At 70.4% G+C, this 57,671-nt stretch carries 48 protein-coding genes (1 of these 48 running past the window's edge); 12 read left to right on the forward strand and 36 right to left on the reverse strand.

The features are described from left to right. Nucleotides 1-550 precede the first annotated feature (550 nt). The gene (locus ACFVU9_RS11185) at nt 551-3,193 is read left to right on the forward strand and encodes a Helicase associated domain protein (RefSeq protein WP_387592152.1); all 2,643 of its coding nucleotides are present in this window, start codon (nt 551-553) and stop codon (nt 3,191-3,193) included. 642 nt (nt 3,194-3,835) lie between these two features. On the opposite strand, the gene ACFVU9_RS11190 is transcribed toward ACFVU9_RS11185, so the two are convergent. The 4 genes from ACFVU9_RS11190 to ACFVU9_RS11205 all read right to left on the reverse strand — a co-directional run bounded on the left by ACFVU9_RS11190 (nt 3,836) and on the right by ACFVU9_RS11205 (nt 8,979). Next, on the reverse strand, nt 3,836-5,755 hold the full coding sequence (locus ACFVU9_RS11190; protein WP_387592155.1) for a caspase family protein: 1,920 nt from the start codon (nt 5,753-5,755) through the stop codon (nt 3,836-3,838). After that, nucleotides 5,733-6,098, reverse strand: coding sequence for a hypothetical protein (locus ACFVU9_RS11195; RefSeq protein WP_387592158.1), 366 nt, complete (start codon nt 6,096-6,098; stop codon nt 5,733-5,735). Before ACFVU9_RS11195 ends, ACFVU9_RS11190 begins: the two co-directional genes overlap by 23 nt. A 474-nt stretch (nt 6,099-6,572) precedes the next feature. Then, on the reverse strand, nt 6,573-7,079 hold the full coding sequence (locus ACFVU9_RS11200; RefSeq protein ID WP_387592161.1) for a hypothetical protein: 507 nt from the start codon (nt 7,077-7,079) through the stop codon (nt 6,573-6,575). 433 nt (nt 7,080-7,512) lie between these two features. Next, a complete protein-coding gene (locus ACFVU9_RS11205) occupies nt 7,513-8,979 on the reverse strand; it encodes a serine/threonine-protein kinase (protein ID WP_387592164.1) in 1,467 nt (488 codons plus the stop codon). A gap of 480 nt (nt 8,980-9,459) precedes the next feature. On the opposite strand from ACFVU9_RS11205, the gene ACFVU9_RS11210 reads away from it, so the two are divergent. Next, nucleotides 9,460-9,597: a hypothetical protein gene (locus ACFVU9_RS11210; protein ID WP_387592167.1), complete on the forward strand. Its 138-nt coding sequence runs from the start codon at nt 9,460-9,462 to the stop codon at nt 9,595-9,597. A gap of 166 nt (nt 9,598-9,763) precedes the next feature. Here the strand turns inward: ACFVU9_RS11210 and ACFVU9_RS11215 are convergent, their stop codons facing one another. Next, nucleotides 9,764-10,861, reverse strand: coding sequence for a Ku protein (locus tag ACFVU9_RS11215; protein WP_387592170.1), 1,098 nt, complete (start codon nt 10,859-10,861; stop codon nt 9,764-9,766). 43 nt (nt 10,862-10,904) lie between these two features. Between ACFVU9_RS11215 and ACFVU9_RS11220 the strand changes: the two genes are divergently transcribed. Beyond that, nucleotides 10,905-12,569 carry a protein kinase gene (locus tag ACFVU9_RS11220; protein WP_387592173.1) on the forward strand — a complete coding sequence of 555 codons (1,665 nt, stop codon included), beginning with the start codon at nt 10,905-10,907 and terminating at the stop codon, nt 12,567-12,569. A 213-nt stretch (nt 12,570-12,782) separates the two neighbouring features. Beyond that, nucleotides 12,783-13,481, forward strand: coding sequence for a Ku protein (locus tag ACFVU9_RS11225; protein WP_387592422.1), 699 nt, complete (start codon nt 12,783-12,785; stop codon nt 13,479-13,481). Nucleotides 13,482-13,731: 250 nt separating this feature from the next. On the opposite strand, the gene ACFVU9_RS11230 is transcribed toward ACFVU9_RS11225, so the two are convergent. The 10 genes from ACFVU9_RS11230 to ACFVU9_RS11275 form a co-directional block, all read right to left on the reverse strand. Beyond that, nucleotides 13,732-14,283, reverse strand: coding sequence for a YceI family protein (locus tag ACFVU9_RS11230; protein WP_387592175.1), 552 nt, complete (start codon nt 14,281-14,283; stop codon nt 13,732-13,734). Nucleotides 14,284-14,809: 526 nt separating this feature from the next. Then, the gene (locus tag ACFVU9_RS11235) at nt 14,810-15,358 is read right to left on the reverse strand and encodes a hypothetical protein (protein WP_387592178.1); all 549 of its coding nucleotides are present in this window, start codon (nt 15,356-15,358) and stop codon (nt 14,810-14,812) included. A gap of 320 nt (nt 15,359-15,678) precedes the next feature. Continuing rightward, nucleotides 15,679-15,948, reverse strand: a complete 270-nt coding sequence (locus ACFVU9_RS11240; RefSeq protein WP_387592181.1) for a hypothetical protein — start codon at nt 15,946-15,948, stop codon at nt 15,679-15,681. A 114-nt stretch (nt 15,949-16,062) separates the two neighbouring features. After that, nucleotides 16,063-16,287: a hypothetical protein gene (locus ACFVU9_RS11245; protein ID WP_387592184.1), complete on the reverse strand. Its 225-nt coding sequence runs from the start codon at nt 16,285-16,287 to the stop codon at nt 16,063-16,065. Nucleotides 16,288-16,607: 320 nt separating this feature from the next. Next, nucleotides 16,608-17,027, reverse strand: coding sequence for a hypothetical protein (locus tag ACFVU9_RS11250; RefSeq protein WP_387592187.1), 420 nt, complete (start codon nt 17,025-17,027; stop codon nt 16,608-16,610). 179 nt (nt 17,028-17,206) lie between these two features. Beyond that, nucleotides 17,207-18,103, reverse strand: a complete 897-nt coding sequence (locus ACFVU9_RS11255) for an alpha/beta fold hydrolase (protein WP_387592189.1) — start codon at nt 18,101-18,103, stop codon at nt 17,207-17,209. Between the two features lie 298 nt (nt 18,104-18,401). Then, entirely contained in the window at nt 18,402-18,695 is a 294-nt protein-coding gene (locus ACFVU9_RS11260) for a hypothetical protein (RefSeq protein ID WP_387592192.1), read from the reverse strand. A gap of 149 nt (nt 18,696-18,844) precedes the next feature. Beyond that, entirely contained in the window at nt 18,845-19,078 is a 234-nt protein-coding gene (locus tag ACFVU9_RS11265; protein WP_387592194.1) for a hypothetical protein, read from the reverse strand. Nucleotides 19,079-19,429: 351 nt separating this feature from the next. Continuing rightward, nucleotides 19,430-19,927 (reverse strand): hypothetical protein, encoded by a 498-nt coding sequence (locus ACFVU9_RS11270; RefSeq protein ID WP_387592197.1) that lies wholly within the window; start codon nt 19,925-19,927, stop codon nt 19,430-19,432. Nucleotides 19,928-20,428: 501 nt separating this feature from the next. Next, entirely contained in the window at nt 20,429-20,869 is a 441-nt protein-coding gene (locus tag ACFVU9_RS11275) for a hypothetical protein (RefSeq protein WP_387592200.1), read from the reverse strand. A gap of 262 nt (nt 20,870-21,131) precedes the next feature. On the opposite strand from ACFVU9_RS11275, the gene ACFVU9_RS11280 reads away from it, so the two are divergent. Further along, on the forward strand, nt 21,132-22,049 hold the full coding sequence (locus ACFVU9_RS11280; RefSeq protein WP_387592203.1) for a hypothetical protein: 918 nt from the start codon (nt 21,132-21,134) through the stop codon (nt 22,047-22,049). A 372-nt stretch (nt 22,050-22,421) separates the two neighbouring features. Next, nucleotides 22,422-22,571 carry a hypothetical protein gene (locus ACFVU9_RS11285; RefSeq protein WP_387592206.1) on the forward strand — a complete coding sequence of 50 codons (150 nt, stop codon included), beginning with the start codon at nt 22,422-22,424 and terminating at the stop codon, nt 22,569-22,571. A gap of 103 nt (nt 22,572-22,674) precedes the next feature. Here the strand turns inward: ACFVU9_RS11285 and lexA are convergent, their stop codons facing one another. From lexA to ACFVU9_RS11310, 5 genes are all read right to left on the reverse strand, one after another. Next, the gene (lexA, locus tag ACFVU9_RS11290) at nt 22,675-23,358 is read right to left on the reverse strand and encodes a transcriptional repressor LexA (RefSeq protein WP_387592209.1); all 684 of its coding nucleotides are present in this window, start codon (nt 23,356-23,358) and stop codon (nt 22,675-22,677) included. Nucleotides 23,359-23,437: 79 nt separating this feature from the next. Beyond that, entirely contained in the window at nt 23,438-25,030 is a 1,593-nt protein-coding gene (locus tag ACFVU9_RS11295) for a hypothetical protein (RefSeq protein WP_387592212.1), read from the reverse strand. A gap of 82 nt (nt 25,031-25,112) precedes the next feature. Continuing rightward, nucleotides 25,113-25,883: a hypothetical protein gene (locus ACFVU9_RS11300; RefSeq protein ID WP_387592213.1), complete on the reverse strand. Its 771-nt coding sequence runs from the start codon at nt 25,881-25,883 to the stop codon at nt 25,113-25,115. Then, a complete protein-coding gene (locus tag ACFVU9_RS11305; RefSeq protein ID WP_387592216.1) occupies nt 25,883-26,212 on the reverse strand; it encodes a PadR family transcriptional regulator in 330 nt (109 codons plus the stop codon). Before ACFVU9_RS11305 ends, ACFVU9_RS11300 begins: the two co-directional genes overlap by 1 nt. 246 nt (nt 26,213-26,458) lie before the next feature. Beyond that, entirely contained in the window at nt 26,459-27,985 is a 1,527-nt protein-coding gene (locus ACFVU9_RS11310; protein ID WP_387592219.1) for a hypothetical protein, read from the reverse strand. Nucleotides 27,986-28,125: 140 nt separating this feature from the next. On the opposite strand from ACFVU9_RS11310, the gene ACFVU9_RS11315 reads away from it, so the two are divergent. Further along, nucleotides 28,126-28,560, forward strand: coding sequence for a hypothetical protein (locus ACFVU9_RS11315; RefSeq protein ID WP_387592221.1), 435 nt, complete (start codon nt 28,126-28,128; stop codon nt 28,558-28,560). A gap of 293 nt (nt 28,561-28,853) precedes the next feature. Continuing rightward, the gene (locus tag ACFVU9_RS11320) at nt 28,854-29,549 is read left to right on the forward strand and encodes a helicase associated domain-containing protein (protein ID WP_387592224.1); all 696 of its coding nucleotides are present in this window, start codon (nt 28,854-28,856) and stop codon (nt 29,547-29,549) included. 213 nt (nt 29,550-29,762) lie between these two features. Here ACFVU9_RS11320 and ACFVU9_RS11325 read toward each other — a convergent pair whose 3' ends face one another. The 9 genes from ACFVU9_RS11325 to ACFVU9_RS11365 all read right to left on the reverse strand — a co-directional run bounded on the left by ACFVU9_RS11325 (nt 29,763) and on the right by ACFVU9_RS11365 (nt 38,743). Continuing rightward, nucleotides 29,763-30,941 carry an insulinase family protein gene (locus ACFVU9_RS11325; protein ID WP_387592227.1) on the reverse strand — a complete coding sequence of 393 codons (1,179 nt, stop codon included), beginning with the start codon at nt 30,939-30,941 and terminating at the stop codon, nt 29,763-29,765. Further along, complete coding sequence (locus ACFVU9_RS11330; protein WP_387592229.1) at nt 30,935-32,014, reverse strand: insulinase family protein; 1,080 nt, start codon at nt 32,012-32,014, stop codon at nt 30,935-30,937. Before ACFVU9_RS11330 ends, ACFVU9_RS11325 begins: the two co-directional genes overlap by 7 nt. After that, the gene (locus ACFVU9_RS11335; protein ID WP_387592231.1) at nt 32,011-33,234 is read right to left on the reverse strand and encodes an MFS transporter; all 1,224 of its coding nucleotides are present in this window, start codon (nt 33,232-33,234) and stop codon (nt 32,011-32,013) included. The genes ACFVU9_RS11330 and ACFVU9_RS11335 overlap by 4 nt, the downstream gene beginning before the upstream one ends. Further along, nucleotides 33,231-33,962, reverse strand: a complete 732-nt coding sequence (locus ACFVU9_RS11340; RefSeq protein ID WP_387592234.1) for a hypothetical protein — start codon at nt 33,960-33,962, stop codon at nt 33,231-33,233. The genes ACFVU9_RS11335 and ACFVU9_RS11340 overlap by 4 nt, the downstream gene beginning before the upstream one ends. Before the next feature lie 33 nt (nt 33,963-33,995). Next, nucleotides 33,996-34,742 carry a hypothetical protein gene (locus ACFVU9_RS11345; RefSeq protein WP_387592237.1) on the reverse strand — a complete coding sequence of 249 codons (747 nt, stop codon included), beginning with the start codon at nt 34,740-34,742 and terminating at the stop codon, nt 33,996-33,998. Between the two features lie 351 nt (nt 34,743-35,093). Further along, a complete protein-coding gene (locus tag ACFVU9_RS11350) occupies nt 35,094-36,101 on the reverse strand; it encodes a helix-turn-helix domain-containing protein (protein WP_387592240.1) in 1,008 nt (335 codons plus the stop codon). 566 nt (nt 36,102-36,667) lie between these two features. Further along, entirely contained in the window at nt 36,668-37,141 is a 474-nt protein-coding gene (locus tag ACFVU9_RS11355) for a DUF3995 domain-containing protein (protein ID WP_387592243.1), read from the reverse strand. A 406-nt stretch (nt 37,142-37,547) separates the two neighbouring features. After that, nucleotides 37,548-37,892, reverse strand: a complete 345-nt coding sequence (locus ACFVU9_RS11360) for a hypothetical protein (protein WP_387592246.1) — start codon at nt 37,890-37,892, stop codon at nt 37,548-37,550. A 392-nt stretch (nt 37,893-38,284) separates the two neighbouring features. Next, nucleotides 38,285-38,743 carry an RICIN domain-containing protein gene (locus ACFVU9_RS11365; protein ID WP_387592249.1) on the reverse strand — a complete coding sequence of 153 codons (459 nt, stop codon included), beginning with the start codon at nt 38,741-38,743 and terminating at the stop codon, nt 38,285-38,287. Nucleotides 38,744-38,897: 154 nt separating this feature from the next. Here ACFVU9_RS11365 and ACFVU9_RS11370 point away from each other — a divergent pair, with 154 nt between their 5' ends. Beyond that, nucleotides 38,898-42,677, forward strand: a complete 3,780-nt coding sequence (locus ACFVU9_RS11370) for a hypothetical protein (RefSeq protein ID WP_387592252.1) — start codon at nt 38,898-38,900, stop codon at nt 42,675-42,677. Here ACFVU9_RS11370 and ACFVU9_RS11375 read toward each other — a convergent pair. The 3 genes from ACFVU9_RS11375 to tap (ACFVU9_RS11385) form a co-directional block, all read right to left on the reverse strand. After that, entirely contained in the window at nt 42,652-42,897 is a 246-nt protein-coding gene (locus ACFVU9_RS11375; protein WP_387592254.1) for a hypothetical protein, read from the reverse strand. The genes ACFVU9_RS11370 and ACFVU9_RS11375 overlap by 26 nt on opposite strands. An 85-nt stretch (nt 42,898-42,982) precedes the next feature. Beyond that, complete coding sequence (gene tpg / locus ACFVU9_RS11380) at nt 42,983-43,564, reverse strand: telomere-protecting terminal protein Tpg (RefSeq protein ID WP_387592257.1); 582 nt, start codon at nt 43,562-43,564, stop codon at nt 42,983-42,985. 92 nt (nt 43,565-43,656) lie between these two features. Further along, a complete protein-coding gene (tap, locus tag ACFVU9_RS11385) occupies nt 43,657-46,053 on the reverse strand; it encodes a telomere-associated protein Tap (protein WP_387592260.1) in 2,397 nt (798 codons plus the stop codon). A gap of 422 nt (nt 46,054-46,475) precedes the next feature. Between tap (ACFVU9_RS11385) and ACFVU9_RS11390 the strand changes: the two genes are divergently transcribed. Then, nucleotides 46,476-47,324: a hypothetical protein gene (locus tag ACFVU9_RS11390; RefSeq protein WP_380498444.1), complete on the forward strand. Its 849-nt coding sequence runs from the start codon at nt 46,476-46,478 to the stop codon at nt 47,322-47,324. Continuing rightward, complete coding sequence (locus ACFVU9_RS11395; protein ID WP_387592262.1) at nt 47,309-47,542, forward strand: hypothetical protein; 234 nt, start codon at nt 47,309-47,311, stop codon at nt 47,540-47,542. Before ACFVU9_RS11390 ends, ACFVU9_RS11395 begins: the two co-directional genes overlap by 16 nt. Before the next feature lie 242 nt (nt 47,543-47,784). Here ACFVU9_RS11395 and ACFVU9_RS11400 read toward each other — a convergent pair whose 3' ends face one another. Next, nucleotides 47,785-50,790: an AAA family ATPase gene (locus tag ACFVU9_RS11400; protein WP_387592265.1), complete on the reverse strand. Its 3,006-nt coding sequence runs from the start codon at nt 50,788-50,790 to the stop codon at nt 47,785-47,787. Then, nucleotides 50,790-51,956, reverse strand: coding sequence for an exonuclease SbcCD subunit D (locus ACFVU9_RS11405; RefSeq protein WP_387592424.1), 1,167 nt, complete (start codon nt 51,954-51,956; stop codon nt 50,790-50,792). The genes ACFVU9_RS11400 and ACFVU9_RS11405 overlap by 1 nt, the downstream gene beginning before the upstream one ends. A 1,293-nt stretch (nt 51,957-53,249) precedes the next feature. Here ACFVU9_RS11405 and ACFVU9_RS11410 point away from each other — a divergent pair. Continuing rightward, nucleotides 53,250-54,440, forward strand: a complete 1,191-nt coding sequence (locus tag ACFVU9_RS11410) for an Ig-like domain repeat protein (protein WP_387592268.1) — start codon at nt 53,250-53,252, stop codon at nt 54,438-54,440. A 189-nt stretch (nt 54,441-54,629) separates the two neighbouring features. On the opposite strand, the gene tpg (ACFVU9_RS11415) is transcribed toward ACFVU9_RS11410, so the two are convergent. After that, nucleotides 54,630-55,178 carry a telomere-protecting terminal protein Tpg gene (gene tpg / locus ACFVU9_RS11415; protein WP_387592271.1) on the reverse strand — a complete coding sequence of 183 codons (549 nt, stop codon included), beginning with the start codon at nt 55,176-55,178 and terminating at the stop codon, nt 54,630-54,632. Nucleotides 55,179-55,267: 89 nt separating this feature from the next. Further along, nucleotides 55,268-57,671 carry the 3' portion of a telomere-associated protein Tap gene (tap, locus tag ACFVU9_RS11420; RefSeq protein ID WP_387592273.1) on the reverse strand. 146 nt of this gene lie beyond the right edge of the window, so 2,404 of the gene's 2,550 nt are visible here — the last part of the coding sequence; its start codon lies beyond the right edge, outside the window; it ends in the stop codon at nt 55,268-55,270.

Consider the following 57,671-nt stretch of genomic DNA (forward strand, 5'->3'; position numbering starts at 1 on the left):
GTATATGTCACAGCCCTTCGGGCCTCCGTTTCGCGGCCGTCCTTCGGACGGCCGGCGGACCCGCTCCGCGCGTCCGTTGCCTGACCTTCGGTCAGGCCGGCCCGGCTTCGCTCGGGCCAGTCGGTCACTCCGCTTCGCTCCACTCCCTCCAGCGGCTGAGGCTCCATTATGGCGTTGAACTGGGATTTTGGCTGGACTTACGACAGGCTGACTAGGGGAAGGGGCGGGCGCAGGGGGCGCGTGCGGGTCGGCTTCACTCCCGTCAGATTGGTCTAGTCCGCGGTCTAGACCACTGTTTCGGCCTCACGGTGGGTCGGGGTGCGCTACCCTCGGTGGGTGAGCAACGGTCTCCAGTGTATCAGTCTTCGGACGTCAGGTGATCCCGCCGGAAGTGGGGTCCTGACCCGTGCTTTTCGGGCGTTCACCGGAATTCGCGGCCGGGGACTGATATCCTGCCGGATAGTCGCTTCTGTCGCGCGCTATATCCGGTCACCTCGATTCTCGGGCCGTCCGTCGAATGTATCAGTAGGGCACTGTCAGCATTTCCCGCGTGGTCCCTGGTGTGGGTCCGGGAATGGGTGAGGGGAGACACGTCTTCGTGAATGTCGTAAAGCCTGGCTTGAAGGCCGCTCAGGCAGCCGCCGGCATCTCGCTGCGCGGGCACCAGGAGGAGGCGCTGGAGGCCATCGTGCGGGGCCTGACGCCCCGTCCGGGGCACCCGGCTCCGAACGGGCTGCGGGTGACGGTGCAGATGGCCACCGGCTCCGGCAAGAGCTACGTCGGTGCTGCGGCCGGCCAGAAGCTCGTCCCGCGCGGGACGGTGCTGGTGGTCGTGCCCACGCTGGACCTGCTGGTGCAGATGGTCGGCGCCTGGCGGGCGGCCGGGCGCTCCGGGGACATGCACGCCATCTGCTCGCTGGTCGACTCGGAGCTGCCGTTCGGGGTGATGGCGAGCACCAGTCCGCTGATGATCGGCATGTGGCTGGCGAACGCCGCGAAGCACCGCCGGCCGACCACCCTGTTCGCCACCTACACGTCCGTGGGCGCGGTCGCCGACGCCTACGAGTACTGGGCCGAGCGCCAGGGCGAGCTGCTGCCCCCGCTGGGCCTGATGGTCTGTGACGAGGCGCACCGGTCCTCCGGCAGTGTCGAGAAGACCTGGACGGTGGTGCACGACCAGGCCGCGATCCCGGCGGAGCGCCGGCTCTACATGACGGCGACTCCGCGGATCTGGGCGCCGCCCAAGCGCCCCGTGAAGGGCCGCGAGGGCGCCTTGCAGCCGCTGCCGGAGGAGCTGGCGGTGTCGATGGACGACCAGCGGATCTACGGCCCGCACGTCTACTCCCTGGGCCTGGCGGAGGCCATCGACAGGAAGTTGCTCGCCCCGTTCGAGATCGTGGTCCTGGAGCTGCGGGATCCGCTCGGCGACCGGGCCGCGGCCGAGGCACAGGGCGTGCCGTGGGGGCCCGGTGTCGGCGAGGCGGAGGACGGCAGCGAGGACGAGGTGCCGGCCGCGCGGATCGCCGCGATCCAGGCCGGGCTGCTCAAGACCGTGGTGGAGCGCGACCTCCGGCGGTGCATCACGTTCCACAGCCGCACGATCGAGGTGCGGTATTTCTCGGAGACGCTGAATCAGACGGTCGAGAAGCTGCACTTCGAGAACCTGCAGAAATACCCGCCCGAGGTCTGGGCGCAGTGGCTTTCCGGTGAGCACGATGTCGACTATCGGAAGGAGCTGATCGGTGACTTCGGAAAGGGCGAGGAGGACGACGGTCTCAGGTACCGGATTTTCAGCAACTGCAAAGTCCTGGGCGAGGGCGTCGACATGCCGAATGCAGATTCGGTGCTTCTCCAGGGCCGGGGCAGCATGGTGGATATCGTCCAGGCTATCGGCCGGGCCCTGCGCATGCAGCCGGGCGAAGGAAAGACGGCCAGCCTGATCGTGCCGGTTTTCCTCAAGCCCGGAGAGGAGCCCGGGGACATTCTGGAGTCGGATTCCTACGGTCCCCTGGTCAAGATTCTGACCGCGCTGCGCAGCCACGACGCCAAGGTGGTCGAGGCCCTCGCGGTGCCGCAGAAGTCCGGCAAGCGGACCAAGGGGCGCAGCGCCGAGGCGGCTGTTGGTCCTGGTGAGAGCATGGTTGGTGGGGGTGGCGGGTCGGGGGCGTTCACGCTGCCGGTGCGGTTCCAGACGCCGGTGGACGAGAACGTGCTCGCCCTGTTCATCGCGTCCCGGGTCCTGGTCGGCGAGACGCAGTTGTGGCGTGAGGGGATCGGGCATGCGCGGCGCTGGTTCGAGGAGACCGGCGGGCTTGACGTTCCCTATTCGGCACTTGTCGGGGAGAACGGGAATTACCCTCTCGGAAAGTGGCTGTCGGACCGGCGCGGTGAGAATGCGAATGGTGAGCTGGCGTCATACCGGGTGGAGATGCTGGACGCGCTCGGGATGATCTGGTCCGTGAGCGATGCGCGGTTCGAGGCCGGGTTGGACTGGGCGCGGGTGTGGGCAAAGGGCCACGGTGGGTCGTTGGCGGCGCCGGCACGGGCCTCGGTCGGCGGGTACGCGATCGGCACCTGGTTGTCGGAGCTGCGGGCCGCGGCGCAGGTGCCGGCGGGCGAGCAGGGGGTGCTGGCACCGGAGCGGCGGCGGGCGCTGGAGGAGATCGACCCCTTCTGGTGCCCGGCCTGGCCGGTCACCTGGCAGCGCGCCTACGCGACCGCCCGGCTGTGGTGGCTGGACACCGACGGCCTGGTCGACTGGACCCGGCTGCCTATGGACACCGTCTACGAAGGCGAGCAGCTCGGCCGCTGGGTGCAGGCGCAGCGGGCCGGCTGGCCCGGCCTGGAGGAGGACCAGCGGGACCTGCTGACGGCGATCGGCATCGAGGCCGACCAGGAGCTGATGGCTGCCAAGGCCGCGGCCGAGGCGAAGCCGAAGCTGTCCCGCACCGACCGGTTCGCCCAGGGCCTCGCCGCGCTCGCCCAGTTCGTCGAGCGCGAGCGGCACTCCCGGGTGCCCCGCCCGCACAAGGAGCCGGTGGAGGCCGTGGAGGCCGGCCCCGGTGGCGAGGAGCAGGTGGTGGTGTCGCACTTCGCGCTGGGCACCTGGCTCAACAACCAGAAGGCTCGCCGGGACAAGCTGACGCCGGGACAGCTCGCGCAGCTCGCCGAGCACGGCGTGGAGTGGGCGTAGCGGCCCGTCCCGGTCGGGTTGGTGTCGTCGCCCGGCGGTAGGCTGCCGAGGCCCTGAGAAAGCACTGGAAGGCCGTCACCTGCGGGTGGCGGCCTTCTGGCTGTGGCACATGGCTCCCGCGGTCGGGGGCCGGGCCGGTTGCCCGCTGAAAGTGTGCCACTGTGGCACGGTTTGGCGCCCCTGACCTGCGAAAACAGCCAAATGGCCGGGCGGGTGGTGGTCGGGGCTTTGACGGCCTGTTCGCGGGGCGGAATCACCATAGGGGCCGACGGGTCCAGGGTAGCCGTGCGGGGCCGCTACGGGGGCGTTCTGGCCCGTCCAGTGGGCCTGGACGGCCGGGCGCGGGCGGGGTGGTGGCGGTCGACAAGGCAGCCTCCGGTCAGAAGCGAGGCCGGGGTGCAGCAGTGGCCGGCCTCGGCACCCGGGCGGGCGTGCACGGGTGCGCCCGACGATGCACGCCACCCCCTTGACCAACGTCTGGCCCACCCCTTTGCCCGGCCCCTTGACCAGGCGGGTTGTCCCGCCCGGATTGCCCACTGAACCTCCTGAACATCACCTGACCAGGCCAGCCACCTGATCACCGCGACTTTGCAACGCCGGACCTACCTCCCCGGCCACCACTTGCGGGCCCGCGCGTCCGGCTCAGCGGGGCGTCCCGGAGACAGTGGGCAGGAGCCGTGAGGGGAGCTGCCACAGCACGCATCCGCTGTCGTGCGGGTAGCCTTCGGAAGTGATCTTCACACTCTGCTTGGAGGTGGCGCCGACAAGGGTCCCGCCGTCGGGGCTCCACGCCAGGGACTGCGTCGTGTTGCTGGTCAAGGTGGCGACGGAGCGGCCGGTGGCCAGGTCCCACACCTGTACGCCGCCCACCCCGCCGACCGCGAGCGTCCTGCCATCCCGGGTGAGCGCCACGGCGTAGGTGTCGCCTGTGCCTGCGGGGGGCAACGTCGCCGTGACACGCAGCGTGGCCGCGTCCCACAGCCGTACCCCGCCCCGGTCCCCGGTAACGAGCCGACCGTCTGGGGTGAACAGCACCGCACGCATGAAGTCACCTCTGACGGCGGGACCCCAACGCTGGCTCGCAACATCCCACAGCCGACACCCAGCGTCGTTGGTGCACGCGACCGTCCTCCCGTCCGGGCTAAAGGCCACGGCGCGTACGTCGTGTTCCGCGGAGGTCGCAAGGACGCGGCCGGTGGATATGTCCAGCAGACGGAAGCCGTCCTTCATAGCCCCAGTGCCGGCGGAGTCGTCGGTGGAGCCCGAGTACGCGCCGCCGCAAGCCAGTACTTTGCCGTCGGGACTGAATGCCACAGGCACGACGTCGTGGTCCAAGGCAGCAGGGAGAGTGGCGATGGCGACCGCGGTGGCTGCGTCCCGCACCTTGATGGAATCGCCCGAGCTGGTGGCGAAGGTCTTGCCATCGGGGCTGAACGCCAGGAACCTCGGCGGGCCCTGATCGTTGGGAAGCCTAGCGACGGTCTTGCCCGTGGCCACGTCCCTGACCTGCCCATAGTCTTCAAGGGTCACGAGCGTGCGGCCGTCCGGGCTGAACGCCACATCCTCGGTGTCAGCGCTGGTGATCCTTCGGGTGCCGAACGGATCCTCGCCACGGGACCACAGTGCGATCCCAGTCGCCGTACCCGCACCGGCGCACACAAGAGCGCCCGCAATGAACGCTCGCCGCCGAATCCCGCCGCGACGCTGCGGGGGACGGGGCCTGCGCCCGGATCCCGGCGCGGCGGCCGACTGAGCCGACCCCCTGCCCTCGAACGCTGGTTCAGCGCGGGCTGGCGCGGGTGCCGCGTTACGCGCGAAGACGACTTGCCCGGCGGTGTCCGTACCGCGCTGATTCGGAACGGGCAGGCCCCTGGCCTGCAGTCTGGCGCGCAGCACGGGGTAGATGTCGTTGAGGGTCAGTTGATCGGGCTTGCCGGGAATGCCGGAGCGAACGAGTTCGCACAGCTGCCCGGTGAACGAGGTGGGCCGGGTACCCTGCTCGTCCAGCGGCGGGACGTGCGCGGTGCGGTTGCGCGTGGTCGCAGTCAGCGCGTAGACGCCCTGGATGTCCGCGAGGTCGGCCAGTGCCTGCCCGTCGGCGGCGAGAGCTTCGATGGCTCGGCCCGCGAAGCAGCAGTCCAGGATCGTGATCCGCGCCTTCGCGGGGCTCAGTCGCAGGGCCTCGGCCAGGTGGGCCCACACCAGACCGGTGATCGTCGGACGGTCCGGTCGCGTACCGGGCATCACCAGGCACAGCTCACCGGACGGCGAGAGCATTCCGTGGCCGACGTAGTACAGGAGCAGGATGCCGGTGGCCTTCTCGGCGACGTCAGCGACCCGAATGGCGAGCTCGTCCGCCGATGAGGCATTGTCGATCACGGTGACCTGATGGTCTTCCCAGCCGCACAGCGCACCGTCACGCAGGAGATCGCCCATGGCCAGCAGGCTGGTTCGCGCGGCTGGGACCGGCGGAAACTCCGGGTGCTCGTAGTCCGGGACACCGATCAGCAGCGCGTGCGACCCGGCCGGCGGACCAACCTTAGGCATCGCGGTCTGTGCCATGGCGGTCGTCCGCTCCCAGGACCTGCTCCAGGAGCGCCGAGACGTCGCGGAGCGTGTCGATCTCCAGTGTGACCGACCGCCCTTCGGCCTCGACGGTGATCTTCGCCGACGTGCGACGGGCCTTCAGCCAGGTGACGAGCGCCGAGCTCAGTACCGAGCCCGCTCCCCCGGCACCCAAAGCCACCGTCAGCAGGTCGACGGCCGAACCCAGCTCGGTCTGGCCGATCGGCCGCCGGCTGACCCGGACCATGCCTCGCAGCTCGTCCTCGCTGACCAGCCACTCGTATAACGAGGACAGGTCCTCGGGATCCCCACCAGTAATGGCAATCCGCGCGTCCAACATGCCACCCCCCGCCAAGTCCTCCCGCTGATAGCGACCACTGTAACCACTGCTCCGGCGCTGCTGGAGCCCAACTGCCAACGAACGGCTGCGCCTTCCCCGAACTCGATCGGGTGGCTCTACGCGGTGTCGCTTCCTACGTCACGGACATGTCCGCTATGTTCCTGCACAGGTCAGCGTCATCGCGAACACCTCCTTGGCCGGAAAGCTGCAAGAGGCGGTGGACTGGGGGCAGTACGGGCACCGACAGCTGGCGCGGACATGGACGCCCTCCCGCTCCCGCCGTCCGGCTCGGGCTATGTCGTCTTGCCGCACGCGGTGCACCTGTATCTGATCGAGTCAGGATTGCGCACTGCCCCTCCGCCCCTGTTCGCCGTTCCCCTGAATCGGCAGACACCCATCGTGTTCTCGATGGGCACGCGACGGTAGGGCACCGCCCGCCCGAGGGGGTTCGGGCCTCAAGGGGCTGCCCGGCCTTCACCGCGACCGGACATCGGGTCCCTCTTCGGTGAGCCGGGCGGTCCCGCGCAGGACCAGCCCCGCGGCGCAGGCCTCGTCGAGCGCGGTCTGGAAGACGTCGGCGCGCACCGCGGGCGGAAGGTCGGCCAGGCCCGCGGCCAGGTGCCGGGCGGTACGACGCTCAGCACGACGGTGCCGCGGGCCCGGGCCGCGGCGAGCCACCTTGCGGGGACCTCGGTGGGCGACTCGGGCTCCCAGACCCTGCGCCCGCCGATCAGGAGCAGCCTGGTGAGTCGGCGGTGGTGTACGAGGAACGGCGGCGGTGGTGGGCGGGGGCTCGTTGCCGGTGGCGAGGACGAGGCCGCTGTCGAGCGCGTCGGCAGTGAACACCGCGTGGCGCTCGGGGGCGAACTCGGCGACCGCCTCGGCAAGCGACGGCTGCCCCTCCACCGGGGCCTGGCGCACGACGAGCGCCCACATCATCGGCACCGGCGTGCCCCTGCGGTCCTCGGCGTCGTCCGTCACGCGCTGTCCAACGACCGGGCCCGGGCGCGGGTCTCGGTGGTGGGTGGAGTACCCCTGTGGGGGTACTCCACCCACTGGTCTCACCTGCGGCGGGCACCAGGGCGGGCCGACGCCGACCCTTCTTCAGCGACCTGCCGGGCACCGTCCGCACGACCATGGCGGCCCCGGATTCGGCGGAGGACCCGCCGGTGGGCGGCCTGGTCGAGGCCCTGGCCCACGCCGACAAGGCCGGGGTGGCGATGTTCGCGATGCGCGGCAAGGAGTACCTCACGGCGGTGCGCTCCGAGAACGGGCTCCTCGAACTGCACACCATGCACTTCGCGGACATGGCGCAGCGATGGCGTCCGTGGCCTGTTCGGCGGGCCGCTGCGCGGGCTGCGGGGCGTCGGAGTCGGGCGCGTTCTCGGTCGGCTCTCGGTGGTAGGGCGTCTGCTCACGTGGTTCCCGGGTCGGGCGCTTGGTCAGGGTCTTCGTACAGCGCATTCGCAAACCTGTGGAGCGGCTGGATTAGCCGCTCGGGTGGAATATGGGGCTGGTGGTGAATGTCGTATACCTTGTAGCTGCCGTCGGGATGCTGCTTGATGCGATGCTTGGCCAGCCAGTTCGCTGTCGGCTGGCTGGATTCACGGAACCACACGCGGACTTCTGTCTTTTTGTCCCAATGCGGGGGCATGGAGGGCGGTCCGGTCACGGAAATCCGCTCGACGGCGGTCCACTTGATCGTGAAGGTCGCTTTCTTCCCCAAATCGTGGCGGGTCACCGAGAATCCGTCACGGTTGATGACTATCTCATCGGCAATTTCACGCATTCCATCATTCAGACCAATAAGCAGTCCGATGATACTGACCGTGACGAAAATGAGCATCCAGGCCAGGCCGCGATTGCTTCCAGCGTCACCTGTCTGGATGCCAAAAAATATGGGCCCATTGCCCACGTAGAAAAGGCTCAGGGCACCGACAGCAAGTCCGGAAAAAGCCGACCACCTAGCGTAGTGCCCCATGATCTGCCCAACGATCTCCTTCCGTTCAAGGGAGACCCTCGCCGCACCATGGGCGTGGCCGGTTTGGTCGTGCTGTTCCGGCGGCCCGGTTCTCCTGTCAGGAAGCTTGTTGATATCGGCAAGGGCCTCGGCAGCGGTCGGACGTGCGGCAGGGTCCAGTTGCAGGAGGAGCGATAGAAGGGGCGTGAGACAGCCAGCCCGCTGGGGGGACCGAGGTTGCTGGCTGAGAGCCGCCACGGGGTTTTCCCGTGGATAGGGAAGTTCTCCTTCGGCGGCCTCGTAGAGTGTCACGCCTAACGAATACAGGTCCGAGGCGCTGCTGGGCGGTGCTCCCTGCCACCGTTCCGGGGCGGTGTACCCGGGCGTTCCGATGATCAGGTTAGCCGGTGTCAGCCGGGTGTCGGCCGGACCCACGGCTATGCCGAAGTCGGTGAGCAAGACCTCTCCATGAACCGTAAGCATCACGTTGGCAGGTTTGATGTCCCTGTGGATGATGCTCACCTCGTGGGCGGCTGCGAGGGCCTGCAGCAGCGCCCTGGCCACGGCGAGCAGCTTGGACTCTGGAAGCGGGCCGGTCCTCGTGAGCTCGTCGGCGAGGGAGTGCCCGTCCGCCAGCCGCATGACGATCCAGGGCACACCGCTCACGTCGACGACGTCGTGAACCGCGACGATGTTGGGGTGATGGCGCAGCTTGGCGGCATGACGGGCCTCTCTGGCGGCGCGGGCAAGGAGTTCAGCCCTTTCCTCCGGCAATGCACCGGTGAGGCGTACCTCCTTGAGTGCCACCTGCACTCCGAGCACCCGGTCCTCAGCGGCCCAGACCTGTCCAAAGCCACCAGATCCCAGCCGACGAAGCAGCCGGTAGCGCCCGTCGATCACGTGGCCAATCTCCGCGTCCACGTACCCACCCCTTCGTCCCCAGCGTTGCTGCGCCAAACGCCGATGGCCACTCTGACTCAGTCACGGACCGCACGCCAGGCCTCAGACCTCTTTGCCCGTACGGCCGTGCGGCCATACGCGGCAGGACCCGACCGGGGCGGCCGAGGGACAACGCGCCACAAGACGGCGCGGGCGTTGCCGGTCATTGGCGGCCCGGTGGCGGGCGGCGGCCCTGGACGACGCGGCCGGCACCGCCGGGCGCACCAAACCCAGCAGCCCCCGGCAGGGCCGAAGCCCCGCCGTCCAGGACCGTCACCCAAACCGCACCACCACACCACCGGCAACCAGGGCAGAGGGACAGGCAGAGGGGGTTGTCTGATTTTCCACCGCGCCTGAACCCGGATCTGATCTGCGGAAACGCTCGGCAGTGCGCGAAGATGGCGGGGTACCTGCGGTGCTGCCTGCGGTGGTGTGCCCGGTGGTACCTGCGGTGGTGTCTACGTGGAACCCGGCGCGGCTGGTCGACGGCTGGCCCCGCAGGCCGCGGCCGGCACCGCCGGACGCGAGAAGACCAACCGCCCGCCGCAGGCGCGAACCCCGAAGCGGCGGCGGGCGCTGGGGGAGATCGACCCGTGGTGATGAGGATCCGCGAAATTGGCTCTGACCGGAGTTCCGTGAAATCCCAGGTCAGCGGCATGCATGCAGGATCGTTTCCCTGCGGGATGACCTGCGTGTGGCTCTCCGCTCGATCGAAGATGTTCTGTTCCCCGGAGTCGATGTTGAAGTGGAACGGCTGACCGCCGGCTCAGAGGCCGTGGTGGTGGAGGTGGCCGCGTGCGGTCCGCCGGCCCGGTGCCCGGGCCTCCTTGGACATCGCCGAGCGGTGCGGGATGTCCAACGCCGTCGCGCGCTTGTACAGCTCAGCCTTGGACAGCGCACCCAGGTCCTCCCGCTTCGCGCGAGTGCTCTTGTGGGCTTTCGCCTCCGAGCCGGCCGGGGCGGAGATGCTCTTCTTGGCGCCGCTCGCCTTCGGGGCCCGCCGGTGTGAGCCACCGCCGGTGCCCTTTCGCTCCGCGCCCGACGGCTCGTCCCGTGGCTGCGGCTCCTCGGCCAGCGTGCTCTGGCCGGCGGCGGCCAGGCTGCGCTCCAGCACCGCCATCAGGTCCACCACGTTCGTCGCCTCCGCCGGACCCTCGGATACCGCGATCTCCCGCCCCTCCGCCTTGGCCTGCACCAGCTCGCGAACCTGCTCGGCATAGGTGTCGTGCCACTGATCCGGATCCCAGTCCAGGGCACGCATGTCGATCAGCTGCTGGGCCGTCGACAGCTCCTTCTTCGAGACCTGGACATCAGCGCCGGGCAGGTTGTCCACCTCTCGCTTAGGGTCGCGGATCTCGTCCGCGAAGCGCATCGTCTGCGCCACAAGCAGTTCCTCTTCGGCGTGCACCGCAGTCAGGTACTCCTTGCCGCGCATCGCGAACAACGCAAGCCCCGCCTTCCCGGAGCGGGCCAACGCGCGGTGCAGCAGCCCGTACACCCGCCCGTACTCGGCACCACGCGGACCCAGGTAGTAGGTGGTGTCGAAGAAGATCGGGTCGATCTTCTCCAGCTCCACGAAGCCCTTGATCTCCAGCGTCTTCGACCGCCCCGGCGAGATCCTCTCCAGCTCCTCCGGCTCCACGATCACGTACTCGCCCTCGGCCAGCTCGAAGCCCTTCACGATGTCGCCGAACGCCACCTCCTCACCCGTGCGCTCGTTCACCCGCTTGTTGCGCACCCGGTCGGCGGTGCCGCGCTGAATCTGCCGAAACGACACGCCGTGCGACTCGGTCGCCGAATACAGCGCCACCGGCACGGTGACCAGCCCGAACGACAGCATCCCCGTCCAGATCGGCCTGGCCATCGACGACCACCTCCGCGCTCGGGCAGCCCCCTCACCTCCCACTATGCGGCGCATTCCAAGCCGACGAGGAGCGTGTGAGCCGAACAGGGCACCCTGGTGTGAAGAAGCGGGAAGCGCTGACCGGCCCAGCACCGCAGCGCGTAGGAAAGCCAAGGCCGCATGCGCCCTCGGCTGCTCTCGGTATCCCCGTTACACTCCGATTCATTGGGTGACGCCATGTCAATTGAGCACAGGGGGAACCGCATTGAACTCGGGGGCCGCACCAAAGCGCTTGATAGGGAGCCGCTACCAGCTACTTTCCCCCCTCGGCGCAGGTGGGATGGGACGGGTCTGGAAAGCCCACGACCAGCAGTTGGACGTCGATGTCGCTGTCAAGGAGATCTTCCGTCCCCCCGGCATACCCGACGACTACTGGCAGGAACTCCTCCTGCGGGCCGAGCGCGAGTCCCGCCACGGCGCCAGGCTGAGAAACCATCCCAACATCGTCGCCGTCTATGACGTCGTCGTCGAGAATGGGGTCCCCTGGACCGTGATGCGACTGGTCAACGGCACGACCCTGGAGGAGCGCCTCACCCGAGGACGCCTGCCCGTCGGGGAAGCCGCAGAGGTCGCCAGGGCCGTGCTCGCCGCACTGGGAGCGGCCCACGACGCGGGGATCATCCACCGGGATGTGAAGCCCGCCAACATCATGCTCGCCGCCGACGGCGGCATCCTGCTCACCGACTTCGGCATCGCGATCAACAACGCCGACACCAAACTCACCCAAGACGGCAGCATCATCGGATCGATGGCCTACATCGCCCCCGAACGCGCCGACGGCCAGCAAGGCAACGAGGCCAGCGACCTGTTCTCCCTCGGCGTCACCCTCTACCAGGCCACCCAAGGCGGGGGCTCCCCCTTCCAGCGCGAAACCCTCACCAGCACACTGCGCGCCGTCGCCGCATTCGAGCCCCCGCCACCCACCCACGCCGGCTACCTGACGCCCCTCATCACCGCGTTGCTGCACAAAGAAGCGAACGCCCGCCCCACCGTGGCCCAGGCACTCGCCATGACGACACCCGCCGCGCAGCCTGCTCCCCCGAATCCGCCCGCCACACCTCCGACACCCAAGACACCCAGCCGCCCCGCGCCGCAGCCCGAGCACACCAACCACTACGTCGTCCTCACCCAGATCGGCGACAACCGCAGCGCGGTCGCCACGGCCATCAGCGAGCTGTCCGGCCTACCCTCCAAGGAAGCCGGGAAGATCGCTGGCTACGACGACACCAAGGCCCGGAAACGCATCGTGCTTCGCAACGTCGACAAGGACACGGCCGTCGCCGCCCAGCGCGCCCTCGCCCACACCGGCGCCACCGCCGTAGTCACCAGTCGTAAACCGGGATTCTGGTTCCCCTACTCGGGTCTCGTGGCCGGCGGAGTCGTATTTCTCCTGCTCGGTGTCACCATGACCGCTATATCGGCACTGGTCACCCCCGGCCAGGGTGATTCGTCAACCAACGGCCTCGCGGTGGTCGTATTCACCGCCATGGTCGGAGTGAGCGGAGCGCTCGGACTCGTCCTTCTCAGCAACGCCCTCACCACCCACGCGACGAAGGAGACCCACGACGGCCACCTGCGACCGGGGTCGACCTCGGCCGTCGTCGGCCTCGGCATCGCGTGGACGATCGTTCTGGTGAACCTCATTGCGCGGCACTACACCCTGACATAGGTACAAGCGATCGCAATCACTTCGGCTCCGCGAGGACAGGCGGTGCCGCAGAACCGCGACGGCCACCCCCGAGACCGGGACCAGCCCGGACCCCGCCCAACCTTCACCCTCCCGAGCGATAGCACCACAGCTGTGGCATTCGCTAGCCTCTCGTTTACCGCTGCTGACCTGCACCGCTTCGCCCGCCACGCGTCTTAGCCCCAGAGAAAGAAGATCTACGCCCTCCTGGTCGAGGCCCTGGCCCACGCGGGCAAGGCCGGGCTGGCGATGTTCGCGATGCGCGGCAAGGAGTACCTGACGGCGGTGCGCTCCGAGAACGGGCTCCTCGAACTGCACACCATGCACTTCGCCGACGAGGTCCGCGACCCCCGCACGGAGGTCGGCGACCTGCCGGAGAAGGTGAAGCTGTCCCCGAAGGAGGTCGAGACCGCCGAGCAGCTGATCGGCATGCTCGCCGTCGACTGGGACCCCGGCCAGTGGCACGACACCTACGAGGAGCAGGTCAAGAAGCTCGTCCAGGACAAGCTCGCCGGCCGCGAGATCGCCGTCTCCACCGGACCCGCACCGCAGGCCACCAACGTCGTCGACCTCATGGACGCCCTGCGCCGCAGCCTCGAAGGCGCCCGCAAGGGCGAGAGCGCTGGCGAGACGGAGAAGAAGCCGCCCGCCCGGGCCCGCCGGTCCCCGAAGCCGGCGGCGGGCACGAAGAGCACCTCCGCCAAGGCCATCACGGGGAAGAAGACCGCGGCGAAGCGGGCGAGCGCCGCCGGCAAGCGGCAGCTGTCCCAGCTCACCAAGGCCGAGCTCTACCAGCGCGCCGCCGACCTCGACATCCCCCACCGCTCCACCATGAGCCGCGACCAGCTGCAGCAGGCCCTCGAAAGCACCGCGCGGCCGCGGGCCGCGTCCTGACCCGCGACGACCCCGTGCAGGCCCCGCCGGAGAACGGCGGGGACGCCGGGGCGATCGCTCTCGGGGCCGTTCCCACGACCGGGGCGCGGAGGTGCCGGGCCACAACACGCTTCCACAGCCGGCCGTGGCCCGGTTGCGCACTCGCCGCGCGGCCGCCCGCCGGGCCAAACGGCGGATCCAGGAGCCAGGCGTCGCAAAACAGGAACTCGACCTGCCGGCCTCACCGAGTGCGCCAACTGGCGGGAAGTCCTCAGCTCTGCTTGATCGCGGAGATGTCGAATTCCAGAACGACCTTGTCGCCGACCAGAACGCCGCCACCTTCAAGCGCCGCGTTCCAGGTGACGCCGAACTCCTTGCGGGAGATGGTCACCGAGCCTTCCAGGCCGACCCGCAGGTTTCCGTAGGGGTCGACGGCGTTGCCGGTGTACTCGAAGTCGATGGTGACCGGGCGGGTGGTGTCCTTGACGGTGAGGTCGCCGGTGACCCGGTAGTCGGTGTCGGAGGCCGCCTCGACCCTGGTCGTGCGGAAGGTGATCTCGGGGAAGTTCGGCGCGTCCAGGAAGTCGTTGGTGCGCAGGTGCTGGTCGCGCTGCTCGACACCCGTGTCGATGCTCTCGGTCTTGATCACCACCTGGCCGGCGGACTTGGCCGGGTCGGCGCCGTCCAGGTGCGCGGTGCCCTCGAACTGGTGGAAGGCGCCGCGCACTTTGGTGACCATGGCGTGGCGTGCGACGAACCCGATCCGGGTGTGGGCAGGGTCGAGGACGTAGTCCCCCGTGAGCTCGGGGATTGAGACGGTCATGGGCAGCTGCCTCCCTGGGTCAGGATCCCGACGACGGCCCGCCTGGACCGCTCCTGGCTCACGCTAAGGGGCCGGTGGCCTGTGACCCGGCCGGACGCGCATGTCCCCAGGTGATTGCCTTCCGACCGGTGGCTCCGGGCCGCCGCCGTACCGACGTCAGCCTTCCTCGCAGGCCGCAGCCGACGCCTGTTCAAAAGCCCGAGGGTCCGGCCGCTGACCGCTGCGCCCGGGCCGCGCCAGGTCGGCAAGGTGTGGGTAGTCCGGCCGGTCGGGAGCGCCAGGCCGGGAGGTCGGTGCTTCAGATCCGGCCGGGGATCCGGGTGTCGTGCATGCCCCAGGAAGAGTCGGCGGTGCCCCAGATCGTGTCGGCTGTGCTGATGCCCCACACCGAGTCCCTGCGCGCGCGTGCGGTCATGACGTCCTCCCAGCATTCGGTGATCGGGCGCACCACTGTAGGCGTGCTGACCAGGGATGTCACCGCTCTTTCCGCGCCTGGGTCCCGTCCGCCGGCGGGCCTGTGGACGGCCTACGGGCGTTTCCAGGGCTGGTCGGGGGTGGTCATCGGCATGACGGCCTGCCGGTAGGCGGTCTCGGCCGCGGCCACGGCGGCCAGGACCCGTGCTTCGAGGCCGTCGTCGCGCTCGTCCGGGTCCGCGAGCGACTCGGCCAGGGCGAGTGCGAGGTCGAGGTGGTCGAGCGTGTGCGGGTAGTGCTCGGCCAGCACGGCGTAGCGGTGGTCGTGGGCGCTGCGGAGTCGGTGCACCCAGGTCTGCGTCCCGGCTTCGTCGACTGGTTCGAGGTCGGGCAGCCAGGTGCGGTGGTGCGCCCGCATGATCAGGTCGAAGGGCCGGTGGTCGAGGACGGTGCCGCACGGGTGTGCTTCGGTGGTCGGGATCAGGCCGCCGCGGCTGTGGGCTCCGGCCAGGTAGGCGACCTTGCGCCGGTGGGCGCGGCAGCCGTACGCCTCGAAGCCGCCGTCGCGGCGCCGGATGGTCTTGAAGGCGGCGGGTTCGGTGCACGCGTTGAGGTTGCGGACGGACGGCACAGCGGCTCTCCCCAGGGGTTCGGTTCTCACGTTCCTGGACCGGAGGCTAGAGCCGCGGCCGCCAGCCGCTTCCTGCGTTCGGCAGCACTACCGGGCTCGGATCCGTGCTAGGGCGGGGCCTGCCGACCCGTCAGAGCCGGAGGGTGGGCGGAGTACCTCTCCATGGCTGTCGCGTGGGAAGAGGTGTCGTCCGTCCCGATCGGCTTGCCCGACGGGTCCGACCTTGGGAAACGGAAGTGGGCCGTGCGGGCGTGACCCTCCTTTCGGTGCGCCTCTCGGTGCCCGGGTACGGCCCCCGCCCGGGACAACCCCGGGGCCCCTGTACGGCAACCGCCCGGCCGGGCCGGCTGTCACCGGCGGCGGTGACGCCCGGTGGGCCGGTCCGGGCCTCCGAGCGGGGGCAGGCCGGCCATCGCGGGGACGTCGACCAGGGCGGCGACGTCGCTCGTGAGCGTGCCGCAGGCCGAACACGCCCCCGGCGCCGCCGACAGCCCCGGTCCGGCCAGCACCTGGAACAGCAGCAGCGTCCGCGCGCACTCCGCGCAGCCGAGCGGGCCGGCGCCCAGCTCCGGGCGCACCTCCACCCGGTCGAACCCGAACTCGTCCATAACCTGGTTCAACGACGCTCCGCTGCGCTGAACACGGCAGCGGGCCCGCATCAGGTCCGGAACGGGCCGCCCACGTGCTGCCAGGCGGTATGCGGGCGGCCTCGCGTACGTGGCGAGGGAGCGGGGTCAGGCGACTCGTTGGTCGGCGGCCACCACGAGCATGGTGACGGCGTGGTCGGCGTCCTGGGCCACCCAGGGCACGAGGTCGGCGGCGTCGACGACGGCCCGGCCGTCGATGAACGCGAGCCATCCGGTGTCGTTGGTCCGGCGTTCGATCCAGCCCAGCAGACGTCGGTCCGGTCGGCGCACCGCGAGCACGGCCGGTTCGGCGTCCCAGCTCTCGGCCAGCACCGTGCCGCCTGGGCGGTGCGCGTTCCGGTCGGCGCGCCCAGACGGCGCAGCAGCGGGTTGACGGAGGTTGGCTCGGTGGCGAGTGCCAGGCGCAGTTCTTCCACGACGACGGCGGTGGTCCGGGGTTCCGTGCCGGCCGGGTCCGCGTTCATTGTTTCGACGCGCGACGATTCCGCGGGCGTGGGTACGGCCGTCTCGGCGGTGGCGGAGCCGGCCTTCAGCCGGGCGGCCGTCATCTCGTAGCGCAGCACGTGGGCCTGGCGCAGCAGGCGCTGGGTGGCTCCGGTGACGCCGGTCTCCAGCGATCGCAGGGCCTGGTTTCAGCGGGGGTCGTCGCCTTCGCCGCGGCGGGCCTGTTCCAGTCGTTCCAGGTAGCGGGCGGCGCTGCGCTGGACGGCGGCGGCGAGGTCCATCAGCTCGCGGGCACCGCCCTGCAAGTCGTCCGGGGTTTCGACGCGCGAGGCAATGAGGGCGTCGGCGACGGCGTCCTGCTGGCTCTCGGTTCGCCGGCGCCGGTAGGCCTTGGAGGAGCAGGCCCGGCCGCAGTAGACCGGACGGCGACCCGGGCCGGAGGTGCGCAGCGGGGTGCCGCAGCCGGGGCATCGCGGTGCGTTCGGCTCCGCATCATTTCCTCGCGCGTCGAAATCCGGCCGATGATCCGGCTCCTTGTTTCCTCGCGCGTCGATTCCGGAGCTCTCGCCGGATACCTTGTTTCCTCGCGCGTCGAAATCCTCGTTCATGATCGAGAAGACTAACCGGCCGCCCTGTGACTCCGATCGATAGATTGCGAATCCGAGCTGTAGTTTGCGAGCGGTGGTACGAACCTCGGTCGAGCCACGTTGAGTAGTGGTTGGGCGGTCGTCTCACGAGGCCCCTCGCTTGCTTCGAGCGCGGCCGCGTTCGCACGCGGGCGGTGGAACTACTCGGGCAGGGCGGGAGGGCGCTGCAGCAAGGTGGTGAGGTCGGCGAAGGCTGCACGGACCGCTTGCGGGTTCTCGATCCAGGGGAAGTGACTTCCGCCGTGGATCGTGTGCTGGAGCACGTGGGACCGGTCGAAGGCTGGGTCGTCCTTCCACAGGCTCTGGTCGGCGACGTGGTCTTCGGAGCCGCTCACGATGAGCGTCGGCAGGCTGCTGCTGTCCGGTTTCCACCGGGCCTGGTAGGTCTCGTCGAAATGAGCATCTGCCCAGGCCACCGCGTCATGACAGTAGGGCAGGCCCTCCAGGAGGGCGCGGCCGGCAGCCAGGCCCGTCGTCGTGAAGTTCCACTGCGCGGCGGTGAGGGTGAGGGTGCGCAGCGTCTCGTCGTTCGAGTCTCGACCGTACGCGTCGGCTGCCTCGGCCAGGCCCGGGAGGGGGTGGGCGTCGGCCCACTGGGCGAACGTCTGGCGCCACCCGGCGTGCGGGGCGCTGCTGACCAGGGCCATCCCGGCGAGCTGCTCCTGCAGCTCTGGGACGGACAGCATGAACATCCCGCCGGTGGAGTGGCCCACCATGACCACTTCGTCCAGTTCACGGGCCGCTTCGACCAGCACGCCCGGCCACCGTCCGTACGGCTGTTCCGGCACCTGCGGCACACCGCGGTTGGAACCGTCCCCCGGCAGATCGACCAGCCAGAGCGAGCCCGGGACCTCGGCCGCACGGGCCAGCCCCGCCACGGACTCGGAGCCCAGACCGGGGCCACCGGGAACGAACAACCAATTCCACTGGCCCTCGCCCTGAGACAGCAGGCGCAGCCTGACGCCCGACCGCGTCCAACGGATCTGTTCACCCGGTTCCACGTAGTTGCGCCCTTCCTTGCTCACCACCAGATCCATGGCAACCCTATGCAACGCCGCAGGGATCACGATCCTGGTGTCCCCACTGCCTTCCCTGCGTCACTGATGGTGACCATCGCCGGCGCCACCTCGCAAAGTAGCGCTAGGAACGGCTCGCAACCTACGAGCCGGACCCCCAGATCCGCAGGCTCGTGGACTCGCAAACTATCCGTCGGGGTCACACCGCCCCACTCTGGGGCACGCAATTCCGTGCCGCGCACGAAGGTGCTCGACCCGTCCGGCACGGACGGGGCGCTGCGCAGGAGGGCGGGGAGCACCGGATCGGGACAACGGGGCCCTACCGGTCGGCCTGCCGCGGCTCGACGCCTTCCAGGAGTTCGGCGAGCCGCTCGACGACATCGGCGGCCACGCCGCCGGCCTCGACGATCGGGCCGTCGGCCGGAGTGGGGAAGGAACCGCGCAGGGAGGGAAAGGCGAGGCGGTGGCGGGCGAGGGCCTCGCGCAGACGCTCGGCCGCCACGACGGCGGTGCGGTAGGGGTCCGGGCCCACCGAGGGGCTCGACGGTTGCGGGGGTTCCGGCGCCGGGACCGCGCCGGCGGCGGCCAGCGCCGCCTCCTGCCGATCCTTCACCCGGCTCCGGTAGGCCCGGGACGAGCAGGCCCGCCCGGGACAGTAACCCGGTCTCTGTCCGGCGCCGCCGGTGCGGATCGGCGCCCCGCACGCCCCGCACCGGGCCCCACCGCCGGCCCCGGCCTCCTTCGTGTCGTTCCTCACGGTCGTCAGGCGGAGGGCCGGGCGGCGAGACCACCGGGGCCCAGGCGCCGTCGGCCTCCCTGCGGCGGGACCGGACCGGGCCCCGTGTCAGGTGTGCCCTGGGGCGGGGCCGAGAACGGGGACCGTTCCACGGGCAGCAGCCGCTCGCCAAGCGGCTGGTCGACCGCGGCGTCGGGGTGGGAGAACGGCTGGGCCTGGGCCAGCGCACGCCGCGCCGGACGGGCGGATTGATCACTCATGGCTGACAGTCTGTCACCCGACTGCGGTATACGGGTCCGGTACCGCAGGCACCATCAGAACACCTCGACCCGGCCCCATCCCTGGGAACGAACGGACGACGGCGCCCGCCGGCGATGGCCCAAGGCTGTGCGTCCCGGAGCCGGCGGACGCCACGGGCGGCCTGTCCGGGCCTCGGCGGCAGGAACATCCGCGTGCCGTCGCCGAGCCTCACTCCCCGTCGTCTTCGGTGTCCCGCCGCCCCGGACCGCGGCTCCGGGACGGCGGCCAGGACCACCGGCACCTGGCGGTCGCCAGCACCGGCAGCAGCCACCACCCGAACCCCGCCCGCGGCCCGAGACCGCCGGGGCGGATCAGTGCCGGACTCCGGCCTCCGCCCACGCGGCCGTGATCTCGCGGTAGGCGTCCACAACGGCCTCGCCTCGCTCCTCGCCCAGGACCACGGCGGTGGCCACCACCGTGACCGCCGGCAGGTCGAGCATCAGCACCGCCGCCACCTTCTCCAGGTCCGCGGCGACCCGCTCCACCGTGCGGGCCGGGGTGAAGACGTGGGTGCCCAGGACAACTTCCAGGGTCTCGCGCACCACGTCCGTGTCCGGGTCACCGGCCGCCGTGCGGCGCAGCACCAGCAGCACGTCCCACAGGGCTTCCAGCTTCCAGGCCGGCAACGTGTACACGACCGCCTGGCCCTCGCGGCCGTCCCCGGGCACCGCCCCGGCCAGGGTCTCGACGACCAGACCCGCCGTCCGGTAGGTGTCAGCGGGCAGCAGGTACCGGTTGTCGCCCCGGTACGCGTTCGCCGCCGTCACCGAGGCCAGCATCCCCAGCACCTCGTCGCCGAGGTAGGCCACATCCCGGATCCAACCCGGACGACCAGGCAGCACACAGACACGATCCGGGCCAACACCACGCACACTCTTCACCACCCCACCCTCCCAACACGCCAGGACCGGGCGCAGCGAAACAGCCTGACGGCCACCCAGCCGCCCGGCCGGGACGGTCTCCCGGGACGGCGGCGCAGCGAGGCCGCCGAAGGCGCAGCGGGACGACGACGGCGAGGGCCTGTTGCAGTTGCTCCACGTGCTCTCGCTCGCGGCCGACCACCCGCGGCTCCCTCCGATCGTGCCCGCTCCCGTGGCGTCCAGGGTGGTCGGTCCGCAGCCCCAGCCGGGCGACGCGACCGGGTGGTGCCCCCGATCGGACGGTGACGCGACACAGGGCGGCGAGGCCGGCCTCTCGTGTCGTGGCCGGGGCCGGGCACGGGGCCTGGAGTCACCAGGAGGGCCGGACGGGCCGCACCGTCCCGGTGCCCGAGGCGGGTCCGCGGGCCGCCGGGCCGGTGCGGCAGCCGTCTACCCGCAGTCGGCCAGACCGTCATGGACGTCGTCCTTGGCCCGGCTGGACTGGACGCGGGCGAGGATGTCGACGGCCTGGTTGCCGAGCTCCAGGCACTGATCGAGGTCCTTCGCCTGGAGGTGGGCGGTCCCGACGATCGCCAGGCGCATGCCGACGGAGCGGGTCAACACGCCGGTCGGCATTGCGGCGGCCTGAGCGTTCCAGGCCAAGGCGGCCTTGGGGTTCTTCAGGTCGCGGAAGACCTCGCCCGCATCCGCCGACAGCCGGGTGTGGTGATAGAAGTCGATCCAGGCGGGTTCCCCGGCGCCGTCGCGGGCCTGGTCGAGCAGGCTCTCGGAGGCGGCCAGCGCGGCCGAGGCGGCCTTGGCGTTATTGTCGCGGGCATGGGCCCTGGCCTCGATGAGCTTGGTGAAGGCCAGCACCCTGAAGTTGTACACCCGGCACCTCGGAAGAATTCAGGTTGAGCAGGGCCCGGCTGACGCCAGGCTGCCGCTTCCAGTCGCAGTTGTGAGAGGCGGCGCGCGGTGCTACACCGGAAGTGCGTAGGCGAATAGCGGGCCACTTGCGCTCGCCCCAACCATGCCCCGGCAAGGTTTCCTGTGCCAAACAAATCCGCTGCGGTGCGAAGCGACCCTTAGGGCCTGCGCACTGGGTTCCGGACGGCATCTCTCGTTCCTGGGCAGTCAGGAGGAGGCTGCAATGGGCTGGAGCATGTGGAATGACGTGGGTATCGCCGAGACGATATCCCCTCCCGCGGCTGCGCGGATCCTCGACGATCCGGTGAACGTCACCTGCTTCACGGTTCACAGCAGCGGCAATGTGTTCGCAACGCCGGTGAATCCTTACCCGTTTACGCCTGGCAACGTCCCTCCGCCACTGGTGGGGCAGGTCATTAGCGGCTACGTCGGGCCACCAAAGAACGCCGTCGTTTCACCGCGCTCCCCCGGAGCGATCCTGGATCATGACGGCAACGTCAACTTCTTCGCTATCGGCACGGATAGCTATCTGCGCCTGAATGAGAATGACGCCCACGGGTGGCAGTCGCTCGGCGGCGTGTGGACACACGGGGTGAGTGCTCTGTCGAGGGCTGGCCTGCTGGAGTGTTTCACCGTTGGAACGGACAGTAGCCTCTACCATCGGCCGGCCAAGACTAAGCCGGGTGGCGCGCCAACGTGGGACGACTGGGATCAGATCGAATCACAGCTCACCTCCGCACCCTCGGCGATATCGACTGGTCCGGGGCGGAACGACGTGTTCGCGCTGGGCCTCAACGGCATGGTGGAGCACGCCTATTGGAGAAGTGGCCACGACTGGCATTGGGAGAGCCCGAAGCTAAGCCAGGATGAATTCATTCACGGCCCTGCAGTGGCCTCATCGGCGGTTGACCAACTCGACCTGTTCACGGTCAGAACTGACAGCGGCATCGACCACAGATGGTTCGACGGCAAATCCTGGTCGTCTCCTGAGGATCTCGGCGGCCCGCCGCCCCTCGGCGTGACGATCACCAGTCCGGCGACCATCGCCTTCGATGGTCCAGAGGCGAACCAGGTCACGCTGGTCCTGTTTGCCGTTGGTACTGACAGTCACGTCTACTTCAAGACGTGGACCAACCGGTGACATTGCGCCAGGTTGCCACTTTGGGGCCTGGCGAGGACAGGTGGGGTGTCATCGTCGAACCGCGCTTGAGGGCAGCCACCTTGCGCCTCGACGGGCTCCAGGACGTACCTCGCGGCCATCGGCAAGCCCAGTTCGGGTGAAACTAAGGCGCCCTGCACCGTTCGGTGCGGGGCGTTCTTGTTGCGCGGACGGGGCGGCCGTCCATCTCGATACGCTTGGCGAGGGTGGAGACGCCGCTGGCGTGGGTGCCAGCGAGGCCGATTTGGATCACCATAGGGCTCCACCTGGCGATCTTCGAACGCGACTGGGATGCGTCTCGCGCGATCCGGTGACCCCGGGGCCTGGCCGGTGACACCGCGCCGTATCGCCCGGTTGACCGCTCGACACTTCGGGCGCCTCAGTGATGAAGCCCTCGCGCTGGTGCAGTCGCTGGCGAGGCGGGCCGAGGCCGACCCGACCGACGTGGACGGCCGGGCCATCGACGGCTACGACGACGTCCGGAGCTTCCTGCACCTGTGGTGACGACCGGGATCGCCGTTGGCGGGTCAGGCGGCGGCACAGCAGCGACGGGCAGGGACGCAACCGGAAGACCGCACTCCGGCCCGGGTACGGCGGGCGGACCCGTTCAGAGGCGGCGCAGGACCGCCGCCACCTTGCCCAGGATGGTCGCATTGTCGCCGTTGATCGGCTCGTAGGCGGGGTTGTGCGGCATCAACCAGATCCGGCCGTCCTCGCGCTTGAGCCGCTTGACGGTGGCCTCGCCGTCGATCATCGCGGCCACGATGTCGCCGTTCTCGGCGACCGGCTGACGGCGCACGCTGACCCAGTCGCCGTCGCAGATGGCCGCCTCGATCATCGAGTCGCCGCGCACTTGGAGCAGGAAGCACTCGCTGGCGCCGGTCAGGCGCAGGGGCAGGGTGAAGACGTCCTGGTAGTCCTCCTCCGCCGGGATCGGCCGGCCGGCGGCGATGCTGCCGAGCAGGGGGACCGCGACCTCGCCGTCCTCGGGTACGGCTTCAGGGAGGGTGGGGCTGTCGGTGTGTCCGGTCAGCCGGTAGGTCCGCGGGGTCTTGGGGTCGCGGGTGAGCAGTCCGCGCTTCTCCAGGACGCGGATCTGGTGCGCGACCGAGGAGGTGCTGGACAGGCCGACGGCCTGGCCGATCTCGCGCATGCTCGGCGGGTATCCCCGACGGTTCACCGTGGTGGCGACGAAGTCCAGGATGGCTCGCTGTCGGGTGGTCGGCCGGTCCGGCCCGGCGTTGGTCCCCGGCGCCCGGCCTGCCCGTCCGGGGACGGCAGTGGTGTCCATGTGTTCTGACGTCCTTTCCGTTGATCTTGACCCTAGCCGCGGGTGCTGACATCGGGACCGGACGAGCGGTCGTCGGCTGCTACCGGATCGGCGTGCTGCGCGGCGGGGCCTGGGCGACCGCGCGCGGGGTGGCGAGCGCGGCGGGGCGCAGTGTGCCGGTGCCCCAGCGGTTGTTGGCCTTGTCGAGGACGGGTTCGAGGCGGCGTTGGTCTTCGGTGGCGGGGTCGAGGGTGAGCTGGGTGTAGGCGTGGGTGGCGGGGGTGAGGTGGCCGGCGCGGACGGTCAGGGCGCGGATGCGGGCGCGTTGGAGGCCGAGGGCGGTGTGGATGGCGTAGAGGGTGTCGCGCAGGGCGGGGGTGTGGTGGGTGGGTTCGTGCAGGGTTCGGGAGCGGGTGGTGGTCGAGCGGTCGGCGTAGGTGACGGTGAGTTCGAGGTGGCGGGCGCTCTGGTCGGCGGTGCGCAGGCGTGCGCCGAGGTCGGTGGCGAGGGCGAGTAGGCCCTGGCGGGTGGTGTCGGGGTTGAGGACGTCGGTGTCGTAGCGGCGGGTGACGGCGACGGTGGCCGGGGGGCCGGCGGGGGTGACCCGGCGCGGATCGGTGCCTTGGGCGCGCTCGTGTAGGAGGCGGCCGGTGGCGGTGCGCTGGGCCTGGTCGTCGGTGATGCCGTGGACGTCGGCGAGGGCGACGCGTACCGCGAGGCGGCCGTCGTCGGTGGTCTCGGTGCGGTAGTGGGCGTCGGAACGTTGGACGTCCGGGGGCAGGATGGGGACGCCGCGGCGGCGGGCGTCGGCGAGGACGAGCCGCTTGGGGTACATGCCGGGGTCGTGCTCCAGCAGGCCGGCGTAGAACGCGGCCGGGTAGTGGGCCTTGAGCCAGGCGCTCTGCAGGGTGGGCAGGGCGAAGGCGACGCCGTGGGCGCGGGCGAAGCCGTAGGCGCCCATGTTCTCCAGCATCTTCCACACCCGGTCGACCACCTCGGGGCCGAAGCCGGCCCGGCCGGCGCGCTCGCGGTACCAGGCCTGGAGGGCCGGGAGGCGTTCGGGCTTGGCGAGGGCGCGGCGGGCCTCCTCGCCCATGGCCAGGTCGGTGCGGGTCATCGCGGAGAAGACGCCGGCGACCTGCTCGTTGAAGATGATCACGCCGTAGGTGGAGCGCAGCCAGGGCTCGAGGTCGGGGTGGGGGTAGGTGACGGGGCGTTTGCCGTGGCGGCCGAGGAGGAACGGCTTGATCATGTCGGCCTGGACCGGTCCGGGGCGGAAAAGGCTGATCTCGGCGACGAGGTCGGCGAACGTCTCGGGCTGGAGGCGGCCGAGGAGGTCGTGCTGGCCCGGGCTCTCCAGCTGGAAGACGCCCAGGCTCTCGCCTTCGCGCAGGAGCTCGAAGGCCTTCGGGTCGTCCAACCGGACCTGCTGGCGGTCGTCGAGGTCGATCCGGAGGCCGGTGGTGCGCTCGATCTCGCGCACCGCGTAGGCCATGGAGGACTGCATGCGCACGCCGAGGACGTCGAGTTTCAGGAGGCCGAGGCCGTCGATCTCGACGTCCTCCTTGTCGAACTGGGTGGCGGGGAAGCCTTCCTGGGAGGTGGGGACGACCGGGGTGCGCTGCAGCAGGGTGTCGTTGCTGAGGATGACGCCGCAGGGGTGCATGGCGGTGTTGTGAACGTGGTTGAGCATTGACCACTGACCGACGAGCTCGGGTCAGCGAGTGCCTGGGAGGGTGGGGAGGGCGGCCACAAAGTCGTATGCCGGTCCCGGGTCAGTCGGTCTCAAGGATTGACTGCAGGACACCCGATCCAGTCACCAGCCCCCAAGGGATCTTGTAGTGATTCGGATATGTGTGGACCACCGCGTGTTCCTGCGTTCCGATGATGATCGGAACAGTGAGCTGAAGGTCTGCGAGGATGCGGAGAGTGAACTCGTCTTCCTCGGCCACGATGAAGAACGTGTCGGCAGCCAGAGCGCGAACCAGGCGCTCACGGAAGGCGGGGTCTTCTAGCCGTGGGCCACGGTTCGCAGAATCGTCACTGGGCGTGACGCTCGAAGAGTGGCGGATGGCACTCCGCAGTTGGTGCAGCGCCTCACTCAGGTCAGGTCGCGCCGCCTCCGTAACGACGAAGAAGCCGCATTCGAGGATCCACTGCCTTGCCCTCATCATGCTCGCCAGGGCCTCTGCCATCTTCCAGGCGGTCCCGTTCAGGATGAGGAGGTGCGGGATGGGAGCCAGTCGGGGGCTGGGTGCCGGTGTCGCGACCGGGGAGATCGCCTCACTTCTGCGGCGGCGGCGCAACTGCAGCCGGATCTGAGGCAGATGAGCTAGGTGGCTTAGCGCGAAGAGGAGGGGGCTCAGCTTGCCTGGAATCTCTTCCAGCTCGGCCAGCCACTCCTCGGAGTAGCGCTCGATGGCCTCCGGGACCCCGAGGCGCCGGGCCGTCCAGAGGGTGATGCGTCGGGCTAACGCAGGACCCCACTCGAAGAACTCGCTCAGCAGAAGGGGCAGCACAACTGCCATGAAGATGGCGATCATCATCAGAAGCCCCCTGCAAAACCTGGCCGGACGATCCCGGAGCCCCGCATTGTCGCCGGCCTGCGGGAGGCCACCAGGCTGCGTGCGCCGGAGACGCAGTTTGGGTCCAGCTCATAGAACCGGCGCCGCGGCCCCCGGCTCTCAGCGCCGGAATCCTCCCACTTGCTGGTGACCCAGCCGCAGTCTTCGAGACGCATGAGGATGGGGACGACACTGCCGGACGGGCGGCCGATCTCTTTGGAGATCTTCAGGCCGTAGAGATCCGGCTGCCCCGTCAGGAGTACCTCGATCACGTCGAGGGTGGCGTCGGTGACGCGGAAGGGAACATTCACATCCCAACTCTAGCTAGCTAGAGATGGCGAGGTGAGGGTTTCCGCAACATGGTCCGCCAGAGGCGGACCATGGCGCTTGTCAACCCAAGGCCGCGAGCGAACTCAGGGACAACGGACCCAGGAAGACGCGGCGGCGAAGTCCTGTGACCACCGATCACTTGACCAGTCCGTCAGACGGCTTCCTGTGAAGCCACCGGGGACGACGGAGGGCCGAGTCCCTGCGGACCCAGCCCTCCGTGGCCGCTGTCAGTCCTTGTGGAGCTCAAGCCACTTCTTGGTCTTGGCCTTGATCTTGCTGTCGAGCCAGAGGTCGTCAGGTTCACCGTTGAAGCTCCGGACCTCGTCAAGGAAGGTTCGGTCCGCTCGGTCTGTCAGCTTGGGTGCGATCAGGTCGAGCAGTTCAACCCACTTCGTCCGAGGACGGTCCATCGAGAGCTTGAGACGGATCGGGCCGCTCGCGAAACTGCGAAGAGCGATCGCGGCCTGGTGGCCGTCGAAGCGACCGATGAGCTCTCGGTAGGTGGGCTCAGCGTTCCAGGCCGTTCCGTTGCCGTTGGTCAGGAAGACGCTGACCAGGCTGAGGACGTAGGGGCGGGTCAGTTGGCGGGGGATGTCTCCCTGCCGACCGACGACATCCTTGAGTCGCTGGGCCGCCGGCGGCTCTTCGTAGAAGTTGTTGTAGCCCTGGTGGGCGCGCTTGAGGTCGTCGAGTGCTTCCTGGATCTCGACCACCCGCTCCGGCTCGGGGAGGTAGGCGGCCCCGTCGACCAGTTCGAGCAGTTCTCGGGCCCGGGTGGCTCGGTCCAGGTCTGCATTGGCGGTGAACCGCGCGAGCTTGATGCCCAGCTCGTTGCGGGCGTCCTCGGTGACCTCGGGCCAGAGGTCCGGCCAGAGCAGGCGAACGTTGTCGAGGATGTCCGGCGTGGCGTCGGGGGCGGTGTAGATGCCGAAGAGGCCGGCCGCCAGGTTGTCGGCCTGGTCTTCCGGAAGCCCGTCGAAGAACGCTGCGGCCTTCTTCAGCTCTGCGTCCGGCAGTCGCTTCGCCTTGATGTTGTGGAGGAGCTGGCCGATCTGGGCGACGGCGTTCCGTGGCTCAAGCTGGAAGACCTCCTTGATGCAGGTCTCCAACCACTCGGCGAGCTTGAGGCCGGTGAGCCCGACGACGTTGGGGTGCGCGGCGCTGGCGTGGTTGCGCATGTAGTTGATGTGCACCAGCTGCTTATGCCCGAGGTCGCTGATGAGCTTGATCTTGTTCGCGGTCTCAAGGAGCTTGTAGTCGTCGATCTGGGCGAGGTCTTCGCGGGTCTTCAGGTTCTTCCGACGGGCCGGGTCGGGCTCCGCCAGCTCGAAGAAGTAGGCGACGTCGAACGCCTCGACGTGATCGCGCAGGCGGTTGATCGTCTCGTTCCAGAGATAGTTCAGCGCGGCGTCGAAGAGGCCGACCGAGCCCGCCATGATCATCTTGGCGAGGTAGGGAGCTTCCGCGCGCTCCTCGTCACTCATCTCTTCGAGGATGACGTCGGGCGTGTTCCTGAGAAAGGTCTCGCGATGCCGTGCGCTGACGATGATGTCGTCCGTCGGCAGGCCCCAGGATTCGATCACCGCGCGCATGAGATCTTCGAACGCCTCCAGGTCCGCTCGCGCGGCCTGAATCGCCGCCCGCGCGGATGCAGGCGCCGGCAGGTTCTGGGGGTCTTCCTGATGACTCAATTCACTGCCTTCGATCAAGGTCGTCGGGTGGCGCTTCAGCCGCCTGGCCTTCGTCGCGATCATGCGTCGGCGGACCGAAGGCTGATGCGAACTCGGGAGGGGATCGCCCCGCGGCCGAACGGCGCCGGGGATAACGCGACCACCAGGCAGAACCGTGGCCCGCCTGCCGGGTTGTCAACTTAGCGTTCCAGTAGGACTTTTAGGTGCACCAGTCTGCCGAGGTCTTCGCCACCGCCATCGACGGCACCGTCGCCCACCGCTACTACACCCCGGGCATGACCAACTGGAGCAACTGGGCCACCATCAACGGCGACTACCGCTTCGCCGGCGCCCCCAGCGCCATCTACAACCCGGCCACCGACGCCATCGAGCTCTTCGTCACCGGCCGCGACACCGCCCTCTACCACGCCTACTGGTTCAACAACGGCAAGCCATGGAGCGCCTGGGAGGCCCTGAGCGGAGCCACGAAGATCGCCGCCGGCCGCATCCCGGCCCCGCTGTTCAGCGCCTCCTCCAACACCGTGGACGTCTTCGACGCCGGTACCACCGGCGCCGTCAACCACACCGCCTACAAGCCCGGCATGCCCGGCTGGGCCCCCCTGGACACCCTGACCGGCACCACCCTGCCCACCAGCTGATTGACAACGCACCACCTGGGGGCGCGGGCTGCAACCACCCCCGCCCCCAGGACACACCGCACCACAAGCCACGACGTGAACCGGTGTCAGACTGATCCGTCGGCGCCGAAGCGGCGCAGCGGCGGCAGCATGATGGCTACCACCAGCAGCAGACGGTGGCAATCGCGGGTGCGGACCGCTTCACCGCCGTAGACGGGCGGGCGCTTGCCAGGACGCCTTCGGAGGCGTCTCGACCTCAAGCAGGCCGTGCAACAACCGCTGCTGGTGCCACACCCAGGCTCGACTGGGCGCGGGTGTGGGCGCAGGGCCGCGGCAGCTCTTTGGCGGCGCCGGCGCGGGCGTCGGTCGGCGGGTACGCGATCGGGACGTGGCTCTCGGAGCTGCGGGCCGCAGCCCAGGCGCCGGCGGGCGAGCAGGGGGCGCTGTCGCCGGAGCGGCGGCGGGCGCTGGAGGAGATCGACCCGTTCTGGTGCCCCACCTGGCCGGTCACCTGGCAGCGCGCCTACGCCACCGCCCGACGGTGGTGGCTGGAGTCCGACGGCCGCGTCGACTGGGCCACGCTGCCCGAGGACACCGTCTACGAGGGCGAACAGCTCGACCGCTGGGTGCGCGCGCAGCGGGCCGGCTGGGCGGGTCTGGAGGAGGACCAGCGGGGCCTGCTGACGGCAATCGGCATCGAGGCAGACTCGGAGCTGGTGGCTGCCAAGGCCGCGGCCGAGGCGAAGCCGAAGGTGTCCCGCACCGACCGGTTCGCGCTGGGCGTCGCCGCGCTCGCCCAGTTCGTCGGGCGTGAGGGACGTGGGGCGAAGGTGAAGCGCCAGCACGTCGAGGAGTTGGAGCTGGTCACGATCGGGGTCGGCGGCGAGGAGACGGTGGAGACGACCTCCGTGTCGCTTGGCACCTTCCTCAACAACACGAAAGCGAGGCGGGCCAAGCTCACGCCGGGTCAGCTCGCGCAGCTCGCCGAACACGGCGTCGAGTGGGCGTAGCGACCGGGTCGGGTGGTGTCCGGGGCGGGCGCTACGCTACGGCGACCCGTTCCCTAGGAGGAGTCAACGAGGTGGCGCGGATGGACAACGCCGCGCTGCCGGTGCCGCTCCCCTGGCCGGTACCGGACCCGCGTCCACCACTTCGTGCCCCCTGCTCAGACATGCCTGCCTCGGTGTCTTTCACGGGATCCCGATGCGGCCGATGACGCCTGGTCAGGCCGTAAGGGGTGCCGTTGTACTGTTCCAGGCCTCGGAGTGGGTCAGTGCCGAAGCGGCGATCGCAGTTGCGGCGACCTTGTCGAATTCGTGTTCCCAGCTGTTCCAGACTGGTCCGGTTCCCGTGGCCTCGGCGATGAGGGCGTTCCTGGCGTGCCAGGGCAGGGCAAGGAGGCCGCGACGCGCTTGATGGCTTCGAGCGGCGTGTTGAAGTGTCTGGGGCAGGTATGAGGCCGGGTCGGTGCGCCGCAGTGCCCCGGCTAGTTCCTCGGCTGCTTGTGCAGGCGTCTTGTGTGTGAGGTCGTGGGTGTAGGCGGAGATCAGGAGGTTGCCGTGGGGGCACCTTGCGGCGAGGGCCCCGAGCGTCGACGCTGCCTGGCTTCTGGCGAGACGGTCGGCGGGACCGCCTGGGCGGATCAGGGCATCTTCGAGATCGGATAGCCAGGCGGGCCCATCGGCTTGGTAGGGGGAAGCGCGCTGTGCCACGCCCCAGTGGGTGGGGCTGATGGCAGTGGCGAGGGCGGCATCGGGTGAGGTCGCGCGGGCAGGTCGGGGCACGGGGGCGGTGCCGACTGGGAAATGCCTGGTGGCGAGTGTGAGATCTGTGGTCGAGAGCGGTCCTGCGAGTACGAGCGCAGCTGTGTCTCGGCGGTAGTGGTCCGTCAGGTGGTGGTTGATCTGCTCGGCTGTGAGGCGGCTGATTTCCTCGGGACCTGCCTCGTGTGCTCGTCCGAATCCGGTCGCGGGAAGGATTCGGTCTGCGACGAATGCCGCGATTCTTCCTGTCGTGGTGTGGTTCATGGTGAGCTCCAGCCCGACCACGGGCTTTTCCTGATCAACCATCCCTTGGAGGTGTTGCAGGGGTGGCTGGGCTATCGCTGCGAACAGCTGAAGCGTGGCTGCGAGCTCGCCCGGCAGGACCTCGGTGGTGAAAGTCGTGCTGTGGCAGTGGGTGGTCGCGGTGACGGTAGGTACCGCTACTGATACGAACGGGGCCAGTGCCAGCGCCACGTGCTCGCTCAGATGTGTGGCCCCGGGCGCCTCGGGTGGGTCGTCGGCGAACCCCACGGGGATGGCAAGGCCGATCGCAACGTGCTTCGCGGACGGCAGGTCGACCGCGTGCACGCCTCCTTCCCTGATCTGCGTACCACCTGCGGGGTGCTTGCCGCTCACCATGTCTGCTCCACCGCTCCTAGCGTCTGGTCTGGTACGGGGCCGTGGACAGCCCACTGCGGCCGTACTCCGGCAGGGAGGTGGTCAGAGAACGCCGCGGTGGCAGGGGCGGATTCGGATGTGGCGGTGGTGCAGTCCGCTTCGAGAAGCGAGCGGTGTACGGGCCCGAGCGTTTCGCCAGCCTCGAGTAGCGCGTGTGCAAGGCTGACCTGCCGCGCCAGCGCCGTACGGGCGTCAGCGACCTGGTCGGGTGCAGGCGGTGCGGAGAGGAGTTCCCTGACTTCGTCGGCGAGGTGACGTGCGCACTCGGAAGCGTTGGCTGTCGTGGTGCTGGCCGCCGCCAGGAGCGCGACCTTCCGGCCTCGGACGACGGGGATGGCGGCGATTCCGTAGGCGAGTGCGCGTTGGATCCGGAGCCGGTGGAAGAGCCGGCCCGTCTGAGGCGCGCCGAGCAGGGTGGCGGCGACGGTGGCGAGCATCGGGGCGCCCTCGCCTGTGAGAGGTACCGCGATGGCCAGTTCCGTGCGGGTGGATGTGTCGTCGGCGCGGGTAGGTGCATCGTGATGGAGAGGCCCGGGGGCCCATTCGCCGTATCTGTGATCGGGTGAAGGAAATGCCGCGGAGAACGGCTCGTCCCGAGGCGGAGCCGACGCCCATGCACCGATCAGAGCGGTGACGTCCTGCCCGGTGAACTGGAGTTCCTCCGCGCCCCAGTATTCGCTCCAGCGGCTGGTGCCCCATGCCGCCGTCTCGATCCGGTGGAGCGAGCGCTCCACCGGATCGGACAGCATCCTCTGGGCGTTGCGGCGGTGCAGGGGCGTGAAGGCCTCGGTAATCCGGTCGGTCGCCGGGTCCGTGGAAAGCCAGCGTGCAGGCGTGTCCCGGGGATCCGGTGAGGACAGGGTTACCTGGAGGGCGCGCGATGCCAGCGTCAGCCCCAGCTCCCGCCCCTCAGAGGCAGCTCTGGTGACTGGTGTTCCGGTGACGGGTGTCGAGAGCAGGAGGGCCCCGAAGGCGGCCAGACCCGGCGGATGGTCACTGAACCCGCCGGGGACGACGAACGCCTGCCTGTTCACGTCCGGTCCGCCAGGTCACGGCCGCCCATCAGGACGACGATCAGTGTCGTGGCCAGCACGCCGCCGACCAGCAGGACCTGCCCTGGGGAGAACCAGTCTGCGAGGTAGGGAAGGGCAACGGACGACAGCGCCAGAGCGCCGTTGGTGACACTGCGCCGGAGCGCCACTACCTGGCCTATGGAGTCGGGTTCCACCAGTTGCTGCCAGCCCAGGGAAGCACCTGAGGCGACGAGGGAGTTGGCGGCGCCGGCCCACACGCCAGCGATCAGGAGAAGAGCCAGCGGGCTGATCTCCATGGCGGCGACAAATGCGGCGGCAGCCGGAATGAGTACCGCACCGGTCAGCAGGGCGCGCCGAGGTGCCCACTTCCTCGCCGGCAGGATCAGCATGGACACGAACAGCCATGCCGCCCCTACGCATGCCGGATACCATCCGGCCAGGGCCTCTCCGACGAGGCCGGCAGCATGGGTGATGACGACGGCGGTGGTGCCGCCGAAGAACAGGAAGTATGCGGCCTCCGCGGCCAGCAGCCGGCGCAGCGCCGCGGTTCCCCGGACGATGGCCAGACCGTTGCCGAGTCGGGGCCGCGGGCGGCTGGCTACAGGGGCCGCCAGCGGCTGTTGGCTGCGGATCGCGGTGACGCAGGCGCCGCCGATCACGAAGGACGCGGCGTTGGCCAGTAGAGCCGCTGACGGCCCCAGGGCGGAGAAGAGCAGCGCGCCGGCGGGCGGACCAAGGACGATGGTCGCGCCGGTCAGCCCCTCGAAGCGTGACACCGCCTTGGGCAGCGCCGTCTCTGCGGGCAGTACCGCGCGGATCAGTCCTTGCAGCGCGGGCACGGAGATCGTGTTGATCGTCTTGATCACCGCGGCGCAGGCAAGAGCGCCCACGATCGAGTGCGCCCGCACCGAGAGCGCCATCGCTACGACGACGACGGCGGAGACGGACTCGGCGAGGAGTAGGAGCCTGCGGCGGTCGTAGCGGTCTGCCATGAGCCCGGCCCACGGGGCCAGGATGATGATCGGCAGGGTTTCGACGGCGAAGGCCAGTCCGGAAACGACGGCCGATCCGGTCTCGGACAGCACCCACAGCGGCAGCGCGATGTACTGGATCATCGTGCCGGCCATGGAGCAGAACTGGCCTGTCCACAGGAGGGTGTAGTCCCTGCCCAGGCGAGTCGTGCCGCTCTGCGCGACGGGTGCTTCAGCGGGTGCGGTCATGCGCGGGAACCCTGCCATCCGGCGATTCGGGCGGCCAGTTGGGGCTTGGTGGTGTGGCTGGGCGCGCTGCCGAGCACCGTGTCGGCTGCCGATGCCAGGTGTGCGAGGGCGTTCAGGGCGCGCTGGTCGCCCGAGTTGGCCTCGATCTCGAACCACCAGGTGGGTGTGCCGGCGTCGGCCTGCGTCCCGGTGGCTGACAGGCGGCTGCTGTCCAGGGTGAGCCCGAGGGCCAGGCCTTCGCCGAGGCGCCAGAGCACCTTGCGACGACGCTGGACGACCTTCCCGAAGGGCACCAGCTCCGGAAGCGGATTTCCCAGGCGCTGGCTGGCTCGGCGCAGCGGTTCTGCCTGGCCTTCCGTCATGGCTTTTGCCAGCTCGCGTGTGTCGAGGGATTCGGCGACCTCGAGGGCGTCCCTGCGGTGCCCCGCCCAGCGGACCGTCTCCTTCAGCACCAGCCAGCCGGTTCCGGTCATGGCGCCGTAGTTGACGAGCCCGGCAAGCGACAGGTTTCGCTCGGCGAGGTCCCAGGCGGCCGTGTCGAAGTACAGCGCCGACTGCGCGAAAGTGTGGAGTTCACCGTGTTCGCCGCCGAGCGCAGGGGCTGCGGAGCGGAGAATTTCCTCGACGATGGCATCGCCGCGCTCGGGCTCCTCGGGTGCCCAACCATCCGCGAGGGCGTCGACTCGCCACTTGTACTCGTACTCCACACCGACCGCCGAAACAGGCATCCGACTCGTCACACCTTTTCCTCTGGGTAGCGATTACTGGGGAGAGTTCCCGGGAACGTCTGGAACAGTGAGGACATCACACGATTCCGCCGCAAGCCCGAGGCTTTCAGCGCACGCGCGCCGAACGCTGAGGGCCGCCTCGGGAGACGGCCTAAAGTGGCCGGATTTGAGGTTGGCCACCACTCCGGTGATTTGGTCTCCAAAGATAGGAGTTATCTCTCCCGCAGCCCTCACCCTCAGCCGCTCGGGAACAAGCATTGGGTGCGCAACAGGAACCCCGGAAACCGTCGCCCTGTTCCGGCCCAGAACAAGGTCAGACATCCGGAATTGGCGGACCCAGACCCTCATTTTGAAGTCTTCGTCGACAACGTACATGTAAGCCGTAGGCCGACTCTGCGACTCTGGCTTCCAATTCTCCAGCGCCACCACGTCGCACTGAATCAATTCGGCAGCTGCAGCGTATTTCTCGGCGAATACTTCACGGTCGAATTCAATGACGCCCGCATCCCCAGGGGGCCGTCGTACCGGAGGCGCCGGCCCGTCCGGGAACGGGCTCGCGTCGTACAGGCTCTGCAGCTTCAGGGCCGTGGAGCGGCGCTGCCGCTCCAGGACCGGGGCCGCATCGGGATGTGCTTCCAGAAGCGCGAACCGCATGGTCACCAGTTCTTCCATCAGGAAGAACGCCCGGGCCTGGGATCCCAGCCCATATTTCCGGGCATAACTGCCCTCGAGCTCGTCGAAGCGGTCCGCAAGTTGCCGCGCGTCGTGCTCTGATATCATCCGAAGCGGCTCCGTTCAATCGGAAAGCCGCAGAAGGCGGGGCGCATATCGAGCGCCCCGCCTTCTGCTTTACATCAGTTGGCGGTGAACTGCGCCTGGGTCGCCGCGAGGGCTTCACGGGTGTCCGACTCCAGGTTGAGCTCCTCGAGCTCGGCAACCAGAGCGTCGATACGCGACTCGGTCATAACACTCTCCCATTCTGTGATCGTGAATGTTTCTAGCTGCGGAAAGGCGTCCGAGGCCAGGCTCAAATATGGGCCCGATCTCTTCCGCTCTCTCACGTGACACCACGATAGTTCAGAAGCCGCGTGAATAGATTGGCGCTGCGTCGACAGTTCCTTGGTTGTGCATCTACTCGGCTGTCAGCGCGAACGCCTGGTGCCGGTGCTCGCTGGGCGAGATCCCGTACGCGGCCCGGAAGGCCCGGCTGAAGTCGTCGGCCCGGAGGATGCCCCACTGGGCGGCGACGATGTGGATCGGCACGGCGCGCAGCGCGGGATCGGCCAGGTCGTGGTGGGCCTTCTTCAGCCGCTGGCTGCGAATCCAGGCGGCGACAGTCTCGCCCTGCGACTCCTGGGTGAAGACACGGTGCAGGTAGCTGAGGGAGATGTGGTGGGCCGCGGCGACCGTGGCCGGGCTCAGGTCCGGGTCGTGGAGGTTGCGGCGGATGAACCCGCGGACGCTCTCCACCAGGGCCCGCCGCCGGGTTTCGTGCGGCAGGGCGGGGAGAGTGTCGAGTTCCCTGGCGACCCAGGCCGCCACCAGGTCGACCACCACCGTCCCGAGCCGCGCCGCCTCCGCCGGCCCCAGCGTGTGGGCCTGACGATCCAGCCCGAGCAGGAAATCCGCCAGCACCGCACCCGTGCCCTCACGAGCGCAAAGCGCACGACCGAGGAGATCGCGCACCCGGTCGGGCGACACCGGCAGCAGCGAGATCGGCAGGTCGACGCTGATCCCGGTGGCCCGGGGATCCGCTTGGCCGGGGGACCTGACACCGGAGAACCGGCCGTCGTAGGGGTGCGAGCTGTCGATGAGCCAGAGATCTCCCACGCGGTGCGTCTCCCGCTGGTCCTCAGCACACCCGAGAGCGTGGCGTCCTGCCGTCAGCAGGGTCAGGTGGTAAAGCTCCTGGTCCGAGCTTCGGATCATGCGCTCGCTGCGCCGGAACCGCGCGGACGGGAAAGATGTGGCCATCAGCGTCACCGGGCCCAGCTCGAACATCCGCAACTGCGCCGCGAAGGTCTCGACATGGGCACTGGTCGTATCGGCCACCCGCGTTCGCCCCACCAGGTCCCGCCAGCGCTCGAAACGTTCCCGCGGTGACAGACCGTCATCCTCCGTCATGCCCTCGGCCCCCACGAAGACCACTCCCTACCCTCAGGCCGTTCCCGGCCACGCCAACAGAGACCCAGGCACCTGCCGCCATCGCCATCCCTCCGATGAGCACTCCCCCGACAGGCCGGCGAGGTCTGGGCGGCATCATCGCCTTCCGCAATGTCCACGCCAAGTCAGTGCCCGAAGGAAGCCGCCGTGCGGGAGACCGGCACGCACCCGGCACACGACGCCGCCGGGCTTGCGGAAGTCCTCTGCCTCCCCAATGCCGTTCGGATAGCAGGCCTGTAGTGCCGCCAGCCGTGCCCGTACCGCCAGCTGGCCTCGTCGGCTGACCCCGCACAGGCTCACGGCCCCACCTCACGGGACATCGCGCCCCGCACAGGACTGGCCGCGTAGGACGACGGCGGGACCGGACGGCAGCGAAGGGGACTCCGAGGCGGACACGGGACGGCCGCCTCCTGGCCGAGCACCACGGCCAGGGCAGCGACCCAAGCGACCCGCACAGCGGCACAGCAGACCCGGCGCAGCAGGCCGACGCTGGCGGGCCCGACCGAGGACGCCGGCCCGGCCGACTTCCTGTGTTCTGCACTTCAGCGCTGCGCGTGGGAGGTGGAGTTCAGCAGGGCTCGGCGGCCGAGGGCGGCGAGGCCGAAGAGCAGCCCGCCGGTCATGAAGAAGGGCTCGTAGAGCAGGGTGGCGAAGCGGCCCATGGCGTCGAAGTCGGCCGTCGTCCGGGCGCCGGTGGCCAGGGCGAGCCAGTCCGGGACGGACGGCACGGAGTGCACCAGCAGGATGGCGGTGATGGCCCAGATCGCGAAGTCGAGGAGCCTGCCCGGCAGCCGTCCGGCCCACGGCCGGACGATCGCCAGAGCGAGCGCGGCGGCGACCGCGCAGCCGGGGACGGCGAGGACGTCGATCACCAGCAGCGGGGTGTTGCCGGTGACGGAGAGGCCGTCCGGCAGGCCGGTCCGGCCGCCCAGCAGCCAGTACAGGTGAACGAGAGAAAACGCGGCGGACCAGGTGGCGGCGGCGTAGGGGGCGACCCGGAGGGTGGCGGTCTTCATGCCTCCACGTTCGTCGCCCGGAGCGGTTCGACGGATCGTCCCGGCGGACCGACCCACTCCCCCAGAAAGGGGAGTTTCGACTCATCCCGAGGCCTGACCGCCGATTCCGGGGCCGCCGGGGCCGGCAGGCTCGCCGGACTGGGGCCGTCGCTCTGGTGGCAGTGAATCATGAAGACGGTGCCACCGAGACCGATCGTGCGCACCCGGCAGCACACCGACCCGCTGCGCGCACGGGCCGGTGCCGCGGTGGCGGAGGCGGGTTGGGTGGGAACAGGACGGGGGCGCTGCTTGTCGAAGGCCTGCGGTGGCAGGCCCAGGGACCTGGCACGTGAGTGGCGTCGGCTGCGGCGCGGGCCCGGTTTCGTCATGGCGCACAGCATCCCGCGCGGGACGGGAGCCAGCCGCCCTACTGGGCCTTGCTGGTGACCATGGCGTGCACCAGTAGGCCGAGCGAGACGAGGTTGCTGACGCCGATGAGGGCCACCAGGGTCAGCGACACGATCCGGGAGAAGCGGTTCTGCCGGGTCATGCGACGCGGGTTGACCGCAACCAGCGAGACCAGCAGCAAGAGCTCCGGGCCGGGCAGGACGAAGCGCGGGACGAACAGCAGCCGCCCCGGCAGGACGAGGTAGAGCAGGATCGCCGCCAGGGTGGCGAGCACGGCGGGAAGCCGGGCCTCACCGCGGCGCTCGTAGCGGGGGAAGCGTCCACGCGCCTTCGCCCGGTGGTCGGGCACCTTCCTGCCTGCCATGAAACGTCTCCCCTGTGCGGCGTGGCTGTCACCAGCGGCTTCCCCGCCGCACAGGGTCCACTCTCCACAGCCCCGGGCCGCCGCTCTCCACCGCACACGCGGTGGCCGCCGCCCCACCCACGGGGCTGAGGCCACCGTCGGACAGGCGGCGCGCCACAGTCCCAGGACTTTGAAACGCCCCTGGCGCTCGGCCTCGCACAGCTCGCCGGTACGCGCCGGGAGAGATGTGGACCGCCACTGCCACCAAGCCCGAACCTTCTCCGGCAGGACATCTGATCCCTGTCGGGATTCCCGCTGTGCGGGTGAAGTCGTGAAGGCGCGGGTTGGGCTGTGGCCGCAGTGGGCGATGTGCGGTCCGGCCCGGCACCTCGCGTGCCGGGCCGGACCAGCGCTCAGAAGTCCCAGCTCTGGCTCGGCGCGCCGTTGCAGCTCCAGCTCACCAGGAGCTGTCCGTTCTCGGGCCGGCCGTTCAGGATGTCGAGGCACTTTCCGTTCATCCGGCTACGGATCTCGCCGCCGTTCCGGTACCACCTCTGGTTGCTGCCGCCGTCGCAGTCCCACGTGCTCACCGACCCCTGGTCGCCCTGAACGAAGGCGTAGATCTCCAGGCACTTTCCGTTCATGCCCGAACGGATCTGCTCACCGTCCCAGCTCCACTGCTGGTTGGTGTTGCCGGTGCAGTCCCACGTCACGGTGGAGGCGCCGTTCTCCTGGTGGAACATGAAGATGTCGGCGCACTTCCCGTTCATGTTGGACCTGAGCAGCGGCGCGGCGGCGGACGCCGGCGAACCCGTCAAGGTACTGCCGACCGCGAGCCCGACGGCCACCAGCAGCGGCATCAGTCGTTTCACAGCTTCCACGTTGCCTCCGTACAGTCAGTGCGCGGTTGCGCTAGGTCATGTCTAGCCGCCAATGTTGTCCGGTGCCGGGACGGGAACGCCGGACATCAACTGCCGGACAATCGCCGTGAATCGCGGCTCCGGAAAGGCTCTGCAAAGGACAGCCATGCCACGCGCCGAACGCCCGCTGGACCCGGACGCCGGTCCCCTGACGCGGTTCGCGGCCGACCTGCGGAGGCTGCGCGAGGAAGCGGGACGGCCGACCTACCGGGCACTGGCGCAAAGCGCGCACTACTCGTCCACGACGCTGTCGGACGCCGCGGGCGGGCGCACCTTTCCGAGCCTGGGTGTGACGCTGGCGTACGTTGCGGCGTGTCAGGGCGACCGCCGTGCCTGGGAATCCCGATGGCACACGGTCGCCGCCGAGCTCGCCGTCGGCGCTGCCTGCGGCGAGCCCGGCGAAGCCGACCTGCGGGGCGCACCGTACGCCGGTCTGTCGGCGTTCCAGCCGGAGGACGCCGACCGCTTCTTCGGCCGCGAGCGACTGACCGGCGAGGTGCTGGCGAAGGTGCGTGAGCGCCGCTTCGTCGCGGTCTTCGGGCCGTCCGGATCGGGGAAGTCCTCGCTGCTACGGGCGGGGCTCGTCGCTCACGCGCGGGCGTGCGGGTGGCCGGTGATGCTCTTCACGCCAGGCCCCCACCCCGTGGAGGAATGCGCGATCCGGCTGGCCGCGGCGACGGGAGAGGCACCCGGCCCGCTGATGACCGAGCTGCGCGACGATCCCGCGATGCTGCACCTGCGGATCCGGCAGGCCACGATCGACCGTACGCCGGACATCGACATGCTGATCGTGGTCGACCAGTTCGAGGAGGTCTTCACGCTCTGCCGGGACCGGGACGAACGGGACGCGTTCATCACCATGCTGATCGCGGCCACCACCGCGACGACCAGCCGGACTCGGGTGGTCGTCGGCGTGCGCGCCGACTTCTACGGCCACTGCGTCCAGGACCCCCGGCTGGTGAGGGCGATGCGCGATTCGCAGATCGCGGTCGGCCCGATGAGCAGCCAAGAGCTGCGCGAGGCCATCACCCGGCCGGCCAAACTCGCCGACTGCACGGTGACCGGCCCGCTGCTGGCGGCCGTGGTCGCGGACGCGACCGGCCAGCCGGGTGCGTTGCCACTGGTCTCACACGCGATGGTCGAAACCTGGCGCCGCCGCAGCGGCAACCGCCTGACGCTGGACGGGTACCTGGCGGCCGGCGGAATCCAGCACGCGCTCGCGCAGACGGCGGAGGCCGCCTACCGGGCGCTGTCACCGGTGCAGCAGGACCTCGCCAGATCGCTGTTCCTGCGGCTGACCGCGCTGGGCGACGGCACCGAGGACACCAGGCGCCGGATCAGCAGGGACGAGCTCGACCCGGCCCCCGACATGGCCGCCGTGCTCGAATCCCTTGCCCGGCAACGGCTGGTGACGCTGGACCAGGACTGCGTCGAGATCACCCACGAGGCGATCATCCGGTGCTGGCCAAGGCTGCGCGGCTGGCTGACCGAAGACCGGGACCGACTGCTCCTGCACCGGCAGATCACTGAAGCGACCGCCGGCTGGGAGGCGCACGAGCGCGACCCGCACGCCCTGTACCGGGGTACCCGCCTTGCCGCGGCACTGGACCTGGCCGCTGCGGACGGCAGTCGGCTGACGTCCAGGGAACGGCGCTTCCTCGACGCGAGCCGGGATGCGCAGACCGGTGAGACGGCGGCGGTCAGGCGGCGGACGGTCCGCCTTCGGCAGTTGGTCACGCTTCTCACCGTGCTGGTGGTCATCGCCGCCACCGCGGGCGTGCTGGCCGTCGGCTCGCGCAGCTCGGCCATCCGGCAGCGCAACGTGGCCATTGCACGCAAGGCCGCCGCGGACGCGGCCGAGGTACGACAGCAGAACCCCTCGCTCGCCGCGCAGCTGAACCTGGCCGCGTACCGGCTGGCAGCCACTGACGACGTCCGCGATCAGCTGATGAGCACGTTCGCGGCGCCGTACACGAGCCGGCTCACCAACCACACCTCCGATGTCGTCTCGGTCTCCTTCGCCCCGCAGAGCACGGTCCTCGCCACGGCGAGCTGGGACCGCACGATCCGGCTGTGGGACGTCGGGGACGCCCACCACCCCGTCCAGCTGGCGGTCCTGGACCAGCCCTGGCGGCTGCTGTCGGTCGCGTTCGGGCAGGGTGGCCACGTCCTCGCGGCGGCGAGCGAACGATCGGTGCGGTTGTGGGACGTGACGAACCGGCGAGCGCCCGTCGAGCTGGGCACCCTGCCGGATCAGCCGGCCGCGCCGACGTGGGTGGCGTTCCGGCCCGGCGGCGACGTCATCGCCACCGGCCACACCGACGGCACGGCGCGGCTGTGGAACGTGCACGATCCCCGGCAGCCATGGCTGCTGGCCACCCTCCCCGGTCACACCGGCCAGATCACCTCGGTGGCATTCACACCGGACGGCCACACACTGGCGACCACCGGCGACACCACCGCCAGACTGTGGGACGTCACCGACCCGGCGAACCCGCGCGAACTCGACGTACTGCGCGGCCACACCGACACGGTGGCCTCGGTCGCATTCAGTCCGGACGGCCGCACCGTGGCGACCAGCAGCTGGGATCACACCGCACGTATCTGGGACATCGGCAGCAGCCCGCGGACGCAGCCGCCGGCCGTCCTGACCGGCCATCCCACGATCGTCTGGTCGGTGGCGTTCGCCCCTGACGGCCGGACACTCGTCTCGGTCGGCGGGTCCACTCTCCTGTGGGATGTCACCGATCCGGCTCACCCGATGCGCGTCAGCGCGATTCCCGGTGGGGCCTACCAGGCCGCGTTCAGCCCGGACAGTCGCACACTCGCCGACTCCGACCGGCTGCTGGACCTACGGGACCTGTCGCTCGCGACCCACGACGACGTGGTCACGTCCCTGACCTTCGCCCCTGGCGGCCACCTGCTCGCCAGCGCCGGCTGGGACGGCACCGCACGACTGTGGCAGGTCACCGACGGCCGGGCCCTGTGGCCGCTGGCCGTCCTGCGCGGCCACACCCGGTTCGTCCGGTCCGTGGCGTTCAGCCCGGACGGGCGCACCCTCGTCACCGCCAGCGAGGACACCACCGTCCGCGTCTGGGACGTGACCGATCCACGGGCACCGCGGGTCACATCGATCCTCGCCCCCGACGCCGGCGAAGTCGCAGGGGCCGGCTTCGACCCGGGCGGCCACCTGCTGGCCGTGTGGGCGCAACATGCGGCCGGACTGTGGGACCTGACCGATCCCGGCCGTCCTCGGCAGCTGAGCCGGATCGTCGAGAACGGGCCGGACGTCACGATGGCGTCGTTCCGCCCGGACGGCCGCACGCTGGTGACGAGCACTGGCGAGTCCGGCTCGCTGCGGTTCTGGGACATCAGCGATCCGCGCAGCCCCCGGGAACTGCCGTCCCCGTTGCGATCCGAGCCGCTGACCGATGGCGTGTTCAGCCCCGACAACCGGAGTCTGGCCGCCGTCCACGGGACGGACAAGACCGTCTGGCTGATCGACATCAGCGACATCGGCCGCCCGGCGAAGGTGACGCAGCTACCCGCGGCCGGCTCCTTTCTCTACGCGCTGGCCTTCTCCGCGGACGGCCGCCGGCTGGCAGCCGGCGCCGCAGACGGCAGAGTCCTGCTGTGGGACGTGAGCGGTGCGCCCGCTCCTGCCGTCCTCACCGGCCCTTCGACCCCGGTACCGGCAGTGGCGTTCGGTCCGGACGGCAACACCCTGGCCACCGGCGGCAACGACTTCACGATCCGGCTGTGGGACACCGGCCTGGAGAAGGTCGCCGCCCGTATCTGCGACAGCGCCTACCCTCGGATCACCAGAGCCGAATGGGCACGGTACTTCCCGGCGGTCGACTTCACCCCGCCCTGCCCCGCCACGTGACATCCGTCGCCGCCCAGCCCGAGTGGACCGGTCCACCGGAACCGCCATCTCCAGCCTCAACCGGGTGGTCGTCGTGCAGACCGGCGACGATCTCCCCGCTGAGCTTGCCGAGCGTGTCGTCCGAGGTGGTCCGGTAGTAGCGATCGAGGAGGTCGTCCCCGTCCAGGGACACGAGGCCGTTCCAATAGAGGTGGGCGCGGTCAGGCTGGCCGGCGCGCACCTGGGGCTGGCGAGGATCGAGCGGCTCGCGGCACTGCGTGAGGCGCTCGCCGTCCTCGCGGTGACCGTCGGGGCGCCGGGGGCTGCTACAGCTCGACGTCCATCCACGCGATGTCGTTGAGCTCCACATCGAGGCCGCGGGCGCGGTGGCCGTTGTCCTTGAAGTAGTGCTCGCGCAGGCCTTCGGCGAGGATCCGCTCCTGCTCGTCCTGGCTGGCTCCGGCGTCGCGGGCCGCGTACAGCCGCTGGGCCACCGGGCCGGGCATCTTCTGCGTGATCATCCGGGGGCGCGGGTCGTCGGTGGAGCCGCCTGCCGCGCTGAATCCGAACGTCGCCTGGATGTGCAGCATGAAGCCGCGCTGCTCGGCGTCGCGGCGCACCCGCTTCCTCACCCGCGGCTGCCAGGCCGCCCGGACCGCGCGCTCGACCTTGGCCGCGTTGGCCTTCGTCATCGGGATGTCGCCGCTCACCTCGCCGGCGGCGACGGCGGCCAACGCGTGGGCCCAACGCTGCGCGGTGCGCACCGAGACGCCGGCTGCCTGGGCGAGGCGCTTGGTGTCGTTCCTGGCGACCTTCTCCCACAGGAACTTGACCCTGGTGTTCAGGTGGACCGGGATGGGGCGGGTGCGCTCGGCACGCTCCAGGCCCTCGTCGATCTCCCGGCTCATGGGACATCAGGTCCTTCCTCGCCCCGTCGGGGCGAACTCGAGAATTGGGGAGCGGCCCGCCAGCCTGGTGTCGGGGCCGCACGGGACGGCGGCTACTCGTCGTCGGAGACGACCCCGCCGGTCTTGATGTGCCGGGCCGGATTGGCGCCGTCGGCGATCAACTTGGCGGTCTCGGCCATCGGCCGGGAACCCTCGAACTTCACCATCCCCGGCGACGCCCCCAGTCGCAGCGAGGTCGTGAGGGTGCCGTCCGGCTTGGTGAGGACGTCGAGTGCACCTGGACCGGGGGCGGCGAACACCGCGCAGTCGGAGAGGACCGCGAAGCAGCTCAGGCCGGTGTCGTGGGCCATCTTGCGGAGCTTGCGGTGGAGGTTGACGGTGGCGGTGTCGATGACCAGGGCGCGCATCAGCGGGTCCCAGGTCGGACGTTCCAGGGCGGCCCAGCGCTCGCCGTACTCGTAGCCGTGGCCGCGCGGACGCTCCCTCATTTTCCCGATCGTGCCCTTCGCGGTCTGCTTGATCGCGTGCAGCACCGCGAGCTCCGCCGGGTCGCCGGTCGTCTTGAGGCCTGCCATGGTGTCCAGGAAGGCGAACGGGTCGCGGTCGGCCAGGTCGATCGGGACGCCGAGGGCGGCCATCGTGTCCAGGTAGGCCTGGCGCAGGTGCTTGTGCCACGGGTCCAGGTACGGCCCATGCTCGTAGCGCAGCCAGCCCTCGGTGGGTCGCACCGTGGCGCCGAGTTCGATGGCGTAGGCGACCTTCACCGTCGAGTACCAGGCCGGACCCGTCGGCCGCGCCCCGTCCGCGGTGAACGGGCCGGGCAGCAGCGGGTCCATCTCGACGCCGGACAGGTCGACCAGCCACGAGCCCGGCGTCTTCGGGTCGAAGACCGGGTCCACCACGCGCACCGGCGGGCCGAGTGGCAGCGTCAACCTGCCCGCGGCCGCGAGGAACGCCATGTTGACGTCCAGGCCCACCGCGAACGGCGCCACCTGTTCCTGCTCGGTGAGCTCGCGGAACCAGTCCCACGCCTCCGTCACCAGCGCATCGCCGGGCTCCCGGCCCTGGGCGAGCGGATGCATGTCCGGGACCTCCGGCGGCGCCGGGTCGAACGCCGTCTTCGGCCGCGAGCCCTCCACCGGGCCGGACGTCCAGCCGGACTCGGTGCGCACGGCCTTCGTGGGCGGGCGCAGCGTGGTGACCAGTTCGAGGCCGGAGACGGCCGTGGAGCCACGGGGAGTCAGGACTCGGGTGGCGTAGGTGCCCAGCAGGCGCGCCAGACCGGCCGCGTCTAGGCCCTCGGGAATCTGCCAGCCACCGGACGCGAGGGCACCCCAACCGGGGATGCACAGCTGCACGCACACCCGCTTGCCGTCCTCCGGGGTGCGGTAGACCCTGGCCCAGGGGCCAAGGCCACGCTGCGTCAGCAGCCAGCCGGCCTTCTCGATCTGCTTGACGGCCTTGTGGGTCTTCGGCAACTGACCCAGACGCTGGACGAACTCCTTCTTCTCGTCACGGCCAATCGGCGGCAGGCCGAGCTCCGCCAGCGCGGCGTCGGTCAGGACGACCAGGGCGTCGCCGTCCTTGCCGTGCCGGTGCAACCTGGGCGAACCCAGCTTCACCTCCAGCGCCCACTCCACGACATCGGCCACCGTGCGGCCGGCCGGTGCGGTCGCAGCCGGCGTGCCGTCGGCCAGGTAAGCCACCAACGCCTTGCCTGACGACGCGACGTCCACCACCGCCAGCGGTCCGGCCGGAAAGCGCGCGGCCGCGGCCGCCTGCCAGTCCGACAGGCCCTCAGCCGTCGCCGCCGCCTTCTTCGCCGGAGCCTTGCGCGCCCGCGAAGACGCCGCCGGACGCGACGACGACGTGCGGCGCGACACCACCGACGGACCGGTCGCCGGGCCGGTCCCGGGCGCGGCCTGGCGGGGCGCAGCGACCGGAGCGACCGAGGCGGCCGGCTCCGGCAACGCCGCGGCGGGCGCGGCAGTGGGCGCGGCCTGGGCGGCGGCGACCGGACGGCAGAACCCGCCCAGGTGCATGGGCATCCCCTGGGCGCGGTAGACCGAGGGCTGCCCGCACTGCACGCACGGCAGCGGCGGGGCCATCAGCAGCGAGCCATCCGGGTTCTGGTCCAGCATCACCACCGCTGGCGCGGCCGGGGCGCTCGGCTCGGGCGCCGGCGCGGCTGCGAACACTTCCGGCACTGGCAGCTGCACCGCGGCCTGGGCGGCGGGGGCGGGCGCAGGGAACCGCTCCGCCAGGCCCCGCAGCAGCCGCGCGTAGTCACCACGCTGCGGCGGCCGCGGCTCGGAGCGGCCGGTCTCCCACGTCCAGACCGTCTCCTCCCGCACCCCAACCCGCTCGGCCACCCGGGCCCGGGTCAGCTTCGCCGCCCGGCGCAGCCGCTTGCGCTCCGCCGGCGGCGGCAGTTCCTCCTCGTCGACCTCCGCGAGCAACGCGTCGATCGGGTCCATCCCCTCGGACATGGCCCACCTCCCGCCACCATCATAGTGGCACTTCTAAGTTTGGATCTAATGTTTTTCTAACCCGTGCGAGTGGTTCTGGGATCCTCGGTGTGACGGAGCACCGTACTTTGCGAGTGGTGCACGGTGGTTCGCGAACCGTCCCGCCTGACCTGGTGTGCCGAAGCTCGATAGTCGTCACTTCAACGCTGCAGTTGGCACCACTGGTAGTCATCGGGCCCGCCAGGCGGCGGTAGCCGTCCTCTCGCACGGCAGAAGGCGGATTCTCACCGCTCCGCGCGCTGCGCTGGAGACCTGGTTCTCTCGCGCTCGGCGGCACCCCTTCCAGGATCCGTCCGGGCGGCATCCGTCCACCTGGAGGCGCCTGGTCGCGGGACGGGGAACGTTCTCCTCCCGACCAAGGACCAGGCCGCGAGGAGGCCGGAATGAGACGCACCCGCAGTACCGCACGGACGATCAGCACGTTCCTTGCCGCAGCCCTTCCCCTGTCCGTCCCGTGTGCGCTCACCGCCCCGCACGCGCGGGCGGACGACAAGCCGGCACCGGCGACCCGCGGTGTCGGCCAGCAGCCGGGACACCCCGCCGTCCTGTACCCGGGCCAGGAGCGGACGGTGGCCGCGTACTGCCCCCAGGGGACGAGGCCCACCGGGGGCGGGGCGTCGGTCGAGAGCGACCTGCGCAGCGCGGTCTACTTCCGGAAGTCGGTCCCGGACCCGGCGGGCAACCGCTGGGTGCTCCAGGCATACAACGCCAGCCCCGACGTGCAGACCGTCCACCCCAAGGTGATCTGCTCGACCGACCCCACCCTCACCTACGAGACCGGGAACGACGAGCGGCTCGAACCCGGGGAGAACGGGTACAGCCCATCGAACTGCGCCAACAACCGCTTCGTGGCCGGCGGCGGCTTCGAGGGCGGCGACCGGACCTTCGTCTCGGCGTCGTTCTCCAATCTCAGAGGATGGGCGGCGGAAATGATCTACACCAACTACAGCCCGGACGCGCCCGCGTCCTTCCAGCGGGCCGTCGCCGTCTGCTCCGACACACAGCCCGTCTGGAAGTTCGGCACCACCGTCGACCTGGCGCCAGGGGAGGTGGGAAACGCCACCGCGGAGTGCCCCTCCGGGCAGGTGCCGCTCGGCGGCGACGCAGACAGCGGCCTCGATGTCCTGCTGACCACCTCGGCCCCGACGGCGACAGGCTGGACGGTGTGGGCCAAGAACGGGGTCTTCGGCCCGCGCAAACTCTCCGCCGCAGTGCTGTGCACCACCCCCTGACGCCGGGCGACCTGCACACAGTCGAAACAGTCTGGACCGACACTTCCGCTCCGAACCGCTCGCGGACGTACTGGTGGACCATTCGTACCTTCGCCCCCGGCGACACCGCCCTGGGCTACATCACCTTCCAGATCCCCAGCTCGTCCAAAATCCAGAAGGTCCAGTTCGCGCTGGACAGCGGCTTTGCCCCGACCGTCGGACAGTGGGACGTCCCCTGACGTCGCCGCGCTGCCCGGGTCCAGCCAGGACATCGGACGGACCGACCGAGCGATCAAGATCCTTCGGAGAACGGTCAAGATCATCTGTCACGGGACGCCGGGGTCCGGTCACGACTCCTACGGAAGTCTTCCGCGGTCGACGGGCGCCACAATGGGTGGAGCTGCGTCGGGCGGCGGCGGTGGCCGCGGCAGGCGACGCCACGACGGGTGTCCCGTCGTGGCGTCGCCTGCCGCGCGGCGGCTCAGTGGGCCGGTGCGCTCTCCAGCGCCCTGATGGTCGAGCCGTTCTCGTGTTTGCGCACGTGCATCTGTGTGGGAATGCGCCGGCGCAGGTCCGCGACGTGGCTGACCACTCCGACGGCCCGGCTGTGGGAGCGCAGTTCGTCGAGGACTTGGAGGACTTCGTCCAGGGTGTCCTCGTCGAGGCTGCCGAAGCCCTCGTCGATGAAGAGGGTGTCGAGGCGGCTGCCGCCGGCCTCGTGGGCGACGATGTCGGCGAGACCGAGGGCCAGGGCCAGGGAGGCGAAGAACGACTCCCCTCCCGAGAGGGTCTTGGTGTCGCGCGTCTGGCCGGTCCACTGGTCCAGGATCTCCAGCCCCAGACCCGAGCGGCCCCGGCCGGAGCGGGTGTCGGTGTGGGAGAGCAGGTAGCGGCCCAACGACATCCGCTTCAGGCGGGTGTTGGCCGCTCGTGCGACGTCTTCGAGCCGGGCGGCGAGGACGTAGGCCTCCAGGTGCATGCGCAGTTGGTTGTCGGCGGAGGTTCCGGCGGCGAGTTCGGCCAGGTGCCTCGCGCACGCGTGCTCCTCGGCCAGCGGGCCCAGACGGGTGGTGTGCGCGGTGAGGCTGTCGATGTGTGAGGCCAGGGCTTCGCGGCAGGTGCGGGCTGCGGTCTCGGCGGCGGTGGCGGTGGCCAGGTGTTCGGTGACCTCGGCCAGGGCCGTGTCGGCGGCCTGGGGATCCGCGGGGTCCTGCTGTGCGGCTGCCGCGACGACCGGGTCCGCCAACGTGGCCGTCTGGGTGGCCTGCTCGGTGTGCCAGGTGGCGAGCTCGCCTGCCATGTGGTTGGTCCTGCCCCGTGGGAGCAGTGCTTTCCGTACGTCGTCGAGCGTGTCGAAGCCGGCATCGGTCGCCTGCTCCTCGGCGCCGCTGCGTGCCCGGGCGAGGTTGGCCGCCGTGGTGTCGGCGTGCCGGATGGCGGTGCGGGCTGCGGTGATCGTTGCCCGCTGTCCGGTCAGGTGGGTGATGCGGTCGGCCACGCTCGGGTGCCCGTCGAGTGCTTCTTTCAGCCGCCGGCCGAGGAGTTCGGCTTCGCCGGCGTGGGTTTCCTGGCGCCCGATGTAGTCGCCGATCCGTCTGCCGATCGCCGCGAGTTCCTTGGTGCGCTCGGCGTGCTGTTCGTCGAAGAGCCTCAGCTGCTCTTCGGCGGGTGCGATGTCGGCGGCCGCGCCGAGCAGTTCGGCATGGGTGCGCTCGGCGTCACGGTGGGTCTGCTCGAGGTCCGCGGTCGTGGCGTCGCCGGCTTGTTCCCGGGCCGCTTCGGCTTCCGTGGCGTACTTCGTGGCGTCCACTTCGGCCTTCTGCCAGGCCCTGTCGGACTTGCGGAATTCCTGGTCGGCCTGTGCGGCGTCTTCCCGGGTGGGGTGGCCCTCCCCCGCGGTGGCGGGCCTGGGGTGGGTCGGGGAGCCGCACACAGGGCAGGGTCGGTCGGCCTCCAGCTGTCCGGCGAGCTCACCGGCCATGCCTTCGAGGCGCCGATCGAGCAGCTCCCTGGACTGCCGTCCGGCCGCGAGTGCGGCTTCCTTCAGCTTCTCGGCCTTGGCACGAGCCTTGGCACTCTTGCCGGCCAGGGTGTCACGCCGGCGGGCCGCGTCAAGCTGGCGTGCGAGCTGTGGCAGCGTGGCGCCGAGCCGGATGGCTTCGACGTGGGCCTGCTGGGCCGCCTCCAGCCGGGCGGTGTGCTCGGTGCGTTCCTCGTCCGCGTGCTGCAGTCGGTCGGCGATCTCCGTCTGGTCGGCTTCGGCCTGCTCCAGTTCCGCGTCCAGGGCCGCCAGGGCGGCGGTCAGTTCGGCGGCTCGTTTCTCGTCGTGGCGCAGGGCGTCCAGCTGTCCGAGGTCGTTCGCCAGCTGGTTCTCGACGGTGGCCAGATCCGCGTCGCCGGCCTGGGTGTGGGGCTCGGGCAGGTTCTGCGTGGCCTTGTCCCGTGCTTCGGCGGCCGCGGTGTGTTCGCGGTCGGCGGCGTCGAGGGCGTTCAGCAGTGCGCGTACCGGCTCGGCGCGCAGGGCGCGCTCCAGGGTCTGCTCCAGTGCCCCGAAGTGGTCGTCCTTCGCGCGGAGTTCAGCGAGCGCCCGGGTCGCGGTGCGGTGGCGGTGCTGGCGCTCGGCGAGGGCGTGGACGGTCTCCGCGTGATTCGTCGCGGCGCCGTGCTCGTCGCGGGCCGTCGCCTGTGCGGCCAGCGCGCCGTGGTGGGCCGTGTCGGCGGCGGTGCTCAGTGAGTGAGCCCAGCCGAGCGTTTGCGCGGGGGTGAGGTCCGGGGCGTCGGGGGAAGGGGTGGGTGCGGTGATGGTGATGCCCACCGTGGCAGCGGCGTGCTGGATGCGGTCCGCGTCACGCCACACCCCCGCCTGGGCCTCGTCGCGGAGGCGGCCGGTCTCCTTGGCGTGGTCGGAGAGCCAGCGTTGGACGGCGGTGAACCGGTGGGTGCCGAAGAGCCGGCTCAGGACGGCACCCCGCTCGGTGGCGTCGGCCCGCAGGAACCTGGCGAACTCACCCTGGGGTAGCAGCACGACCTGGCAGAACTGGTCACGGCTCATCCCCAGCAGTGCGCTGATCTCGCTGTTCGTCTCCTGATGTCCGGAGACCACCGGCTTCCACGCCTCTTGCCCGAAGGCGGTGTCGGCGTGCCGTTCCATCAGGTGGGCGGTGGCCGAACGAAGCGTGACACGGCCCGGCTTCTCCTGCTGGGGCGTACGGGTGATCCGCAGCCTGCGCCCTGCCATGGTGAATTCCAGCTCGACCTGGGTCACGGTGGCAGCATCCGCGTGATGGCTGCGCAGCGACAGCGCGTGGCGCTTGCCGGGGACGTCCCCGTACAAGGCGAAGCAGACGGCGTCGAAGACGGTGGACTTGCCGGCTCCGGTGGCGCCGTGGACCAGGAAGAGGCCGCCTTGGCGCAGGGTGTCGAAGTCGACGCTCTCGCGGGTGCGGAACGGCCCGAAGGCCTGAAGGGTGAGACGGTGAAGACGCATCAGGCGGTTTCCTTCACGATTTCCTCGACTCGGGCTTCCTCGACGGCGCGCAGGAGCAGGCCTGCCTCGGCGGGGTCGGGTTCGCGGCCTCCCCTGACGTGGCTGATGAAGTCGCGGGTGATCTCGAGGTCGGTGCGGTGGCGGGTGCGGGCGGCGTAGGACGTGGTGGTGGTGTCGGTTCCGCCTTCGGGGGCGAAGTCGAGGTGGACGGCGTGGGGGAAGCGGCCGCGCAGCCGGTCCATCGCGTGGACGGGGCGTTGTGGGTCGGTCAGGGTGACGTGCAGCCATGCATCGCGCAGCGTCTCGTAGACCGGGTCCCCGAGGAGGTCGTCCAGGCGGCCGGTGAGGGTCGAGAGCGGACGGGGCACGGGACAGGGCAGGGGCTCGATGGCGGGGGTTGCGCCGGGGTGGAGGTCGACGATCCACATGGTCTTGGCATAGCGGGCCTCGTCGAAGGAGTAGGCCAGGGGGGACCCGCTGTAGCGGATGCGGTCGGTGATCTTCTGGGGGCGGTGGAGGTGGCCCAGGGCGACGTAGTCGGCGCCGTGGAAGACAGACGCGGGAACCGTCGGGATTCCGCCCGCGGTGATGTCGCGTTCGCTCTCGCGGCTTTCTGCGGCGCCGGTGACGAAGGCGTGGGCGAGGATGACGGCGCGGGTGCCCGCCGGCCGGGTGGCGAGGTCTGCGCGGACGCGGTCCATTGCGGCGCCGAGGACGGATTCGTGGGTGGGGGCGCCGGCGCCGAGCTCGTCGCGGGTCATGGCCGGTTCCAGGTAGGGCAGGCCGTAGAACGCGACGGGGCCGTGGGCGTCGTTGAGCACAGCGGGCAGGTGACAGGTGGCCGGGTCCGTGCGCAGGTGGATGCCGGCACGCTCGATCAGGCGGGAGGCCACACCCAGACGGCGGGGGGAGTCGTGGTTGCCGCTGATCATGATGACGGGAACGCCGAGGTCGGCGAGGCCGTTCAGGGCGTGGTCGTAGAGGGCGACCGCGTCCAGCCCCGGAATGGCGCGGTCGTAGACGTCGCCGGCGACGAGGACCGCGTTCACCTCGTGTTCCTGCACGGCGGCCAGCATGTGGTCGAGGAAGGCACGCTGGTGCTCGATGAGCGGCTCGCGATAGAAGGTCCGGCCCAGGTGCCAGTCCGAGGTGTGGAGCAGCCGCATGGTAGCGGGCATCGATGTGAACTCCTTTTACCTGCAAGGGTTTTACGAGGTCGGTCGCAGCGGCGGCACCGCGGCTGGCGGGCAGGGTCGTCTCCACGGCTCGGTGAGGCCTTCGGCGTGGGTCGGTACGCCTGCCTGATCGAGCGGGGGTGCCGTGCGTCCGAGCTGTCCACGGTGTCATCGCGGTATTCGCCCGTACAGGTGGTGCGAGGGGTGCCGGTGGTGAACACGGTGGCGCCCGGGGCGCGGGAGCCGGTTCATGCCCTTGTCGACACCTGACCGGGAGGACAGCTGCTGTGCGACCGGCTCAAGGGGATTTGCCCAGGTCACAGTCCCGGTAAGGCTTCTGAGAGGAAATTCCGGGGGTGTTGCCCGGACCGCCCCGCAGCCAAGGAGACCATTTGTTCGATTCCTGTGGGTCTCGGACCGCGTGAGATGTCAGTGCCGGAGTGTAGGGACGGGCGCGACCGCACAGGCTCTGGGGCGGCGCTTGGGCCGGGTAGAGAGAGCGCTGACGGCCGCGCACCTCGGGTCCCTCGAACATGGGACCGGCCCCGGCCATGTGGCAGGCCGGCATGGCCGCTGGCGAGGAAGCCCTCTCTGTATCTCCTCGACAGGCCGCGCAACTCCCCCGGTGCGTAAGTCCCGTGACGGCACCGGGTAGGAGGCGGCCAGCCGTCGACAAGCCGATCAGATGGAAGCGCCTACGAGCATTCGCGCGGCGCCCGGGCCACATTCGCCGACGGCGTATCAGGGCCTTTCAGCCCTGCTCCGTCGAGCGGCGCGTTCTCTCGCATGCGGTCAGCCGCTGTCTCAAAATCCAGCGTGTACAGGGCAACTGCCGATGGCCTGGCCGGCCCGGGAGCATCGGTCACGGCGACATGAGCCAGGGCTGCGAATGCCCCGCACGGCACCGGCCGCCTCCGCCACAGAGCTTCTGCCTTGCTCGCGGCAGCAACCAGATGTTCGTACTGGTGAATAAAGGTGGCAGCCCCCTTTGACCGATTCGGCGCCTGCCACCAACCAATCACCCTCAAGCATCCGGCCAGCTCGGGTGCTGCCGAACGCCCGGCCAGGGGCCGCCGGTGTGAACCGGCGGTGTGTCAGCTCGGCAGGCAACCGCGACCCCGCCCGTGTGATCGACAGTAACGGAAGGCGATCCCTCGCCGAGAGACCCTCTTCCCTTTTCTGGAGCTGATCGTGACATTCCCACTGTCCGAGGTCGCCGACCGGCCGAGCTCAACGCACGGGCACCATGCCGGTTCGTCCGGGCGTCGGAGCCGGGTGGCGGCCGTGGCGGCCGCCGTGTTCTGCGCCGCGGCCGTCGCCCCGCTGGCGCTGCCCGCGCCCGCCCACGCACAGGGCACCTGCACGGTGTCCGGCCCCACCACCACCTGTACGTTCGCCTCCACCGGCGCCGAGCAGACGTTCACCGTGCCCGGCGGTGTCACGCAGGTCGACGTCACGGCGATCGGCGGGGCCGGCGGCGTGGAGGACAACGGCGTCAGCGGCGGCCGGGGCGCCCAGGTGTCCGGCACCCTCACCGGGCTCTCCGGGGGGCAGACCCTCTACGTCGAAGTCGGCGGCACCGCCACCGGCGGCGCCCAGTGCGCCGGTAGCGCACAGTGCACCGGCGGCTTCAACGGCGGTGGCAGCACCCACTTCGGCGGAGGCGGCGGCGGCGCCTCCGACGTCCGCACCCAGCCCGGCACCACACCCCTCACCACCACCGACTCCCGCCTCATCGTGGCCGCGGGCGGCGGCGGAGCCGGCTGGGCCGGCCAGTGCACCGGAAGCGCGGGCGGAGACGCCGGCCAGCCGGGCACGAACGCGACCTGCAACGGAGGAAACGGCGGCGGGGCGGGCACGTCCACCCAGGGCGGGGCCGGCGGCACCGGCGGGGGCGGGTTCTTCGGCGGTGGGCCCGGCACGCTCGGTACCGGCGGCACCGGAGGCGGCCCGGGCGCCTCCCTGACCGGCGGTGCCGGCGCCGGCGGCTACTACGGCGGAGGCGGCGGAGGCAACATCAACCCCTTCATCAGTCCGAGCGGCGGCGGGGGCGGCGGCGGCGGAGGCTCGTCGCTCGTCCCCGCCGGCGGCACCGGCCCCACCACCACCAGCGCCGCCCCGAGCATCACCATCAGCTACACCACCCCGGGCAAGCCCGTGAAGACGACCCTGACCGCGATGCCCTCCCGCACCCGGGTCGGCGCTCCGGTCGTGCTCAGTGACATCGTCTGCCCGACCAGTACGAGCGCCACAACCAGGCCGACCGGCACGGTCACGTTCACCGACACCACCACCGGCACAACCCTCGGGACCGGACACCTGTTCCTCTCCCTCGGCAACTGCGCGGCGACCGGGACCGTCACCGCCTTCCGCACCACCGGCACCCACACCATCACCGCCGTCTACAGCGGCGACACCGTCTACCAGGGCAACAGCGCCAGCCCCGAGACCACCACGGTGACGGTGACGGCCTGAGAACACCGCAGAAGCGCCGGCCCCGCCATGGGGCGGGGCCACGCACCGCGGTATCGCGCCCAGGTGACAACGATCCGAACAGTCCCAGGTGCCGTCCGGGCCGGGCTTGAGTTCCGCCGACTGAGCTGCTCAACCGCCAAATGAAGCGCTCAGTCACACCTTCGGCGACATGACAGCCACCAGAGGGTTTTAGAGGCCCTCAAGGTCCATCCAGGCGACGTCGTTGAGCTCGACGTCGAGGCCGCGGGCGCGGTGTCCGTTGTCCTTGAAGTAGTGGTCGCGCAGCGCTTCGGCGAGGATCTTCTCCTGCTCCTCCTGGCTCTCCCCGGCGTCGCGGGCGGCGTAGAGGCGCTGGGCGACCGATCCGGGCATCTTGTGGGTGATGATGCGCGGCCGGGGGTCGTCGGTGGAGCGGGCCGCGGAGCTGAACCCGAATGTGCCGCTGAGGGTCAGCATGAAGCCGTTCTGCTCGGCCGCCTTGCGCACGCGCTGCTTCACCCGGGGCTGCCAGGCGGTGCGGACCTTGGCCTCGATGGCCTTCGCGGCGGCCGGCTTCGGGGTGCCCTGGCCCTTGAGCCAGCGTTGCACGGTGCGCTGGGAGACGCCGAGGTCCTGGGCGAGCTTCTTGGTGGAGCCCTTGGCGCCCTTGAGCAGGAAGCGCATGCGGGCCTGGACGGACTGCGGGATCGGGCGGGTGCGCTCGGCACGCTCCAGGCCCTCGTCGATCTCCCTGCTCACGCTGTTCCTTCCCGGCCGCCGAGGTCGGCGGTCGCTGCTGGTGGTCGTGGTGGGCGGCCCGCCGCCGGGTGGCGGCGGGCCGGGGGTGACTACTCGTCGGCGGAAACGGCTCCGCCGGTCTTGATGTGCCGGGCCGGGTTCGTGTCGTCGGCGATGAGCTCGGCGATCTCGGTCATCGGCCGGGAGCCCTCGAACTTCACGAGCCCGGGGCTGACGCCCAGGCGCAGTGCGGTGGTGAGGGTACCGTCCGGGCGGGTGAGGACGTCCAGGGCTCCGGGGCCGGGGGCGGCGAAGACGGCGCAGTCGGAGAGGACCGCGAAGCAGTGCAGGCCGGTCTGCTGGCGCATCCGGCGCAGCTTGCGGTGCAGGTTCACGGTGGCGGTGTCGATCACTTCGGCGCGCATCAGCGGGTCCCAGGTCGGGCGCTCCAGGGCGGCCCAGCGCTCGCCGGGCTTGTAGCCGTGGCCGCGGGGGCGCTCACGCATTTTGCCGATGGTGCCCTTGGCGGTCTGCTTGATCGCGGTGAGCACCGCGAGCTCGGCCGGGTCGCCGGTTTTGAGGTTGGCCATGGCGTCGAGGAAGGCGGCCGGGTCGGTGTCGGCGAGGGTGAGCGGGACGCCGAGGGCGGCCATCGTGTCCAGGTACGCCTGCCGCAGGTGCTTGTGCCACGGGTCCAGGTACGGGCCGTGCTCGTAGCGCAGGTACGCCTCGGTCGGCCGCACGGTGGCGCCGAGCTCGATCGCGTAGGCCAGCTTCACCGTGGAGTACCAGGCCGGACCGGTCGGCCGCGACCCGTCCGCGGTGAACGGGCTGGGCAGCAGCGGATCGGTCTCGACGTGGGAGAGGTCGAGCAGCCAGGAGCCCGGGATCTTCGGGTCGAAGACCGGGTGCAGCTCGTGCACCGGCGGACCCAGCGGCAGCGTCAACCTGCCCGCGGCCGCGAGGAACGCCATGTTGATGTCCAGCCCGACGCCGTACAGTGCCGTGCGCTTCTCCTCCTCGGTCAGCTCGCGGAACCAGTCCCATGCTTCCGTCACCAGCTCCTGTCCCGGGCCGCGTTCCTGGGCGAGGGGATGGATGTCCGGGACCTCCGGTGGCGCCGGGTCGAACGCCTCCTTCGGCCGGGAGCCCTCCACCGGACCGGACGTCCAGCCGGCCTCGGTGCGCACCGCGCGGGTCGGCGGGCGCAGCGCGGTGACGAGTTCGAGGCCGGAGACGGCGGTGGAGCCGCGCGGGGTCAGGACGCGGGTGGCGTAGGTGCCGAGCAGGCGGGCCAGGTCGCCGGCGGCGAGGCCGTCGGGGATCTGCCAGCCGCCGGAGGCGAGGGCGCCCCAGCCGGGGATGCACAGTTGCGCGCAGACCCGCTTGCCGTCCTCGGGGGTGCGGTAGATCCGCGCCCATGGGCCCAGGCCCCGCTGGGTGAGCAGCCACCCGGCCTTCTCCAGCTGCTTGACGGCCTTGTGGGTCTTCGCCAGCTGCCCCAGGCGCTGGACGAACTCCTTCTTCTCGTCCCGGCCCATCGCCGGGAGCCCGAGCTCGGCGAGCGCGGCGTCGGTCAGGACGACCAGAGCGTCGCCGTCCTTGCCGTGCCGGTGCAGCCTGGGCGAGCCCAGCTTCACCTCCACCGCCCACTCCACGACATCGGCGAGCGTGCGCCCGGCCGGCGCGGTCGGCGCCTGGGTACCGTCGGCGAGGTAGGCCACCAGGGACCGGCCGGACGGGGCGACGTCCACCACCGCGAGCGGGCCGGCCGGGAACCGCGCGGCGGCCGCGGCCTCCCAGTCGGACGGCCCCTCGGCCTTGGCCGCGGTCTTCGCCGGGGCCTTCCGCGCCCGCGAGGACGCCGCCGGACGCGACGCCGCCGGCGGGGCGGCCTGACGGGGCGCAGCGGGCGCGGGCACGGCGGCCTGGGAGGCCGCGGCCGGCACCGTGGGGGCCCGGTCGGCGACGACGTCGGGGGTGGCGGGCGCGGCGGCCTGGACGAGCGCGGCGAGTGCCTCGGCCGGGGCCGACCGGACGGGTGCGGTGACCGAACCGCCGACGGAGGCGGGGGCGCACCAGCCGCCGAGGTGGAGCGGGCGGCCGGCGATCCGGTGGGTCACCGGGCGGCCGCACTGCTCGCACGGCGCGGCCGGGTGGACGGCGATCTCGCCGTCCGGGCCCCGGTCGTAGTCCGCGGCGGCGGGGGCGGCCGAAATGCCGGTGGGCGTCGCCGGGTCGAGCGGCGCGGGGGCGGCCTCGGCGGCCGGGGCCGGTGCAGCGACCGAGGCCGCCGGAACGGTCGGCGCCGCGGGGGCAGGGGTCGCCGGGACGGCGGCGGGTGCCGGAACCGGGGTGGTGGCGGTGAAGGTGGCGGACACCGGCATCGCGACCGGCTGGGGGGCGGCGTGGGTGGGGGGCCAGGTGATGGCCTGGGCGGCGCGGGTGGGGCCGGCGAGCAGGTCGAGCGGGCCCATGCCCCAGTGGCGGGCCAGGGCGTCGACCTCGTCCAGC

Origin of the sequence: Kitasatospora sp. NPDC057936 (assembly GCF_042887525.1) — a bacterium.
In the GTDB taxonomy this organism is placed as follows: domain Bacteria; phylum Actinomycetota; class Actinomycetes; order Streptomycetales; family Streptomycetaceae; genus Kitasatospora.

Excerpts from the sequence above, each read along its gene's own strand:
- ACFVU9_RS11190 (WP_387592155.1), bottom strand. The coding sequence starts at position 5,755 with ATGGCACAGACCGCGATGCCTAAGGTTGGTCCGCCGGCCGGGTCGCAC.
- ACFVU9_RS11195 (WP_387592158.1), bottom strand. The coding sequence starts at position 6,098 with ATGTTGGACGCGCGGATTGCCATTACTGGTGGGGATCCCGAGGACCTG.
- ACFVU9_RS11215 (WP_387592170.1), bottom strand. The coding sequence starts at position 10,861 with ATGGCCAGGCCGATCTGGACGGGGATGCTGTCGTTCGGGCTGGTCACC.
- ACFVU9_RS11220 (WP_387592173.1), top strand. The coding sequence starts at position 10,905 with ATGCGGCGCATTCCAAGCCGACGAGGAGCGTGTGAGCCGAACAGGGCA.
- ACFVU9_RS11230 (WP_387592175.1), bottom strand. The coding sequence starts at position 14,283 with ATGACCGTCTCAATCCCCGAGCTCACGGGGGACTACGTCCTCGACCCT.
- ACFVU9_RS11250 (WP_387592187.1), bottom strand. The coding sequence starts at position 17,027 with ATGAACGAGGATTTCGACGCGCGAGGAAACAAGGTATCCGGCGAGAGC.
- ACFVU9_RS11255 (WP_387592189.1), bottom strand. The coding sequence starts at position 18,103 with ATGGATCTGGTGGTGAGCAAGGAAGGGCGCAACTACGTGGAACCGGGT.
- ACFVU9_RS11265 (WP_387592194.1), bottom strand. The coding sequence starts at position 19,078 with ATGAGTGATCAATCCGCCCGTCCGGCGCGGCGTGCGCTGGCCCAGGCC.
- ACFVU9_RS11280 (WP_387592203.1), top strand. The coding sequence starts at position 21,132 with ATGGGCTGGAGCATGTGGAATGACGTGGGTATCGCCGAGACGATATCC.
- lexA (WP_387592209.1), bottom strand. The coding sequence starts at position 23,358 with ATGGACACCACTGCCGTCCCCGGACGGGCAGGCCGGGCGCCGGGGACC.
- ACFVU9_RS11295 (WP_387592212.1), bottom strand. The coding sequence starts at position 25,030 with ATGCTCAACCACGTTCACAACACCGCCATGCACCCCTGCGGCGTCATC.
- ACFVU9_RS11300 (WP_387592213.1), bottom strand. The coding sequence starts at position 25,883 with ATGATGATCGCCATCTTCATGGCAGTTGTGCTGCCCCTTCTGCTGAGC.
- ACFVU9_RS11310 (WP_387592219.1), bottom strand. The coding sequence starts at position 27,985 with ATGATCGCGACGAAGGCCAGGCGGCTGAAGCGCCACCCGACGACCTTG.
- ACFVU9_RS11325 (WP_387592227.1), bottom strand. The coding sequence starts at position 30,941 with ATGGTGAGCGGCAAGCACCCCGCAGGTGGTACGCAGATCAGGGAAGGA.
- ACFVU9_RS11335 (WP_387592231.1), bottom strand. The coding sequence starts at position 33,234 with ATGACCGCACCCGCTGAAGCACCCGTCGCGCAGAGCGGCACGACTCGC.
- ACFVU9_RS11340 (WP_387592234.1), bottom strand. The coding sequence starts at position 33,962 with ATGCCTGTTTCGGCGGTCGGTGTGGAGTACGAGTACAAGTGGCGAGTC.
- ACFVU9_RS11345 (WP_387592237.1), bottom strand. The coding sequence starts at position 34,742 with ATGATATCAGAGCACGACGCGCGGCAACTTGCGGACCGCTTCGACGAG.
- ACFVU9_RS11355 (WP_387592243.1), bottom strand. The coding sequence starts at position 37,141 with ATGAAGACCGCCACCCTCCGGGTCGCCCCCTACGCCGCCGCCACCTGG.
- ACFVU9_RS11360 (WP_387592246.1), bottom strand. The coding sequence starts at position 37,892 with ATGGCAGGCAGGAAGGTGCCCGACCACCGGGCGAAGGCGCGTGGACGC.
- ACFVU9_RS11370 (WP_387592252.1), top strand. The coding sequence starts at position 38,898 with ATGCCACGCGCCGAACGCCCGCTGGACCCGGACGCCGGTCCCCTGACG.
- tpg (WP_387592257.1), bottom strand. The coding sequence starts at position 43,564 with ATGAGCCGGGAGATCGACGAGGGCCTGGAGCGTGCCGAGCGCACCCGC.
- tap (WP_387592260.1), bottom strand. The coding sequence starts at position 46,053 with ATGTCCGAGGGGATGGACCCGATCGACGCGTTGCTCGCGGAGGTCGAC.
- ACFVU9_RS11390 (WP_380498444.1), top strand. The coding sequence starts at position 46,476 with ATGAGACGCACCCGCAGTACCGCACGGACGATCAGCACGTTCCTTGCC.
- ACFVU9_RS11400 (WP_387592265.1), bottom strand. The coding sequence starts at position 50,790 with ATGCGTCTTCACCGTCTCACCCTTCAGGCCTTCGGGCCGTTCCGCACC.
- ACFVU9_RS11405 (WP_387592424.1), bottom strand. The coding sequence starts at position 51,956 with ATGCGGCTGCTCCACACCTCGGACTGGCACCTGGGCCGGACCTTCTAT.